The sequence below is a fragment of the Virgibacillus indicus genome, from assembly GCF_002266285.1.
Lineage (GTDB): Bacteria > Bacillota > Bacilli > Bacillales > Amphibacillaceae > Virgibacillus_K > Virgibacillus_K indicus.
Genome location: NZ_NPMS01000003.1, coordinates 115344 through 173014, shown reverse-complemented (window position 1 = coordinate 173014; position 57671 = coordinate 115344). Strand labels below are relative to the sequence as shown.

General features: G+C 37.8%; 64 protein-coding genes and 1 other annotated feature (2 of these 65 cut by a window edge). Of the genes, 20 read left to right on the top strand and 44 right to left on the bottom strand.

Translation table 11 applies throughout. From position 1 onward, the window contains the following. From CIL03_RS08455 to CIL03_RS08360, 19 genes are all read right to left on the bottom strand, one after another. Positions 1 to 515: the 5' portion of a M23 family metallopeptidase gene (locus tag CIL03_RS08455; RefSeq protein ID WP_094885396.1), read on the bottom strand. The gene continues 535 nt to the left of window position 1, outside the view; 515 of the gene's 1050 nt are visible here — the first part of the coding sequence; it begins with the start codon at positions 513 to 515; the stop codon falls past the left edge of the window. Positions 516 to 543: 28 nt separating this feature from the next. After that, positions 544 to 1260 carry a hypothetical protein gene (locus CIL03_RS08450; protein WP_094885395.1) on the bottom strand — a complete coding sequence of 239 codons (717 nt, stop codon included), beginning with the start codon at positions 1258 to 1260 and terminating at the stop codon, positions 544 to 546. Positions 1261 to 1263: 3 nt separating this feature from the next. Continuing rightward, positions 1264 to 3585 carry a CD3337/EF1877 family mobilome membrane protein gene (locus CIL03_RS08445; RefSeq protein ID WP_420855399.1) on the bottom strand — a complete coding sequence of 774 codons (2322 nt, stop codon included), beginning with the start codon at positions 3583 to 3585 and terminating at the stop codon, positions 1264 to 1266. Between the two features lie 81 nt (positions 3586 to 3666). After that, on the bottom strand, positions 3667 to 4260 hold the full coding sequence (locus CIL03_RS08440; RefSeq protein ID WP_094885393.1) for a hypothetical protein: 594 nt from the start codon (positions 4258 to 4260) through the stop codon (positions 3667 to 3669). A 20-nt stretch (positions 4261 to 4280) separates the two neighbouring features. Next, positions 4281 to 6875, bottom strand: a complete 2595-nt coding sequence (locus CIL03_RS08435) for an ATP-binding protein (RefSeq protein ID WP_094885392.1) — start codon at positions 6873 to 6875, stop codon at positions 4281 to 4283. Positions 6876 to 6899: 24 nt separating this feature from the next. Continuing rightward, complete coding sequence (locus CIL03_RS08430; protein WP_094885391.1) at positions 6900 to 7361, bottom strand: TcpE family conjugal transfer membrane protein; 462 nt, start codon at positions 7359 to 7361, stop codon at positions 6900 to 6902. A gap of 57 nt (positions 7362 to 7418) precedes the next feature. After that, positions 7419 to 7640, bottom strand: a complete 222-nt coding sequence (locus CIL03_RS08425) for a hypothetical protein (RefSeq protein ID WP_094885390.1) — start codon at positions 7638 to 7640, stop codon at positions 7419 to 7421. A 16-nt stretch (positions 7641 to 7656) separates the two neighbouring features. After that, the gene (locus CIL03_RS08420; protein ID WP_094885389.1) at positions 7657 to 8733 is read right to left on the bottom strand and encodes a conjugal transfer protein; all 1077 of its coding nucleotides are present in this window, start codon (positions 8731 to 8733) and stop codon (positions 7657 to 7659) included. 28 nt (positions 8734 to 8761) lie between these two features. After that, positions 8762 to 8983, bottom strand: coding sequence for a hypothetical protein (locus CIL03_RS08415; protein ID WP_094885388.1), 222 nt, complete (start codon positions 8981 to 8983; stop codon positions 8762 to 8764). A 97-nt stretch (positions 8984 to 9080) separates the two neighbouring features. Continuing rightward, positions 9081 to 9647 (bottom strand): hypothetical protein, encoded by a 567-nt coding sequence (locus CIL03_RS08410; protein WP_094885387.1) that lies wholly within the window; start codon positions 9645 to 9647, stop codon positions 9081 to 9083. Positions 9648 to 9668: 21 nt separating this feature from the next. Next, on the bottom strand, positions 9669 to 9815 hold the full coding sequence (gene sda, locus CIL03_RS08405) for a sporulation histidine kinase inhibitor Sda (RefSeq protein WP_094885386.1): 147 nt from the start codon (positions 9813 to 9815) through the stop codon (positions 9669 to 9671). Positions 9816 to 9849: 34 nt separating this feature from the next. Next, positions 9850 to 10200 carry a hypothetical protein gene (locus CIL03_RS08400; RefSeq protein ID WP_094885385.1) on the bottom strand — a complete coding sequence of 117 codons (351 nt, stop codon included), beginning with the start codon at positions 10198 to 10200 and terminating at the stop codon, positions 9850 to 9852. A gap of 6 nt (positions 10201 to 10206) precedes the next feature. After that, the gene (locus tag CIL03_RS08395; RefSeq protein WP_094885384.1) at positions 10207 to 11259 is read right to left on the bottom strand and encodes a ParM/StbA family protein; all 1053 of its coding nucleotides are present in this window, start codon (positions 11257 to 11259) and stop codon (positions 10207 to 10209) included. A gap of 277 nt (positions 11260 to 11536) precedes the next feature. Beyond that, positions 11537 to 11734: a hypothetical protein gene (locus CIL03_RS08390; protein ID WP_094885383.1), complete on the bottom strand. Its 198-nt coding sequence runs from the start codon at positions 11732 to 11734 to the stop codon at positions 11537 to 11539. Between the two features lie 487 nt (positions 11735 to 12221). Further along, on the bottom strand, positions 12222 to 12551 hold the full coding sequence (locus CIL03_RS08380) for a hypothetical protein (RefSeq protein ID WP_094885381.1): 330 nt from the start codon (positions 12549 to 12551) through the stop codon (positions 12222 to 12224). Beyond that, positions 12548 to 14755 carry an SF1B family DNA helicase RecD2 gene (gene recD2 / locus CIL03_RS08375; RefSeq protein ID WP_094885380.1) on the bottom strand — a complete coding sequence of 736 codons (2208 nt, stop codon included), beginning with the start codon at positions 14753 to 14755 and terminating at the stop codon, positions 12548 to 12550. Before recD2 ends, CIL03_RS08380 begins: the two co-directional genes overlap by 4 nt. Then, complete coding sequence (locus CIL03_RS08370) at positions 14752 to 15660, bottom strand: transcription termination/antitermination NusG family protein (protein ID WP_094885379.1); 909 nt, start codon at positions 15658 to 15660, stop codon at positions 14752 to 14754. The genes recD2 and CIL03_RS08370 overlap by 4 nt, the downstream gene beginning before the upstream one ends. A gap of 22 nt (positions 15661 to 15682) precedes the next feature. Next, positions 15683 to 16003, bottom strand: coding sequence for a hypothetical protein (locus tag CIL03_RS08365; RefSeq protein WP_094885378.1), 321 nt, complete (start codon positions 16001 to 16003; stop codon positions 15683 to 15685). Next, positions 16003 to 16284, bottom strand: a complete 282-nt coding sequence (locus CIL03_RS08360; RefSeq protein WP_094885377.1) for a helix-turn-helix transcriptional regulator — start codon at positions 16282 to 16284, stop codon at positions 16003 to 16005. Before CIL03_RS08360 ends, CIL03_RS08365 begins: the two co-directional genes overlap by 1 nt. A 308-nt stretch (positions 16285 to 16592) precedes the next feature. Between CIL03_RS08360 and CIL03_RS08355 the strand changes: the two genes are divergently transcribed. The 5 genes from CIL03_RS08355 to CIL03_RS08335 all read left to right on the top strand — a co-directional run bounded on the left by CIL03_RS08355 (position 16593) and on the right by CIL03_RS08335 (position 20695). After that, positions 16593 to 16943: a helix-turn-helix domain-containing protein gene (locus tag CIL03_RS08355; RefSeq protein ID WP_094885376.1), complete on the top strand. Its 351-nt coding sequence runs from the start codon at positions 16593 to 16595 to the stop codon at positions 16941 to 16943. Between the two features lie 246 nt (positions 16944 to 17189). Continuing rightward, a complete protein-coding gene (locus CIL03_RS08350; RefSeq protein WP_094885375.1) occupies positions 17190 to 17666 on the top strand; it encodes an ImmA/IrrE family metallo-endopeptidase in 477 nt (158 codons plus the stop codon). Then, positions 17659 to 18864 (top strand): site-specific integrase, encoded by a 1206-nt coding sequence (locus tag CIL03_RS08345; protein WP_094885374.1) that lies wholly within the window; start codon positions 17659 to 17661, stop codon positions 18862 to 18864. Before CIL03_RS08350 ends, CIL03_RS08345 begins: the two co-directional genes overlap by 8 nt. A gap of 162 nt (positions 18865 to 19026) precedes the next feature. Then, positions 19027 to 19998, top strand: coding sequence for an oxygen-dependent tRNA uridine(34) hydroxylase TrhO (trhO, locus tag CIL03_RS08340; RefSeq protein WP_094885373.1), 972 nt, complete (start codon positions 19027 to 19029; stop codon positions 19996 to 19998). 214 nt (positions 19999 to 20212) lie between these two features. After that, on the top strand, positions 20213 to 20695 hold the full coding sequence (locus tag CIL03_RS08335; protein ID WP_094885372.1) for a glutathione peroxidase: 483 nt from the start codon (positions 20213 to 20215) through the stop codon (positions 20693 to 20695). Between the two features lie 307 nt (positions 20696 to 21002). Here CIL03_RS08335 and proS read toward each other — a convergent pair whose 3' ends face one another. The 10 genes from proS to gndA form a co-directional block, all read right to left on the bottom strand. Further along, entirely contained in the window at positions 21003 to 22442 is a 1440-nt protein-coding gene (gene proS, locus CIL03_RS08330) for a proline--tRNA ligase (RefSeq protein WP_094885371.1), read from the bottom strand. Positions 22443 to 22500: 58 nt separating this feature from the next. After that, positions 22501 to 22784: a binding site (T-box leader), on the bottom strand. 46 nt (positions 22785 to 22830) lie between these two features. Beyond that, complete coding sequence (locus CIL03_RS08325) at positions 22831 to 23361, bottom strand: GNAT family N-acetyltransferase (RefSeq protein ID WP_094885370.1); 531 nt, start codon at positions 23359 to 23361, stop codon at positions 22831 to 22833. Between the two features lie 469 nt (positions 23362 to 23830). After that, entirely contained in the window at positions 23831 to 24382 is a 552-nt protein-coding gene (locus CIL03_RS08320; protein ID WP_094885369.1) for a cysteine hydrolase family protein, read from the bottom strand. A 10-nt stretch (positions 24383 to 24392) separates the two neighbouring features. Then, positions 24393 to 24683, bottom strand: coding sequence for a hypothetical protein (locus tag CIL03_RS08315; protein WP_094885368.1), 291 nt, complete (start codon positions 24681 to 24683; stop codon positions 24393 to 24395). 71 nt (positions 24684 to 24754) lie between these two features. Then, positions 24755 to 25588, bottom strand: coding sequence for a bifunctional hydroxymethylpyrimidine kinase/phosphomethylpyrimidine kinase (gene thiD, locus CIL03_RS08310; protein ID WP_094885367.1), 834 nt, complete (start codon positions 25586 to 25588; stop codon positions 24755 to 24757). Between the two features lie 30 nt (positions 25589 to 25618). Then, positions 25619 to 26104 carry a DUF456 domain-containing protein gene (locus CIL03_RS08305; RefSeq protein WP_094885366.1) on the bottom strand — a complete coding sequence of 162 codons (486 nt, stop codon included), beginning with the start codon at positions 26102 to 26104 and terminating at the stop codon, positions 25619 to 25621. Between the two features lie 23 nt (positions 26105 to 26127). After that, on the bottom strand, positions 26128 to 26742 hold the full coding sequence (locus tag CIL03_RS08300; protein ID WP_094885365.1) for a glycerol-3-phosphate acyltransferase: 615 nt from the start codon (positions 26740 to 26742) through the stop codon (positions 26128 to 26130). 61 nt (positions 26743 to 26803) lie between these two features. Then, on the bottom strand, positions 26804 to 28279 hold the full coding sequence (locus CIL03_RS08295) for a gluconokinase (RefSeq protein ID WP_094885364.1): 1476 nt from the start codon (positions 28277 to 28279) through the stop codon (positions 26804 to 26806). A gap of 78 nt (positions 28280 to 28357) precedes the next feature. Next, complete coding sequence (gene mgsA / locus CIL03_RS08290; protein ID WP_094885363.1) at positions 28358 to 28759, bottom strand: methylglyoxal synthase; 402 nt, start codon at positions 28757 to 28759, stop codon at positions 28358 to 28360. A gap of 56 nt (positions 28760 to 28815) precedes the next feature. After that, on the bottom strand, positions 28816 to 30225 hold the full coding sequence (gene gndA / locus CIL03_RS08285; protein WP_094885362.1) for an NADP-dependent phosphogluconate dehydrogenase: 1410 nt from the start codon (positions 30223 to 30225) through the stop codon (positions 28816 to 28818). Positions 30226 to 30631: 406 nt separating this feature from the next. Here gndA and CIL03_RS08280 point away from each other — a divergent pair, with 406 nt between their 5' ends. Then, positions 30632 to 31213, top strand: a complete 582-nt coding sequence (locus CIL03_RS08280) for a M15 family metallopeptidase (RefSeq protein ID WP_276282786.1) — start codon at positions 30632 to 30634, stop codon at positions 31211 to 31213. 17 nt (positions 31214 to 31230) lie between these two features. Here CIL03_RS08280 and ytzI read toward each other — a convergent pair whose 3' ends face one another. Continuing rightward, on the bottom strand, positions 31231 to 31395 hold the full coding sequence (gene ytzI, locus CIL03_RS08275; protein ID WP_338061882.1) for a YtzI protein: 165 nt from the start codon (positions 31393 to 31395) through the stop codon (positions 31231 to 31233). A gap of 450 nt (positions 31396 to 31845) precedes the next feature. Here ytzI and ehuB point away from each other — a divergent pair, with 450 nt between their 5' ends. The 4 genes from ehuB to ehuA all read left to right on the top strand — a co-directional run bounded on the left by ehuB (position 31846) and on the right by ehuA (position 35071). Then, positions 31846 to 32772: an ectoine/hydroxyectoine ABC transporter substrate-binding protein EhuB gene (ehuB, locus tag CIL03_RS08270; RefSeq protein WP_094885360.1), complete on the top strand. Its 927-nt coding sequence runs from the start codon at positions 31846 to 31848 to the stop codon at positions 32770 to 32772. A gap of 153 nt (positions 32773 to 32925) precedes the next feature. Further along, positions 32926 to 33588 carry an ectoine/hydroxyectoine ABC transporter permease subunit EhuC gene (ehuC, locus tag CIL03_RS08265; protein ID WP_094885604.1) on the top strand — a complete coding sequence of 221 codons (663 nt, stop codon included), beginning with the start codon at positions 32926 to 32928 and terminating at the stop codon, positions 33586 to 33588. Then, positions 33585 to 34301, top strand: a complete 717-nt coding sequence (gene ehuD / locus CIL03_RS08260; protein ID WP_094885359.1) for an ectoine/hydroxyectoine ABC transporter permease subunit EhuD — start codon at positions 33585 to 33587, stop codon at positions 34299 to 34301. Before ehuC ends, ehuD begins: the two co-directional genes overlap by 4 nt. Continuing rightward, positions 34301 to 35071, top strand: coding sequence for an ectoine/hydroxyectoine ABC transporter ATP-binding protein EhuA (gene ehuA, locus CIL03_RS08255; RefSeq protein ID WP_094885358.1), 771 nt, complete (start codon positions 34301 to 34303; stop codon positions 35069 to 35071). The genes ehuD and ehuA overlap by 1 nt, the downstream gene beginning before the upstream one ends. 567 nt (positions 35072 to 35638) lie before the next feature. Here the strand turns inward: ehuA and murB are convergent. The 4 genes from murB to CIL03_RS08235 all read right to left on the bottom strand — a co-directional run bounded on the left by murB (position 35639) and on the right by CIL03_RS08235 (position 38845). After that, entirely contained in the window at positions 35639 to 36559 is a 921-nt protein-coding gene (gene murB, locus CIL03_RS08250) for a UDP-N-acetylmuramate dehydrogenase (RefSeq protein WP_094885603.1), read from the bottom strand. 66 nt (positions 36560 to 36625) lie between these two features. Continuing rightward, the gene (locus CIL03_RS08245; protein ID WP_094885602.1) at positions 36626 to 37438 is read right to left on the bottom strand and encodes an alpha/beta hydrolase; all 813 of its coding nucleotides are present in this window, start codon (positions 37436 to 37438) and stop codon (positions 36626 to 36628) included. Between the two features lie 14 nt (positions 37439 to 37452). Then, positions 37453 to 37833: a YbaN family protein gene (locus tag CIL03_RS08240; RefSeq protein ID WP_240508027.1), complete on the bottom strand. Its 381-nt coding sequence runs from the start codon at positions 37831 to 37833 to the stop codon at positions 37453 to 37455. Between the two features lie 211 nt (positions 37834 to 38044). Further along, positions 38045 to 38845, bottom strand: coding sequence for a histidinol-phosphatase HisJ family protein (locus CIL03_RS08235; protein ID WP_094885357.1), 801 nt, complete (start codon positions 38843 to 38845; stop codon positions 38045 to 38047). Between the two features lie 123 nt (positions 38846 to 38968). Here CIL03_RS08235 and hisZ point away from each other — a divergent pair, with 123 nt between their 5' ends. From hisZ to hisC, 9 genes are all read left to right on the top strand, one after another. Next, positions 38969 to 40207: an ATP phosphoribosyltransferase regulatory subunit gene (hisZ, locus tag CIL03_RS08230; protein ID WP_094885356.1), complete on the top strand. Its 1239-nt coding sequence runs from the start codon at positions 38969 to 38971 to the stop codon at positions 40205 to 40207. Then, positions 40208 to 40831 carry an ATP phosphoribosyltransferase gene (gene hisG / locus CIL03_RS08225; RefSeq protein WP_094885355.1) on the top strand — a complete coding sequence of 208 codons (624 nt, stop codon included), beginning with the start codon at positions 40208 to 40210 and terminating at the stop codon, positions 40829 to 40831. 68 nt (positions 40832 to 40899) lie between these two features. Next, the gene (gene hisD, locus CIL03_RS08220; RefSeq protein ID WP_420855402.1) at positions 40900 to 42135 is read left to right on the top strand and encodes a histidinol dehydrogenase; all 1236 of its coding nucleotides are present in this window, start codon (positions 40900 to 40902) and stop codon (positions 42133 to 42135) included. Continuing rightward, positions 42116 to 42700 (top strand): imidazoleglycerol-phosphate dehydratase HisB, encoded by a 585-nt coding sequence (hisB, locus tag CIL03_RS08215; RefSeq protein ID WP_094885353.1) that lies wholly within the window; start codon positions 42116 to 42118, stop codon positions 42698 to 42700. Before hisD ends, hisB begins: the two co-directional genes overlap by 20 nt. 98 nt (positions 42701 to 42798) lie before the next feature. Then, positions 42799 to 43404 carry an imidazole glycerol phosphate synthase subunit HisH gene (gene hisH / locus CIL03_RS08210; protein ID WP_094885352.1) on the top strand — a complete coding sequence of 202 codons (606 nt, stop codon included), beginning with the start codon at positions 42799 to 42801 and terminating at the stop codon, positions 43402 to 43404. Beyond that, positions 43401 to 44123 (top strand): 1-(5-phosphoribosyl)-5-[(5-phosphoribosylamino)methylideneamino]imidazole-4-carboxamide isomerase, encoded by a 723-nt coding sequence (gene hisA, locus CIL03_RS08205; RefSeq protein WP_094885351.1) that lies wholly within the window; start codon positions 43401 to 43403, stop codon positions 44121 to 44123. The genes hisH and hisA overlap by 4 nt, the downstream gene beginning before the upstream one ends. After that, entirely contained in the window at positions 44113 to 44877 is a 765-nt protein-coding gene (gene hisF / locus CIL03_RS08200; protein ID WP_094885350.1) for an imidazole glycerol phosphate synthase subunit HisF, read from the top strand. The genes hisA and hisF overlap by 11 nt, the downstream gene beginning before the upstream one ends. Next, the gene (gene hisIE, locus CIL03_RS08195) at positions 44877 to 45518 is read left to right on the top strand and encodes a bifunctional phosphoribosyl-AMP cyclohydrolase/phosphoribosyl-ATP diphosphatase HisIE (protein WP_094885349.1); all 642 of its coding nucleotides are present in this window, start codon (positions 44877 to 44879) and stop codon (positions 45516 to 45518) included. The genes hisF and hisIE overlap by 1 nt, the downstream gene beginning before the upstream one ends. Beyond that, positions 45511 to 46584: a histidinol-phosphate transaminase gene (gene hisC / locus CIL03_RS08190; RefSeq protein WP_094885348.1), complete on the top strand. Its 1074-nt coding sequence runs from the start codon at positions 45511 to 45513 to the stop codon at positions 46582 to 46584. The genes hisIE and hisC overlap by 8 nt, the downstream gene beginning before the upstream one ends. 24 nt (positions 46585 to 46608) lie before the next feature. On the opposite strand, the gene CIL03_RS08185 is transcribed toward hisC, so the two are convergent. From CIL03_RS08185 to CIL03_RS08145, 9 genes are all read right to left on the bottom strand, one after another. Next, positions 46609 to 47340: a SurA N-terminal domain-containing protein gene (locus CIL03_RS08185; RefSeq protein WP_094885347.1), complete on the bottom strand. Its 732-nt coding sequence runs from the start codon at positions 47338 to 47340 to the stop codon at positions 46609 to 46611. A 233-nt stretch (positions 47341 to 47573) separates the two neighbouring features. Then, positions 47574 to 48527 (bottom strand): siderophore ABC transporter substrate-binding protein, encoded by a 954-nt coding sequence (locus CIL03_RS08180; RefSeq protein ID WP_094885346.1) that lies wholly within the window; start codon positions 48525 to 48527, stop codon positions 47574 to 47576. Between the two features lie 338 nt (positions 48528 to 48865). Next, a complete protein-coding gene (locus tag CIL03_RS08175) occupies positions 48866 to 49621 on the bottom strand; it encodes an iron ABC transporter ATP-binding protein (protein ID WP_094885345.1) in 756 nt (251 codons plus the stop codon). Further along, positions 49615 to 50565, bottom strand: coding sequence for an iron chelate uptake ABC transporter family permease subunit (locus CIL03_RS08170; protein WP_094885344.1), 951 nt, complete (start codon positions 50563 to 50565; stop codon positions 49615 to 49617). Before CIL03_RS08170 ends, CIL03_RS08175 begins: the two co-directional genes overlap by 7 nt. Then, positions 50555 to 51508: an ABC transporter permease gene (locus CIL03_RS08165; protein ID WP_094885343.1), complete on the bottom strand. Its 954-nt coding sequence runs from the start codon at positions 51506 to 51508 to the stop codon at positions 50555 to 50557. Before CIL03_RS08165 ends, CIL03_RS08170 begins: the two co-directional genes overlap by 11 nt. 991 nt (positions 51509 to 52499) lie before the next feature. Beyond that, on the bottom strand, positions 52500 to 53216 hold the full coding sequence (locus CIL03_RS08160) for a DsbA family oxidoreductase (protein WP_094885342.1): 717 nt from the start codon (positions 53214 to 53216) through the stop codon (positions 52500 to 52502). 331 nt (positions 53217 to 53547) lie between these two features. Continuing rightward, on the bottom strand, positions 53548 to 54006 hold the full coding sequence (locus CIL03_RS08155; RefSeq protein WP_094885341.1) for a DUF2188 domain-containing protein: 459 nt from the start codon (positions 54004 to 54006) through the stop codon (positions 53548 to 53550). Between the two features lie 102 nt (positions 54007 to 54108). Next, positions 54109 to 55164 (bottom strand): type 2 isopentenyl-diphosphate Delta-isomerase, encoded by a 1056-nt coding sequence (fni, locus tag CIL03_RS08150; RefSeq protein ID WP_094885340.1) that lies wholly within the window; start codon positions 55162 to 55164, stop codon positions 54109 to 54111. Positions 55165 to 55179: 15 nt separating this feature from the next. Beyond that, positions 55180 to 56130 carry a DMT family transporter gene (locus CIL03_RS08145; protein ID WP_094885339.1) on the bottom strand — a complete coding sequence of 317 codons (951 nt, stop codon included), beginning with the start codon at positions 56128 to 56130 and terminating at the stop codon, positions 55180 to 55182. A gap of 234 nt (positions 56131 to 56364) precedes the next feature. Here CIL03_RS08145 and CIL03_RS08140 point away from each other — a divergent pair, with 234 nt between their 5' ends. Then, entirely contained in the window at positions 56365 to 56907 is a 543-nt protein-coding gene (locus CIL03_RS08140) for an HD domain-containing protein (RefSeq protein ID WP_094885338.1), read from the top strand. 62 nt (positions 56908 to 56969) lie between these two features. Here the strand turns inward: CIL03_RS08140 and rsgA are convergent, their stop codons facing one another. Continuing rightward, a protein-coding gene (gene rsgA / locus CIL03_RS08135; RefSeq protein WP_094885337.1) for a ribosome small subunit-dependent GTPase A crosses the window boundary here: on the bottom strand, positions 56970 to 57671 show its 3' portion. The gene runs 360 nt beyond the window's last position; the window shows 702 of its 1062 coding nt (coding positions 361-1062); the start codon falls outside the window, past its right edge; its stop codon occupies positions 56970 to 56972.

Below are 57671 nucleotides of genomic sequence, written 5' to 3'. Positions count from 1 at the left end.
TCATTTTCAGCACCAAGGGGAGCGTAAACACTTCCTAAGTCTTCTATCGTAATCAATCCATCCACGATGATTCTGTTATGAAGGGTGTGCCCCATCGATTCAATTCCTTCATCCAAAGTGGAAAAAGTCATCAATCCACTCCCATCCGGGTTCATAAGTCCCCCTGGATTGTTTCTGAAGATTAGAGCGTCCGATGTACCTCTAGCTGTCTCATGGATAGAAATAGAGAGCATAAGTACTGGATCAATTCCAGCATTTTCAGCAACTTCTATAAATTTATCTCCGCTTTGCATCAGATATCCACCATCTATTTCAAGAGTTTCGGTCCAAGAATCAATATCTATTTCCCCTGTCACACTACACCTTCCTATCCCCCAATCAGGTTCTTCTTCGTCAAACTCATCTAAACCAAAGTCGAAGAATAAATAGCCGATAGCAAAAAATAAAATCATCATAACAATTGCTATGATGATTAATAAGATAACGGGTATCCCTAAAAGAAAATATTTCTTCAATTGGTTTCCCCCTTATTCAAATTTCAATTTAGTACGGGGCATTTATTAAAATATCCGCCACCATCCACTTTCCATTAATCCTCTCAAGTAAAAGTGAATAAACATCCGTTATCAATTCACTTTCTTCTTTTTCATAATCGAACACTTCTCCATTTATTTTGATGATCCACACAATCTCATTTGTATTTTCAGGAGTTCCAAATGGTTCATATATTTCAGCATCAATAAATTTCCGATACATTTCCGACATCGTCCCACTCTCTGGATTTTCCTTCCAGTGGGAATACAGTTTCTCTGTCATATAACTTTTGCTTTTTTCAACGTAATCCAGAGGGTATTTCCCATTAAAATTGTAAAATACCTTCACAAATTCCATTGCTCTTCTTTTCGACTCTTCGACATCCTCTTTCCCATATTTACTTTCATAATTGGGAGGAAACTCTGATTCATCCTTCTTTTGAGGTTCAATATTCTTAAATCCCTCATAACTCCCATCAAGAGGTTCCCCTTTTTCTGCTGCATCAATTGGTTCTAAGTTATTCTCCCTTCTTATTTCTTCTTTCTTTGATTTGTATTCATAATCATTTTCTGGTGAATTATTATCAACGAACAATTTGTTATCTGCTTTACCTACTTTATGACTTTTCTCTTTTTCATTTATACCTACAAAAACACTAAAAACAATGAGAGTTATAGCAACTCCCATTGCGGTATAGATAATTATGGTTTTCATTTTTGAACTCAAGTATTACTCACCTCTATCCCAATCTTTCAAGTTGGCATATTCATCTTGGTGACTGTGTTCATGCAAATTATTTACAAGCATGTGGTTTTCCAATGATGCTAAATTAGCATAGCTGTCATCATATTCCGACATAATATTGTTTTCGTCTGAATAATTATGCTTGATATCTGACTTACCACTCAGGTGTGAATGTTGAATCTCTTTCTCAGCATCGACTTTAACCATTTCTGGTGTATCTTCTATCCAATCATTCGCAGTAGGAATTGGAACTTTCTCTGGTTTAGACTCCATCTGTTCAATAGCCGGATTCGCATTGATATCTGAACTCTCTTCCATCCAATCACTTGTTTTCGGTACCTGTTGTCTTCGTACATATTCTTCTTTGCTTTCCACTTGATTACCAAGCAAACTTTTCTGTTGTATCTGTTTATTCGGCTTTTTACCTTCAACCATTAATGCAGAGTAATTCTCTTTTGTTCCAGCTTCTTCTTGTATTTTTTTAGAATCTATAGAATGGGGATTCGGTTGTTCATTCATTGAAACATCTTTGGTTCCTTCTTTATCAACACTGTCAAGTACATCGTCAGTTTTTTCCTGCGTATTGTTACTCTGTGTTGTATCATTTATAAATTTATTCATATTATCGGCTCTATCGTTTGAAAGGTTATTTACCCGGGGCGTTGCATCCTGTTTACCATTTAAACCTTTTAGCTCTGCTAGTTGATGTGCTCTTTTTGCTTGAAAAGCGCTATTTGCAACTTCACGGACATCTCCTTCTCCAGTAGCCATCTTTCCTACAGAACCGCCTATATTAGCTCCAGCCATTGCACCGATACCACCGGTGGTAACTGCCCCCACAGCTAGTCCAGTAGCGGTAGTTGTGCCATGCACTCCTTTTTTCAGTGGGTTTGTAACTGCACCCATTCCTTCTCTCAAGTCATTAATTCCTTTTGTTCCAGCTGAAAAAATATTGCTAATTCGCTTTCTCAGCAAAAATATAAGCATGAACAAAACAAAGTGGACGATTGCCACAGTTATATAACTGAAAAAAGCATTTCCTCCACTGTTATTCACTGCGAAATCCGCTTGATAAAGTAACTCGGAAAGCGCAAAAATAACCAATGCTGCAAATGAAACGAGCATCTTTAATATTAAAGGTAGACCTAGTTCAATAAAGTATCTTTTTAGAACATTAAATTGGCCTGGTATTGCACCTATTAATAAAGCGAATGGAGCAAATAGTGCAATAATCATAAACCAAAATTGAAACAGAATTAATGTCAAAGCGAGAAAGTAAATTGGTACTGAAGTTATCCCGTTTATTGATAAATACATTGGTGTAAATGATAATCTTTTGCTGATATTGCTATAGGTAACATATTTATTTCTCTTAACATCTTTTTCTTTTATAATTGCTTCATAACGAGCTTCAGACTTTGGTTTTTGCTTTAGAACTTCTTTAACACGATTTACAGACTGATTTCTATCCCCATTCTTATCCAGTTTTTCCAAACTAGTTTCTCCATACATCATGTATAAATATGGTCGGTCAACGAACATAGACCATAAATTATCTCGCATTTTGTTCTGTAGGTTCTTTTCATTCAAACCAGTAGGTGTGTCAGGTATTATTAGATTTGGATTATTTCTATCACCATTTTTAGGTTGACTATGAGTGCCCGATAAAATAAGAGCACTCGCTTCTGTAGTTACTTGATTTAACCCTAATAGAAATGATGAATAGTTGCTAAATAACAAAACTGCTATTGTTAAAGCAATTACAGTTTGAAGGATTGTAGTAATTGAACTGAACATAGACCGTTTCCATATTAGGACGTAAACTGCGTAAATAACCGTTATTACTGCTACGAATTTTGCGAAATTACCAAATAGACCTGAATTTGAAAAAGCACCTGTTCCTGTAATTCCAGTTATAGGTGCCATAATCTCATCTAATTTATTTATGATGCTATTAACAAACTCAAAATCATAGGCAATATCCAATGCTGTTATCATCATACGAGTCATAAACATATTTAACTCAAACGCAGTATTCGTCAAGAAGTTAAAGAGCTCATTCATTTTTTGGCCAAATTTATCTTGCATATCTAAAAACCAAAATTTATCCTTAGTTTCTTCCCATATCCCTTTGTCTTCACCAAAATCTTCTGGAACAGCATCTAAATAATAGTATGATATTTCATCATCTTTGAAATCGCCAAATTGCTCTTCAGTATCGGCAGCTAATACCACCCCAGGCCTCCAGCATATTATCACAATAAGAATTGTAGATAATAATTTTGTCAATTTAACATATGGTTTCATATTTTAGGCAATAAAAAATAATCCCTTCAATTTAAAAAGGATTATTTTTGAGCTTTACCTCCTCTCATATTTAATTATTACTTAATTATTACTTTCATAAGCATGAATAATAGTACCTGAATTTTTATCCTTTATTTGATCTGGAATTATTGTTTCTAAAAATTCTTTTACGACCCATTTGCCATCTTCATTTTGAATCAAACTAATATAGTTGTAGTCCCCTGAGTTCTCATATGTTTTATATTCATTCCAAGGCTCCACTCTATAAACTACTTCCTTAGTCTCTTTATTAAAAGCATCACCATAACGCCTGATTTCATATTCGTCATCAAGTTTATTAAAAGCTTTAAATTTATCTGGATGTTGTTGTTTGTAGTTTTCAAATTCCTCAACTTGAATTAATTCATCAGCAGATACATCAAGTTCGTTACCTTCCATTCCAATTACATACTCCCCAATCGATTCTTTACCTTTAGAAGATAGCATTTCATAAATCTTGGGAATGTTTAGTTCAAACCCTGCCTTATAAAATTCTATCGCAACCTTATCAGTCTCCTCGAAAATCTTATCTACTTCATCTTTTCCCTCAGCTGTCTCGTCTTTATTACTGCATCCGGCTATCAAAACAATTGATAAATAAGTCAGTACTAGAATCTTAATTTTATTCATCTTCATTAGAACTTACTCCTTCCCTATTATGAAATTCGCATCATCTCTCTTTTGCGCTCTTCTTCGGTTGATGTAGATGAGTCGAATGCATTTAATAATTCTCTAAAAACAGGGTTTACGTGTATTACAGCTGATCTGCCAAAAATATCTTGGAATAGTGCGTCTCCCCGTCCAAGATTCTTAAGAACTTCTATATTCTCCGGTGTTTGTGGAAGATTGAAATAATTAAGCATCTCTTTAGCCTCTTCCGTTTTCCTTAATCCAAAACTAAATTTCATTCCCATGTTAGCTACATCCTGGCCATGGTCTGAGGCATTTTGAGAACCTTTGATGAGAGTCGTATTATAATACCTTCCCATCCTTACTATGAAATCCATTAATTCTGAACCAATAGCACTTCTCTCAATTACACTCGCTTCATCCTGAAGGATAAATTTGTGGCGCATACGATCACTTTTAAACATGTATTGTTTTGTAAAAGCAGTTAGCGATATCATAATAGCCTCAGCAATTTTATGCTGCGGACGGATTTTTTTCGCCGTACCACTAGGTAAATTCAGGTTCTGAACCATAAGCACTTGAATTGGTCTATCCGTTTGTAGAACCTGAAAATCTTGTCCAACTTCCCCAAATAACAGGCGTGCTAACTGGTTACGACTCAACGTTTCTAAAGTACCCTTCAATTGTTCAATTGAAATATATTTTTGTTCAGTCATATTATCTGGCTTGTTCATATATAACTGTTCCAAGTACGCGATAACAGCACCAATACAAGGATCATCCTCTTTTGATACTTCTTCGATTGCCTCACTTAATATCGCATATGAATCATCATGGATATCAATATTTGTTAAATACGACAATATATCCATACAAATATCTTTGGCTTCTTCCAAACTTGCACTTGTTCGAAAGGGATCAAGCGAACCAGCATCCCCTTCCTCGGAACCGATTTCCCAAACAGAGATAAATTCTTCGGGTATAAAAGGTAATCCCTTTTCCCATCCCTTTCTGTCACCTTTAGGGTCAATAATCAGTCCTTGAGAACCAGATAAGGTTGATAGATAGACAAACAAATTCATCAGAAAGGATTTTCCCTTACCAGTCATCCCAGCAACCAAAACAGATATCGAATCGAATATATTATTCATATTTTCATATGCTTTAGCAGCAAGATCCGGTTTAATAAATACCGGCTTTTGGAATTGCTTGGTATATCCTATATAAAATCCTCTGTTGTCGCCAATATTCGTTGTTGCCCCAAACATCATTCCAGACAGAACGTTGGGTGAAACGTGCATTTGATAATCCGTATTATACTTTTTGGAACCTGGTAAGGTTTCAATCATTAAATTTAATTGTTCACCGTATGGCGATAGAATTGCTATGCCAAATCGTGAAAGTTCATTTATTAATTTATCTACCCGTGTTTTTAACGTTCTCTTATCTTTAGCACTTACCTTAAAGACAAATGAACAATTATAGGCTGGTTGGGCTGTTTGCTTAAAGTAGTTTTCCATTTGAATAGCCCCTCTTTCAGAGCCCTCAACACTTAAATCAATGTTCTCAGCACCTTTACGTGCTTCCTCACGCTGATCCTTAAACTCCAGCCTTGCATTTGAAAGCTTCTTTCTCACCAATTGGTTTGATTGGTGGTCTGCACGAATAGAGATATTCACCGGAAAAGGTATCTGTGAATGGATATGATATAGCCATTCGGAACCTGGGTGAACGCTTACATCATTCATGTTACTGCATATTAAATATTGTGTATATAGTTCTTCGACCTCATTATCAATGATCTTTTTTAATAACAATGTCTTTGGTCCATTTTCTTCAATGCTGGCATTTTGTAAATCTACAAATGCCTTTTTATTTGGCCTAATCGCTGGGTGTAGCGTGTTCTTGCTAGTATCCATTCCTTCAACTTCTTCACCTGATACGAAATCATTTCTGTATGGAACATCCTTATTTGAGGGTGTTACTGAATATGTTTTTTCAATTAAATAAATTAACTCCTTAGTTCGAGCTGGTTTAACCATGGAAGAAAATCCATCAATCAAATTGTTCACAAGGCCGTCTGCCTGCACTTGGAATGCTTTCATTATATCCAAGGGAATATCATAAGGTTCTAAACCAACTGCTCGATATACGGGAGAGTTCAGCCCTTCCAAAAAACTCTTAAACGCCAGGATCGCATTATTCCCTATGTTAGATGATTGATATTTGTTTTTGGCTGGGTCCAACTGTATTCCCAAATAATAAACGTATTCACCTGATTCATTCATTGAACGCTGCCTGGTTAATTGTGATTCAACCTGCTGCATAAAATCAATACCATTTTGTTTTAGTGGATAATCCAACTGTTTCATTTCCTCAATCGTTTTGGATATAACCCCTTCAACATTCATCGGAGTGGGATCAATCATAAAATGCAAATCATACCCATTATTTGATAGGAAAGCCAATTGACGTTGAAACGGCTTCAATTTATCATCAAAATCTAAAAAATCGTAACTAAATCCATCGATGCGATAATATGCCCATACAGTCTGGTCATGAGAAAATACCAAATTTTCCTCCACATGCTTTATTGGAAACTCAAGAACACTAGTTGACATGAAATACTCCTTTCTACTCGTTTTCTACCTATAAGTTACATAACCCTTGTAAACATGTTTCTTTCTTCTGAAATTATCTTCTTTGATTCCTAGCGTAAAATGACTGTAAAACTGAAACGTTGTCTCTTTCTCTATTTCCTTTCCCCTAACGTAGGTTACCCGATTAAACTTTCGTAGATGATACTGGAATAATGAACGAAAGAAAGCAACAGGTGATCGATTTTCAGTACCGATGTCAGTCAGAAGCCACGCGAGTGTAATCGGTAAGGCAATCAAAATGCCAACTGGAATCCAACTAATGAACCTTCCCAAAACGGGGGTGAAATACCAGATGACTTCTGCCAAACCGATTACCATTGCATAAAGAACACCTTTTAATGGCACTGGTCTTCCGAGTTTCATTCCAAATATCTGATATAACTTTCGATCGAATTTCAAAAAATTATTGATAAAATACAACGGGATTTTTCTATTCTGTTCCTCCATGTTTTCACCTCAAAATCAGGACAGCCCCATTAAAGAAAGAAGGGCTGCCGTAATCACTTATCCACCCAGATTAAGCTTATTCCCTAACCATTCAGCCAAAGACAAAATTGTATCCGGATTAATAATGAAAATACCGATAAATGCCAGACCAATTATGGAAACCACCAACATGATCCATGCTCTTTTTACAATACAAACTATCATTAATATCGCCATAGCAAAAAATAGCACATATCTGATTTCCGTCGAAAACCAGTCCCATAATGAACTAATACTCACGTTAGCTCCTCCTGTTCTAATTATTTATTTTTTCAGCATTGATATTTGAAACAACATAGCGATCCTTTTCCTTAGTAACAATCAAATGAAAAACAGAATTGAGTTGGGTATTTAATTCTGGGTCCTCGAAGGTGACTTTTGTAATAACAAGATTTTCATCTTTTGTTTTACCTTTATAGACCTCAGCTTCCTTTACCTCAACAAAATGCATTGTTCCATTCATTCCATTCGGGTTTTCCTTATCAGTAAGGATATATCCGAGTCTGTCCTTTTCGTCTTCTGCGTAGCTCGCAAAGAATGTATCCAAAAAGTTTTTTATATTAACTACCTTTTTGCTATCCTTCTCAGTTGAAAGATTGGCGTCAGATTGTTTCTCTACATCTGTTTTCTCTTCAATGGATGTAACATATGGCAATTCATTAACTCCATAAGTACTGCCGTTATATGTTAGAGGCACCACAAAGTATTTAACAATTGGTACGGTCTCTGTTTCGATTTGGGTTCCCTCCACTTCTTCTTTCTTTTCGTCTTTCCCCTCTTTTTTTTCTTCTACTTTCTTTTCGACTTCACGTGACATTTCTGCCGAGACTTGAAATGTCATATGAACTGAATTGCTGTCAATCTCCTCCATTCTTTTAATCACACTATTATTGTAAATTGCGTCCCACACAACGCTTTCTTTAATCAGTCCGGCCTGTTCCTCTAAACCTTCAGCTATAAAACCAGAAAGTCGATTCGCTCTTTCTTCCCAACCTTCACTGCTATTGCTCCAGGTGAAATAATTCTTGATGAAGTCCTTTGCAAATTGAATAGCTTCTGGTTTAGTTGAAGGATTAACCTCTACATTTATTTCAGTTTCTTTGGCTTCTGAAGAAGTTGAATCCGATGTAATAGACACTGCTACAACCAGAAACATGAATGCGAATATCAACCAGAATATCAATGCCCCAAACTTTCGAAAGGCATATGTCTTAGGTCTCTGTTGCTTAGCCTTTTGAGGTCTTTCACTCGAAGCAAATACTCTTTTTAACTTTTGAAGCACTGAGACCCTGTTTTTATTCTCCTCATTATGATTTTTCTTCTTTTTTTTCATTGGTTAGCCTCCTTCCTATAAGGATTGATTATATTTTTTTACTTGTTCCAAAAACCACGAAGAGAGCAATAATAATCAGGAAAGTGGTAATTGCGCCATATTTGACCAGTGACATATCATAAAGCCCCACAATATGACCTTTAAACTCTTCCCACAGTGGTTGAATACTTGGAAATTGCTCAAGCACAATACTTCCTACAATGAGGAATAAAAATATCCCTAATATAAATCCCAATAAAAATCTAATCACTTAAATTCTCCTTTCGTTAAAAGTTAGTGCAATTAAAAATAATCCAGCGAGCATCACCCCCTTTTAGAAATAAAAATACTCTGCTTTATAAGCAGAGTTAATTCATTGCTTTTCTTATACTGTTTTGATTTCCACCCTTTGATCTCATCAATTGAAACCATTGAACAACCTTCTCGTCACTTACTCCTCTCTTTTTAGATACTTCTAACATTCGTTGAATCGTTTCTACCTGAAATAATTCTTCAGGAACTATTGATAGTTCGTTTATCCTCCGATATATTTTAGAATACCTTTTCTTCATACGATTTGGCTGGAAGCGATACCTGTTATACAGAAAAACAAGACAATTATAGATTACAAGTACCCCAAGCACTGTTAATGCTTTGGGAAGTGAAAATATCAAAGAAGAATAGATGGTAACAGGAAAAAACAAAATAGCTGCCAATCCTTTAGTTATCATTGCAAGGTATATCCCAAATGCAAACAAAGTAACTAAAACAAGGATGACAGCTTTTTTCATTTGTTTCTTGGATACAATTTTTCTATAATAAATCTTTGGCTGGTTATTACTCTTCTCTTTTCGATGAAGTGATTTCCAATCTTCATTCATTTTTCTTAAAACCATAAGTAGCTTATATGTTTTTTGAATTGACCACTTTTTCATTTATTCACCACCTTTTCAAAATTAGTAATCATTATCCCCATCAATGATAATTATGGACCGGTTTCTCAATTCTATCTTCAACATTTGGATAAATTCTTTTTCAAGATTTAGTTCCAATGCCTTCATATATGCTTCCAAAAGATTTTCAGTGGATAATTCTTTGATCATACATTAATCAGATCCTTTGTTTTATGCATGGTTACTAATCTACTTCCACACCGAAAGATGCTAAAAATGCATCCGCAGTATCTGCAACTGCTCGTTCACTTATTTCATCTTCTCTATCTCCGTTCTCTCGTTTATCCAGCACAATACCTTTTTCTATCTTCTCCAATACATTGAGTTGCATTTCTTTGATGGTTGCCAGCTCATTCAATAAACTTTTGTGAAACTGTTGGATATCCCCATCATGGATTTGCTTATACGCTAGTTTCAGCAAGCTTCGAATAGTCTCACTTCGTTTATTATTGGGCAGCTGTTCCAGATAATTATAAAGTTCTAAATCATTCTCTGTCAGACGAAAACTATATCTTTTCTTCCAATTGGATTCCATCATTCATTATCCTGACTTTTTCTTTTGATGTTGTTGTGAAATTGCTTTTCCAAGTCGTAAATAACCAATTGAATTTGCAAATTGGCATTCTGTAATTAACTTTAATCTGTTTTCGAAGTGTGGCTGGATATATGGCTCAAATAACTCTCCACCCCCACCAGCCAAAAATAATCCATCAAATAAATCACTTTCTTCAGCCCATACTGCCTTAAGACGATCTGCAATATTGGTTGCTATAGATTGTTTACTGGCATGTATCAACTCACTAAAATCAATATGGTCACCTTTATACCTCAAAATTTCATTCACCAAGATTCGGTTTATATAAAACTCATTTAGGTCAGCACCACCGGTTTTAGCTTTAAATGCTTGCCTGATATCTCGATGAAGATTGACAGTACCTTCATCCACTGTTCCAGAAAGCTTAGCAATAGGAACAAAGGAGCCATTTTCCTGCATTTCAACTACAACGTAATCCGTCGTCCTGAATCCAATATCTATTAAAGCAATAAGACTATTCTCTCCCATTAAATAAGGATAGTTATATTTTCCTTCATGATTGATAAGAGCAGAAAAGATTGCTGATGCCCCTTGAGGGAAAATCATTGCCTGATTAATATTAATTCTCCTATTCTTACCTGCCCGTGGTCCCGTATGCCATTTCATCTCTGGCTGGATTCCTAATATCGTTTTACGAAACTCCTTAGCCTGTGATTGGTAGAAATCCAGGGGTAAACCAGTTGAAATTGCTACATTTTCCTTTTCAGTCACCAACTGGATGGCAGTATTTAATAATATTTGAGTGTATAGATGACTAAATCGTTCACGTTCGAATATTCGGGAAACCGACCGTGATTCTGTTGCCAATTCCCCCACGAAATAATCTTGATCAAGATAATCGATATAAATACTCTTCATATCATTTGGCGTCCCCCCAAGTACACTAGTAATACTTCTATCGTATCCTTTTCCAACAAGAGCCGGAAAAACAATCCTTTTTCCTGAAGAAGAAATTGTTTTTACGAATCCATATCCTAAATCAACCGCAACATGTTCCAATTCCCACATCTCCTTTCAAAAAATTATTTTACTTATTAGTGTGCAGATTCTTGAACCAAAACTTTCCTGGGCTGGTTCTAAATACTCTCTAGCTAACAAGGAAAATCATGAATTGTTATAAATTCTTGAAGATACTGACACTTTTATCCACATATCCACAGAAAAATATAAAACACTCTATACCAACTTTAGGTAAAGAGTGCCTTAGTATTCGAGGTCAAAGAACTTATGAACCATGAAGAGAGCTTTTATCTGATCTACCCGCACTATACAAGAATTAACCATTCTTGATAACTTCTGTGTGATCTAAAGCATTGGAAGTTTCATTCGTTTTTAGTTTTTCCATATTTTCTATGATAATCTCTTCCATTTCATTAACCCAGTCTAAACAATCATGACAAACAAACTGATTATTCTTCAGCCCACCATCATCGACCACATTCTTACAAATCGAACAATTACTATAATAAGTCATGTTTGAATCCTCCCTGTTTGTCTTTTATTCAGCCAATGAATCCCCAAAAATAATAGACTTTCACAACTTCTGTTCATTTGTATATTAATAGAGTGAGAATACGATCCTTTATAAAAAACGAGCTAATTATTGTTATATCAACGATTTACGCAATTCCTGGGTGTGGTAATTTTACCACACATGTGTGGCATTTTTGCCACACCCCCTAGACACATTTATCCCTTCTTTTTCAATTGTAGATAAGTTTTTCTTCGGTATAATTTCCCAAATTCACTTCCATTTTTCAGCCATAATTTCCATTCAAGATATACTTTTTGGCGCTCCAATTTGTCGAATTCCATAACCAATCTTGCTAAGGTAGCGTTTATTCGATTGCGATCACCTGCATATATAATTTCCGGATTCATGAACAATGGACGTTGTGTAACATTCCTCTTAAACTCCTTAATTTCCTGTATATCAGCAAATTCAAAGAGCATGCCTTTTTTCAATAATGCAGCAACGATTTTGCTTGTTGCCGTTCTTTCCCTTCCAAGATAACGAGCAATTTCAGAAAAAAGCGATTATCTTTGTGGTTGATAATCGCATTAGAATGTAATTGTACTAATGGCATCATGGATAATAAAAAACCTAATTCACTATTACTTAAATGCTTCGTGCGAATAATAACATCTAAATTCTCTTGGATTGCCTGACAAAATCGTGCTTTATTTTTCCCTTTGATTTTATACAAACCATACCCTACATTGTTCGCCTTGCTCTCTTCTAATGAGACGGTACTTAATTGAATATTTTTCAACTCATCTTTTTGCTTCATGGTGTTACCTCATTTAAACTTAACCTCCTTCTTTCCGCGTCATAGAACAGGATGCGTTTTGCTAGCCTACTATTCCGTTTTCTTGTATCATTTTTTCCGACAGCCATCTGAATTGCCTCGTTTGTTCCTACAAAGACCATCTTTTCCTTTGCTCTAGTAATCCCTGTATATATCAAGTTTCTTGCCAGCATCGTATAATGACTTGTTGTTACCGGTATAATGACCACTGCTGCCTCACCACCCTGAGATTTATGAACCGTTATGGAATAACCTAATTCCAATTCTTTTAAATCCTGCCTATGATATTTAATGCTTTTTCCTGCGAAATCAACTTTCATTATTTCGAAAGACTTCCTATCCTTTTCCTCATGCGTAGATATCTCAGAGATTATGCCGATGTCACCATTGAATACTTGCTTATCATAGTTGTTTTTAATTTGTATGACCTTATCACCTTCACGAAAAACTCTTTTGGATACCTGGAGCTCCTTTTTGCTATTATTAGCCGGATTCAAAGCCTCTCTAAGCTCATGATTTAAAGCGATTGTGCCAACCACCCCCTTCTTCATTGGGCTTAATATTTGTATCTCAGATAACGAATATCCTAATTCAGTAAAGCGAATTGCGCTCTTCACTATTGTTTGATTAATTCTTTCGGGGCTATTTTGTAATATAAAAAAGAAGTCATCACGGTCTTCATTAACGATGATTGAGTTCCCTTTATTCACTCGATGAGCATTGCTGATTATCTGACTTTCCTCTGCTTGTCTAAACACTTTGGTTAATCTTACTGTTGGTAATCCAGCGTCTATCATGTCTCCTAAAACATTTCCTGGGCTGACTGATGGCAGCTGATCAGTATCGCCAACGAACAGTATTTTTGTTTTGTTATCAATAGCCTCCAGAAGATGGTAAGCCAAGCTCAAATCTACCATCGACATTTCATCTATTACCAATAACTTGCATGTCAACTTATTTTCAGCGTTATATTCAGGTGGCTGCCCTTTCCTGTATCCTAACAGTCTATGAATGGTAGACGCCTCACACCCCGCTATTTCAGATAACTTTCGACTTGCCCTTCCAGTAGGTGCCACTAAGCTAATTTCGTTATTTGAATATACTTGTTTATAAATATCTATCATGGCTCTAATTACTGTTGTTTTTCCTGTTCCCGGTCCACCAGTCAAAATCAAGAGTTGCTTTTCAAACAATTTTCTAATTGATTCTCTCTGTTTTTCGGACAGTATCAAACCATGCTTCTTCTGATATTGTTCCAGACGCTTTTCTGAAAAAGGCATGGCTCCGCCATCTCGTGAACCTCTCAAATTCGTGAGTTTCCGAGCTAGTTTATCCTCTTGATAATATAAGAATTTTGGGTAAACACAACCGTCTTCAATGACGATATATTTTTCTTCCAAATTATTGATACTATTTTGCAATTCTTCCATTGTAATCTTTTCAGATTCACTGGAATTATGATTCAATGCTTTTTCTGTTTCCTTGTACAAATTAATATCTTGTATATAAGTGTGACCTGTTTTAAAGCACAGCTTTTTAAGCATATATTTTAAGCAAGCTTCTATTCGATATCCCGATGCAGGCATAAGACCCATTCGCTTCGCGATTTCATCAGCTTTCAAAAAGCCAACCAAATCCATATCCATTAACTTATACGGGTTGATTTTGAGTATTGACATAGAGTCTGAACCGTACTCTTTATAAACCCGAAGCGCCATGTTTGTAGTTATCCCGTATATTAAAAGTGAAGCTACTACTTTTTGAACTTCAAACGTGGATACGACGCTTTGCACTATCTTTCCTGCGCGCTTAGGTCCAATCCCATCTATGCCCAATAAACAAGATTCACCATCATTGATTATCACTTCCAGTGCATCTTTACCGAAAACATTCACAATTGCGTTAGCTTGCTTTTTGCCACAACCTTTAACCATTGGGGAACATAAAAATGCATGAATCTGTTCCTCGTCTTGCGGAATGACCCGTTCCCATTGTTCCAAAATTAATTGCCTGCCAAATTTGGGGTGTTTTTCCCATGTACCTTTAACTGCTAATTCTTCGCCCTTTTCAATTCCATAGATACTTCCTACAATTTTTATCTCCTCTTTGTCAGTTTTTAGAATAGCGATTACAAAATCGTCGTTTCTATACAGTATTTTTGAAATATAGCCTGTGAATTCAATCATTCCAGAGCAACCTCGTTTCTAGTCGATATCCATCTTTTAAATCGATAGATGAGATCTGTGGAAGAAAAGGCTGATAGTATTTCGGCAGTTGTTTTTTCCTTAAAAAGAATCTTGAAAAGCTTGCTGGGCATAGAAACTGTAATCCTCTTATTTTTGATATAAGACCTAACCTGATCCATAAAAGTGTTTGTTTTGTTATTCATATTTGCTAATTCGTGTCCCACATTAGTATTCATGTTGTCTAATTCATCAATCGAAGCTTCTTTGTTGGAAGCATCCTCTTTATTAATTTCATACAATAACTGGTCCTCTGCTTTTATCTTTTCTTCATAAGATAGAGTTTCCTCCATCTGAAGTTCAACTTCTGGAGACAAATCAACCTGTTGAAAAAAGAAGTCGATCTCAGCTTGAGGAATGTTCATTTTACTTGGAATTGCAATTACTTTAGGTACCCTCTTTGTAATTAAGTGCCACAAATGGCTCGGCAGGTAGTGGAAATTCGCATCCAATTCAACAAGAATATACCCTGGTAGAACACTGCTGATTTTTCTTGAATTATTTTTAACCGCTTTCAATTTATCTGTAACTAATTTTATGTTATTACGATATTCTTTAATTAAACTGAGTGAGTCACTATCCTTGTGGCGTTTAAGCTTTTCACATGCCAAGCGCAAGTTGCTTAAACTATTTTGCAATCGCTGTGCGTATAAATGAGAGGTGATTTCTTCTAGTGTAATATTTTTGCAGTCTATTGAATCTATATTATCTTTCACCACTTGAGTATAGGATTCCATTGCATAGATTGCCTTGATTGAAGTTTCTCTGCTTTGTTGCAATACTTTTTCCAGCATTTCTTTCACAACTATCTCAGAACCTGTGTGTACTTGTACTGCAAAAAAGGTCATTTCCTCCACTCCTTCCTATTTATTAGCCCATTAAACTTTGTGGACTCTGTATATTGATTTCTTCTGCTGAAATACTGTTATTATTTATCCACTTAAACACTTCATCTCTTGGATATCGTGCAGTCACAAATTGCGATTTTGGAAAACCCGGGATAGCAACAATTTTGTTTACTGTTGGCTCCTTTACTTGAAAAATCTTGATCAAATCCTTTTTGGTTAATAGATCCGGATAATAATATTTGTCCTGGCCATCTTTCACACCCTGCTTGTACGCTTCGATAAATAACTCTTTTAGGTTTTCTTCCAACAACTTCGCTTTGAGTTCATCAAGGGTAAGCTGCATTAGTTAAATCCTCCTTTGTAAATTTTTAATAATGAACTTCTATCAAGATTTTCTTGTCTGACGAATAAAGTATGATATTCTTGTACATACTGATTAAAAAAAAGAAAAGATATATCCTTTTCAAGAATTTCAGCAAGCCTAAATGCATCCTTTATCCGAGGTATTGAGTGCCCGTTTTCCCAATTTGAAACGGTTGACTTATTGTAATCAATCCTTTTTCCAAGCTGTTCCTGAGTTAATCCTTTCACTTTTCTAGCATAAATCAGATTTACATTTTTCATTTTTCACGCCCTTTGAATTATTTGTTTGATGTATGACTTTCTTGTACTATTGATTCCAGTATAAGTATGAAAATATTGTATGTCAACAGAAAAGTATAAAATACTTGTACTTTTATTTAATATATATCTAAATATATAGCTTTTTGTACCAATATAAGTATGAATTTTTTGTACTTGAGCAATCAAAATATTAAAAAATCAAAATATTAAAAAATCAAAATATAATATAATAATAAGTATAAGAAGCTTGTACTAGATGTATAAAGTAGGGTAAAATATATTTATAGAGTGAAGTGAGGTGTTGCGAAATGTTAGCTACGAGATTACGGGAAATGAGAAAGCAGAATAAACTTACGCAAACGCAGCTTGCGGAGAAGGTTGGCACTAAGAAAGGAACTATTAGTAATTATGAGAACGACTATAGTACACCTCCAAACGATATGTTAAAAAAGTTATCTAAGGTTCTTAATATTTCTTCCGATTATCTTTTGGGTATAACCGAAGAAAAGAGTGATTACGTGAAGGAAGATGAAGCATTTTACGATGCAATCACTGATCCAGACCTAAAAAGGTGGTACAAAGAATTACCCCGTTCAAAGGAAGAAGACCTTCGAAAACTACGACAAATGTGGGAGATTATTAAAGATCAAGGAAAATAAAACGTGTTTTAAATGATTATTCTATAATAGGAACTTTTACCCTATCTATTAAAAACAAAATAAGATAGGGTATTATTAGAACTATAAACAGAACATACATTCCAGTAGTTATGACTTAAATTTCTAAATATTGGAACTTTTATAGTTTTATTCACGTATTTGGAAATACAGGACCTGTAATTATTTGAAAATATAGTTGAAATGACACCTTAGATTTTTCCATAAAAAATTTAATGAGGTGACTACATGACTTATACTAAATTGAATAAAGAGATCATGCAATTATTTCTCGTGTTGAATATCCTGGAACCTATTCAATTTAAAGATCAAAATACTATAAAGGTAATCTCCGAGAGACTAAACATTCGAACCTATTTCTATGAGGGTTTAACGGAAGTAAATAATTTAGATGGCAAGCCCAATGTATTTTTGAACAAGAATCAATCTGAACAAAAAGTATGGCAAGATTATGGACATGCACTGGGTCACTTATCATCTTTTAATGATCTTCTAGCAAATTTACCTTCTATTTTCAAGGAGCTACAGAGCAACGAAATAAATGAATTTGCTTACCTATTTTGCATTCCTTCTTTTATGTTAGAACAACTGCATGATATTAATGAAGACGCTATCGTACATTCATTTAATGTTGAATACAACTTTGCCCAAAAAAGAATTGCGTTATATGAGGATAATTTAACAGGAGTGACGAAAAATGGCTAGTTATCAAAAGTATAACACTAAAAAAGGTGAACGGTGGTTATATAAAGTTCTAATAGGAAATGATCCATTTTCAGGAAGAAGGAAATACACTACAAAACGGGGTTTTAGAACCAAAAGAGAAGCCCAAGCATCTGCCCGTAAGTTAGAACTCAGTTTATCAGATGGCACCTTCAAACAAGATTCAAATATTCTATTTATTGACTTTATACCGATCTGGTTTAAGTATTATAAAAAGTTGGTTAAAAAAAGTACACTCGATGCAAGAAGAACCAGAGTGAAAATACTATGCAGGTATATTCAAAGTAGAATGATGCTAAAAAATATATCAAAAAAGAACTACTTACAAATATTACACAAGTTACAAGATGATGGAATGACATATAATACCATTAAAGCAATCCATTCAACTGCCAGCCTAATTTTTAAATATGCTATTTCTGAGGGCTATTTGAAAAATAATCCAACTAGTCATATTGATTTTCGATTTCTAAACGATAACAATGATACAACGACTTTAGATTTAGATGAAAAAGAAAAATACTTGGAAAAAGAGGAATTAGCAAAATTTTTACAAGCTGCCAAAAGCGACCAATACCCACAGGACTATATTATATTTTTAACTTTAGCTTTTACCGGGCTTAGACGTGGTGAATTAATTGTGTTAAAATGGGACGATATTGACTTTGATAACCAGACAATAACAGTCACGAAGACTTATTATAGTGAAAGCAAGAGAGCTAATGACATCGCTCCCCATCGACCTAAAACCGCAAAGTCGGTCCGCGAAATAGATGTAGATAAAAAAGTCTTTGAAGAATTAAAAAAACACCTTGACTGGCAAGAAAAGTTTAAAAAAGAATGCGGTAAATCTTACAATGATTTTGATTATGTTTTTAATAATTATAACAAATATCCTGGCTATCCAATTGACCCACAATTCATTTATGACCACATGAAGAAAATTCTAATCAAGATGGATTATCCAACTATGTTATCTCCTCATTCATTACGACATACACACGCATCACTTTGTATTGAAGCAGACATTCCACTCAGAGATATAGCAGAAAGACTTGGACAAGAGGACACAAAAACATTGATAAAAATTTATGCACATACAACCAAGGGACAAAAGAAAAAGGTTGCTGCAAAGTTTAATAAAATGATGGATGAAGTAAGAAAAACAATTGATTTTTAGTAAAGTTGGTCAAAAAGTTGGTCAAAAAAATATTTCGTCCAAAATATTCATTTTGAAATTTATAAAAAACCTTGTTATAATAACCTTTGTGCAAGATTATAAATTAATATCACACCCCAAACATTTGTATCTTGCAAATATAAATGACAGGTGGTAAATAACATGGAAAGCAATAAAAATTATCAGGTTTTATTGTACTATAACTATGTGCATATTGAGGATCCTGAGGGCTATGCCGCGGAGCATCTTCAATTTTGCAAGGATTTAGATTTAAAGGGAAGAATACTTGTAGCTCATGAAGGAATCAATGGTACTGTTTCCGGAACTGTTGAGCAGACCACTGAATATATGGAAGCAATGCACAATGATCCACGCTTTGCTGATATGGTATTCAAGATTGATGAGCATGAAGGACATGCATTTAAGAAAATGCATGTGCGCCCGCGTAAAGAATTGGTAACACTTCGTCTGGAAGATGATATTAATCCTTTGCAGACAACTGGCCAGCATTTATCTCCAAAGGAATTTTATGATGCAATGCAAGACGAAGATACAGTTGTCATTGATGCACGGAATGATTATGAATATGATTTAGGGCATTTCCGTGGAGCAATTCGCCCAGAAATCGAAACGTTCCGCGAGTTACCCGATTGGATCCGTAATAACAAAGATCAGATCAAAGGTAAAAAGGTACTGACATATTGTACCGGCGGAATCCGCTGTGAGAAATTCTCAGGTTGGCTGCTTGAAGAGGGCTTTGAGAATGTAGGTCAGCTGCATGGCGGGATAGTCTCATACGGAAAAGATCCGGAAGTTCAAGGTGAATTATGGGATGGACAGTGCTATGTATTTGATGAACGCATCTCTGTACCAATCAATCGAAAAGAACACGTTGTAGTCGGAGTGGACTATTTTGATGGTCAGCCATGTGAACGCTATGTAAACTGTGCCAATCCGGAATGTAACAAACAAATACTTTCCTCTGAGGAAAACGAGCATAAATATATGCGAGGCTGCACCCATGAATGCCGTGTTAGCCCACGCAACATGTATGTCAAAGAACATGGCTTAACTCAAGGCGAAGTTCAGGAACGACTGGAAGCCATTGGAGAAAGCTTGAAACAAGAAGCTTAAGCTTGTCGGATTCACATTTCATAAATAAACAGGCCAAATCATATATGGTTTGCCTGTTTTATTTTTATCAAAAACTATGTGTGTGAAAAGTGTGACAGTGACCGGTATTTTCGCAATATTTTAATTTATAGTGAATGGCCTCTGCTTTATCTGGTTAACATCATTGACATCTGAATACTGGATTGCTAACCTTTAGAAAAGGAGGCCTCTTCACATGAGTGTTTATGATTTTTCTGCCAAAACAATGCTAGGTGAGGAAAGATCACTAAAAGAGCATAAAGGAAAAGTATTGTTAATTGTAAATACAGCAAGTGAATGCGGGTTTACACCACAGTTTCAGGGACTGCAACAATTATTTGAAACCTATCAGGATCAGGGCTTTGAGGTTCTTGGGTTCCCTTGTAACCAATTCAATAGCCAGGATCCCGGAACAGATGCAGAGATTTCCCATTTTTGCCAAAGCAACTATGGTGTATCTTTTCAAATGTACAGCAAAATTGATGTTAAAGGCGAAAATGCACATCCATTGTTTAATTATCTAACCTCTGAAACTAAAGGAATGTTAAACAGCCAAATAAAATGGAATTTTACTAAGTTCTTAATTAATCGGGACGGTGAAGTAATAAATCGCTATGCACCGCAAACAAAACCCGAGAGTGTTGAAAAAGATATACAAACTGCTTTACAGGATAAATAATTTTATACCCTGCAAGTTCATTGCAGGATGAAGAAGGTAGAAACAAGTTTGAAAGTTGAGAGACACGTCAGCTTAGTTGAGAGATATCCACCAAAAGCTGAGAGATAACTGCAGATTCCCTTGCTGTCTCTCAGCTTTCAGAGGGGGTCTCTCAACTTTGCCGCTCAGTCTCTCAACTATTTCTGTTTTCTCTCAACTTCCCCCACCTGTCTCTCAACTATTTCTGTTTTCTCTCAATTTCTACAATCTTCACAACTTTAAAGCCTATTTAAAAACAAGCGCTAATAAAAGCGCTTGTTTCAAAACATTAATATGCCTTAGCCCAAATTACTAATTCTTTTGCTTCTTTTCCACAGCAGACACATGTATCTGATACTGATTCCTGTTCAAAAGGGATGCAGCGTGAAGTTGCTGTAGTTTCTTCCTTAATCTTCTCTTCACATTCATTATCGCCACACCACATTGCTTTGATGAATCCAGTTTTTTGATCAAGCGTTTGTTTGAATTCATCCATGTCCTTTGCAACAGTGGTTTTTTCATTGCGATGCTCCAGAGCCTTATTATATAAATTTGTCTGTATTTCATCCAGTAAAGCTGGCAGGCGTTCCTCAAGTTCGTTCAGTGCAACAAATTCTTTTTCTCCTGTATCACGGCGGACTAAGACAACTTGTTCCTTCTCAATATCTTTAGGTCCCATTTCGATCCGTACAGGGATGCCCTTCATTTCATATTCATTAAATTTCCAGCCAGGCATCTTATCACTTGCGTCGATATCCACACGAATAAGATCGTTTAACCGGTCACGCAAATCATAGGCTTTATCTAAAACGCCCTCTTTATGCTGGGCGATTGGTACAATCATTGCTTGGGTTGGAGCGATTCTTGGCGGTATCACCAATCCACGATTGTCACCATGCACCATGATTAAAGCACCCATAATCCGTGTTGATAGGCCCCATGAAGTTTGATGAACAAACTGGCTGTCACCATTTTCGTCCAGATAAGTAATATCAAAAGCTTCTGCAAAACCTGATCCGAAGTGATGAGATGTTCCAGATTGCAATGCTTTTCCATCATGCATCAAAGCCTCAATCGTTAATGTGTATTTGGCACCGGCAAACTTTTCCTTTTCAGTTTTACGTCCCCGAAGAACAGGGATAGCCAGGTAATTTTCTACTACATCAGCATAAACACCGAGCATTCTGTCTGTTTCTTCAGCTGCATCCTCATCGGTTGCATGGGCTGTATGGCCTTCCTGCCAGTGAAACTCTGAAGAACGCAGAAACGGACGGGTTGTTTTCTCCCAGCGCACAACATTGCCCCATTGGTTATACAGTTTTGGCAGGTCTCTGTAAGAATGGATATTTTTAGAATAGTAATCACAGAATAGCACTTCAGAAGTTGGGCGGAATGCAAGTCGTTCTGCAAGCTCTTCATCCCCGCCATGTGTTATCCAGGCCACTTCAGGAGCAAATCCTTCGACATGATCTTTTTCCTTTTGCAGCAGGCTTTCCGGAATAAATACAGGAAATGCTACATTGGAATGACCTGTTTCTTTAATTTGGCGGTCCAATTCGTTCTTCACGTTTTCCCAAATGGCAAATCCGTATGGTTTAATGATCATTGTTCCTCTAACCAAACCGTATTCAACCAATTCCGCCTGTTTTACTACATCTGTATACCATTGAGCGAAGTCATCTTCCATTGCAGTGATTTTTTCTACAAACTGCTTGTTTTTCTTTCCCAAGCTAAACACCTCTTTATTGTTAAATTTATTTTTGAACACAAAAAATCCCCGCATCCTAAAAAGGGACCGAGGTCTGGTGGTACCACCCTTGCTTGCAATTACAAAGCGCGCAATATTAATTGATACAAGATCAATGGCTCTAGTATTCAATATCCGGCTGTGGGCTTTGTATGCCACTTCGTTTGATAACGGTCATCAACCGCGCACACCTTACAGCGAAAATCGCTTTTCCGGCGGCGAACTCAGAAGGCAGGTTCTAATCGACTTCTTTGGAAATTCACAGCATCCATTTCCTCTCTTTAAAAGACAGTCAATTATACTAATCCTCGTCATCGTTTCCTGTATATTCCTTAATATATAATGATATGCGGACAAAGTCAAATCCGGCTTAAAAAGCTTTTTCATAGATGGAAAATTTGTCTTCCCCTACCCCAACATGCCCTGCAAAGCGATAACCTGCCTGCTGATAAAAATCATTGAGTACTGGATTATCCGCAATGCAATCGAGTCGCACAAATCCATGGTTCAGCTGAATATTTTCATCAATCCATTCAAGCGTTTTCCTGCCAATCTGTTTATTATGATGGTCTTTATGTACTGCCAGACGATGAATATAAAACGCATGATCCACTCTTTTCCCCCACATTGCAATGTCCCATTCATTTTGCATTTCAGAAAAATTAAATACAGCAACGATTTCTCCTGTGTTATTTAACACTTTATATGTTATACCAGCTTGGATGTCCTCGATAATCTCATTAACTTCCACTTCATTGTACAAATGCTCCCATTGTAAGATCCCTTTTTCCTTGAGCCAGGCGGCAGCTCCCTGCAGAATCTTGAAAACAACAGAGCTGTCAGCATCTGTCGCTTTTTCTACAGTGTACGCCTCAAAATTATTTTTCTTAAATAACTTCATCATATCCTCTCCCAATACCGTTGTTCGCATTTGCTGAATACTGATCTATAGTATCTTTTTATCATTTTTCTGTTATAAATGCTTTCCATGTTACTTTTATTGCCACTTTCTCTGCGTTTGGGCTTATAAACGTTCCCTATGTTACCTTTTATGACTGCTGTCCCTGAGTTTAGGCTTATAGGCCTTCCCTATGTTACCTTTTATGACTGCTGTCCCTGAGTTTGGGCTCATAGACCTTCCCTATGTTACCTTTTATGACTGCTGTCCCTGGGGTTGGGCTCATAGACGTTCCCTATGTTACCTTTTATAACTGCTTTCGCTGAGTTTTGGCTTATAGACGTTCTCTATGTTACCTTTTATGACTGCTTTCGCTGAGTTTTGGCTCATAGGCGCTCCCTTTACATGATTTCTAGCTAAACCATCTCATAAGAAAAGCCTGCAAATCTAAAATATCTGCAAGCTTCTCCAATTATATGACTTTTGCACCCAATGTATCTGTAAAATGTCCCAGCGCCCAGTCATGTCCTGCAGGATTAAAACTGGCAACCGCATCTTTATGTACTACAATAGAGAATCCCTTATTATACGCATCAACTGCTGTATGCAATACACAAATATCCGTACATACACCGATAATATGGATCTCATGAATCCCTCTTTCACGCAGCTTTAATTCCAGATCTGTTCCGGCAAAAGCACTGTAACGGGTTTTATCATAGTAATATACATTTTCTTTTTGCTTGTTCTGTTCATAAACAGCTGCAAGTTTCCCGTATAAACTCCGTCCCGAAGTACCAATGAGATTATGCGGCGGAAACAGGGATGACTCAGGATGGAGTTTGTCCCCGTCCAGGTGCGCATCAATAGCAAATACAACATAATCTCCCGCTTCGATAAAGTCATTTGTTATGGAAGTTACCTTTTCCTCAATTGCTTGTCCGGGCACTCCACATGTTAATTTGCCATCTTTAGCAACAAAATCATTTGTATAATCAACATTAATTAATGCTCGTGTCCCCATTTGCTTCACCTTATTCTTCTTTCTTTTTTTCTGCTAAAGGATCAAAGCCGTCACCTGTCATTTTAAATGAATCAGTACCTTCATTTAATTCCGCAACAAATACATCCCAGTTTGCGGCATTTACTGCTATAAGAAATAATCGGTCCAGCACATCCAAGTCCCCAATAGCCATGATTTTCTCATGTATCTCATCAGGCAGATGTCCGAATCGCATATGCACTAAACCTAATAAATCTTCTTTCTCTGCTGTAGTTACGGTATCGTGACGATGATCATGCTCGTGTTCGTGTTCATAATCCACTGCACATACCTCCCAGTATTTTTATTTGTCTTCCATATCATTTTAACAGTCTAAGCTGATTTATCCAAAAATTAAGTAAGCTTTTTCACCTTAATTTTATGAGCCTCTCCATACTTCCTTTCAGCCGCATGATACGTTGGTCCAACTTTCTCTGTATAGGAAAAACCATGTTCAATTGCTGTTGTAACAAAGCTCTTAGCAAGTCTGACTGCTTCCAATACTGTTTTACCCTTTGCTAAATATGCAGCTATTGCTGCAGAATATGTACAGCCTGCACCACTCGTATTCACTGTATCAATTCTTGGTGCTTCAAGCATTGTAACCGTCTTGCCATCATACAATACATCTACAGCAGGACCTTTAAGTCTTCCACCCTTCACCAAAACATAATTAGCTCCTAATTGATGCAGGTCGATTGCAGCCTTTTTCAATCCATCGATACTGTCTATCGTTCTACCATCAAGCAGAAAAGAAGCTTCCGGCATATTAGGTGTAATAATGGTTGCATTAGGTATTAAACTATCTTTTAATGCTTCTATCGCATCATCTTCCAATAGCTTCGAATCTAATTTACCAACCATTACAGGATCAACAACAATGTTTTCTATACGAGAATCCTGTATTAATTCCGCTGCTGTTTCAATTACGTCTTTGGAAAATAACATTCCTGTCTTAAGACTGTCAGTCCCTACTTGTTTCATGGCTGTATCGAATTGTGCTTCAATTGCTTCGATTGTTTGTGGATGTACATTTTTATATGTCTCAGGATGTCGTCCTACAATTGCTGTAACAACGCTCATTCCATATACATCCAATTCCTGAAACGTTTTTAAATCTGCCTGGATCCCGGCGCTTCCACCTGCTGCCGATCCTGCAATTGTAATGACTCGTGATGGATAATTCATGATAAATCCTTCTTTCTGGAAATTTATTGATTATAGTAATACTACGACAAAAAACCAGGCTATCATAACAATTTGAATCACCACTTTGGCAAATGCCCCTCCTAAAAATCCAATGAGTGATCCAATGGATGCCCGAAATGCATCTTTCACTGTTTTTTTCTGAAGCATTTCAATAATAAACACAACTGCAAAAGGAACAATCAGGATGCCAAATGGCGGAATAATAAATGAACCCACGATGACCGCAATTGCAGCACCCCGTTCTCCCCATTTGCTTCCACCAAATTTTTTCACAAAGTAACTGTTTGCGATGATATCAGCGATAATTAGAATCACTGTAAACACAATCATGATAATCCAAAAGAAAACATTCAGCTCATTCGAACTAATTATAAAATGGTAAAGAATAAAGCCGACCCACAGTACTAAAACGGACGGGATGATTGGGAAGATTATCCCCGCGAAGCTTAGAATAAATAGTGCAATAATAACAATCCATATAACAATATCCAGCATGTTTCCCTCCGATCAGTTCAGTTTTACTTTCGAAACATACTCGAAAGTTTCGTTTCTTCTTTCATTAATATACGTTTATAATTTTCCATATGTTTCATAACACTTAATACTGATAATAAAACCACGATCATGGTGGGTTCAATTCCAAAGTAGAAGTACGTCGTAATTAAAAATGATACATACATAAACAACACACCAACAACCAGATAATCTGTAGCAAACGTGAAAATCAGCAGGATACCAATCCCTATCACAGCTATTTTCCAGTCTATCGCAAGCAGAACTCCAACCAGCGATGCGGTACCTTTCCCTCCGCTAAACTTCATCGTTACCGGGTAATTATGACCGATAATTATAAACAGTGCAGTAACATATACAAGCAAGTTCTTTGTTTCCCCGGTAATCCCGCTTTCATTTAAAATATATAAAACTAAAATAATTGCTAATGTAGCTTTAAAAATATCGATAAGTGCAACTAAAATTCCATACTTCCACCCCAACACTATTGTCGTATTTGAGGCACCAGAGTTTTTTACACCGGAGTTTTTAATATCGGTCTTTTTATACTTGCTGACAATTTGCGAACCGTGAAGACAGCCGAAAAAATAGCCGATTAGGCTGACAATTAGAAAATACATGGACTCCCCCCTTGCTTTAATATATCGAAAAACAACTGCAAAGAATACTCAATTGGAATTTTTATTTAAAAAATGCTGAGATACTCCTGGCTAACTTCTCATACTTATCATATATTACTATATATTTATTATGATTTTTCAGATTTGGTTTTATTATTTTTTCTTCTGGCAGGTTTTTTTTAATTTCTTCTAATGATTTTTCTTTTTCAATTCCAACTAAGGCAATCCATGCTGCTCCCCAGGCTGCATTATGATGAGTATTGGAAACATGGATTTCTTTCCCAAATATGTCCGCCACGATCTGTACCCATAAATCGGATTTAGAAAGTCCGCCATTAACGTTAATTTTCAATGGCTTCCCCGCAATTATCTCCAATGACTTTCCAATCTGATATAAATTGAAGGTTATTCCTTCGAGTGCAGCCCGTACAAGATGCTCTTTTTTATGTCCAATATTAAGACCATAGAAGTTGCCTTTTGCCCTTCCATTCCATAAAGGTGCCCTTTCCCCATTTATATAAGGCAAAAATATCAGTCCATCGGCCCCAGGGTCAATTTTCTCTGCTGATTTAATTAATTCATTGTAGCTTCCCTGAAATTCCAGCAATTCCTTCAGCCATTGTAAGGCAATACCGCCATTATTGCTTGCACCACCAATGATGGACAGGTCTTTAGTAAATCCGTATGTGAATGTTTCCTGCTTTTGATTAACTCTTGAGCCCTTAATGAACTGCCTTATTGCTCCACTCGTACCTGCCGATATATTCACTTCCCCCTGGGCAATGGAACCACTTCCAAGGTTTGCCAGCTGGCCATCAGCGGCACCCACTGCAAACGGAATTTCAGTATCTATCCCAATTTCTTCAGCAACCTTCTTTTTCATGCCTGTTAATACTTTTGTAGGTGGGGTAATTTCAGATAGCTGTTGCTCACTGATTCCAGCGAGGGCCAGCGCCTGTTGGTCCCAAACCTGAGTCAATAAGTTAAATAATCCAGTTGAGGAAGCCATCGAATAATCAATCAATCTTTTATGAAACCATTTTTGCAGCAAGTATTCCTTCATTGTCATAAAATAAGCTGCCTGTTGATAAGGCTTATATTTAGTTTCCTTCATCCACACCAATTTAACGAATGGGGACATTGGATGGATCGGTGTCCCTGTTTTTAAATAAATGGAATGACCGGAATTCTTCATTAACTTGTCTGCCTGCTCGCTGGCTCTCCCATCAGACCATATAATCATTGGTGACAGTGGCTCAAATTCATCATTTATACAAATCACGGAGTGCATGGCACAAGATAAGCCAACCGTCAGTAGTTCTCCGTTTTGCACATCCCCTTTTTGGATAACCGTTGATAAGGCATGTACAGCTGATTTTTCAATTTTTTCCGGGTTTTGTTCTGCCCAATCTGGACGGGGGTAATGGGTAGTGATCAATTCTTCTGCATCAGCAATCAGTCTGCCTTTTACATTAAATAGAACAGCTTTAACACTTGTAGTTCCAATATCAAGTCCGATAACCAGCTCCCGCCTCATCAAATCCCACCTTTAAAATTCTTTTGAAAAAGGCTTTGGTGCACATTTGCCAAAGCCTTTTTTAAATTAATTATTCAATTAGTTTTCTTGTGTTATTTCACGCCACTCCAGGTCCCCATGCTCCAAACCGCGCACTAAAATCTCTGCTGTTCCAATGTTTGTAGCTAATGGGATTGAATATACATCACTGAGGCGCATGAGTGCTGAGATGTCAGGTTCATGCGGCTGAGCAGTTAGTGGATCGCGGAAAAATATAATCATGTCCATTTTATTTTCGGCAACCATCGCACCTATCTGCTGGTCTCCACCAAGCGGTCCAGACTGGAAGCGGTGAATAGAGAGCCCTGTCCCTTCTTCTATTCTAAGTCCTGTTGTGCCTGTTGCAAATAGCTGATGCTTCTCCAGTATAAATTTATACGCCTGAGAAAACTGAATGAGATCATCCTTCTTTTTATCATGGGCAATTAAAGCAATTTTCAAAGTTCATTCCCCTCCCATTTTCTTCTCTATGTCACTACTGATTTAAAAGAGGATTCTTAAATCCAGTTCGTATGGAACACACCTTCTTTATCTTTACGTTCATACGTATGTGCACCAAAGTAATCACGCTGTGCCTGCAAAAGGTTTGCAGGCAGGTCTGCTGTTCGATAACTGTCATAATATGCTATTGCACTTGAGAATGCCGGTACAGCAATACCATTTTTCACAGCAATTGCTACAACTTCACGCAATGCAGTCTGGTATTCTTCAACAATTCCTTTAAAATACGGGTCTAATAATAGATTAGCTAATTCTGGATCCGTGTCATAAGCTTCCTTAATTTTTTGCAGGAATTGGGCACGGATAATACAGCCTCCCCGCCATATCATTGCGATATCACCATATTTAAGATCCCAGCCATACTCCTCTGACTGTGCCCGCATTTGTGCAAACCCTTGTGCGTAGGAGCAGATTTTACTCATATATAGAGCTTTACGTACAGCCTCAATCAGCTCTTCTCTGTTGCCGTCAATTTTATTCAATGCTGGTCCGCTTAACATTTTGCTTGCTTTCACACGTTCATCTTTCATTGCAGAAATACAGCGTGCAAAAACGGATTCTGTAATCAGCGGCAGCGGAACGCCAAGCTCCAGTGCATTTTGGCTTGTCCATTTTCCTGTTCCTTTTTGGCCTGCTTTATCCAGCACTAATTCGACTAGCGGCTCTCCCGTTTCTTCATCTATTTTCGTAAAGATATCTGCAGTAATTTCAATTAAATAGCTGTCTAATTCCCCTTTATTCCATTCGGCAAAAACATCATGCAGCTCTTTTGCATCTAAACCAAGCACATGCTTCAGTATAAAATAAGCTTCCGAAATTAACTGCATATCCCCATATTCGATACCGTTATGAACCATTTTCACATAATGCCCTGCACCATCTGGACCAATATACGTTGTACAAGGCGCTCCATCCACTTTTGCAGCAATAGCTTCAAAGATCGGCGCTACCAGGTCGTATGCCTCTTTCTGTCCGCCCGGCATCATGGAAGGTCCCTTCATAGCACCTTCCTCTCCACCTGAAACACCTGTACCAATAAAATGAATTCCCGTTTCATCCAGCTTTTTGTTGCGTCGGATAGTATCCTCGAACAATGTGTTCCCGCCATCGATCAGGATATCTCCTTTTTCGAGATATGGCTTTAATGATTCAATGGTTGCATCTGTTGCCGGACCTGCTTTAACCATCAGCATAATTTTACGGGGCTTCTCAAGGGATTGAACAAATTCCTCGATTGTTTTCGTGCCAACAAAATTCTTGCCTTTTGCTTCATTATTTAAAAAGTCTTCTGTTTTCTCTGTTGTCCGGTTATAAACGGAAACAGTATACCCTCTGCTTTCGATATTTAATGCCAGATTTCTTCCCATTACGGCTAAACCAATAACTCCAATTTGCTGTTTTGTCATGTTAAATTTCCTTTCTTTGTTTATATTATTAGAATGATAACATGAAATAATTGATATTCCATTATGCACATTTTTCAAGCAACTTAATACTCACCCGAATTCCAGATTCACATCACTTATTGTACCATTAAACTGCAATAGAGTTCCAAGCTTAGCAAATCTGGGAACAAAAGTGCAAGCAACTGCAGTAGCGTTGTATGAAGGTGAAGAAAGTCCTCGCTTCAGCTTTAGGCTGGTCGATTAAAAAGCTGCGCCCCTGGGCTGCATACGTTTCGCTCCACCTTAATGATTTCTGCCAAAGCGGACGTGACTGTTTTGTCCAAGAATTAATTGCTGCCAAATATTTAAACCTTCTTTTCTGTTAAACTAAACTACAAACACCTGCTGCAAGAGGAGATTTTACATTTTGAAAGAATTTAAAAAGATTTCAATGACCTGGTTCATTATTATATTATTTTTAATTTTACTATTTGCTTTGTATAACCGAATGGAAGGACAGTATACCGATCTAGGTGGTGATGCACCGATACCTGAAAGACTTGATCCGATAGTTGAAGAAAGTACAAATAAGCTGTTGACAGAGGCTAAGGCTCAAAATATTGAGGTCGTAATAACAGAAGGTATTAGATCTAACTCCAGGCAAGATGAATTGTATGAACAAGGAAGATCGGCTGCAGGCAATATCGTTACACATGCAAAGGCCGGTGAATCTTATCACAATTATGGACTTGCCGTGGATTATGCCTTGAAGAATTCCAGTGGAGAAATCATCTGGGATATTCATTATGATGGAAATGAAAATGGTGAGTCTGACTGGTTTGAGGTGGCTGCAATTGCAAAAGACCTCGGCTTTGAATGGGGTGGCGACTGGAGGAATTTCAAAGACTATCCTCACTTACAAATGACCTTTGGCTTGAGTATTAACCAGTTGCAGAGGGGGTTACGACCAAAGCATGAGGATGCTTCAGAAATAGAAAGATCGCACTGAAAATTGTGCGATCTAATTCAGTCTTTTTTATGATTCATATCTTCTTCAGATGTCTCCTCATCCGGCAAAGAATCAATGGAATGCTTGTATCCATAACCTTTTGAGATGGTAACCATTGATAATATCACGACCATGGCTACTACCAATAGAGAAACCGCCCCTACTACTATATATGCGCCCACGATATACCCTCACTTTTTTTATAATTATTAGGTGAAATCCAAAATTTATCTGGATTTTCGAAACTGACTTATCTTGCTTCTATGTCATTATTCCCATGGTACCTTTTTCCCCTTAATATTACTATCTTTTTTTGTTTACAGAAATTATGAATTCCAGACATTTTTGCAAATTTCCAGTATTTTGGAGGAAACAGCATCATATAACAGCATGTTTTTGTAAAACTCCAATTAATTCATATAAATAACAAAATACGCAGTTAAATTCCAAATTATCTAAATTTACTGCGTTTGAGTGTAATTTAATAAATCGATAACATTATACTATGACTGTTTGGAAGATATCCCCGTACATCTTTTTAACTTTTTTTTCGTTTATTGCCGGTGATTTTTACCCGGTAGTAAAGTCATAGAAACATAATCTATTAAACTATTTAGGGAGGTCATTTAGAAATGAAAAAGATACTACTTGCAGCATTATTTATTGCCCTGCTTGCACTTGCAGCATGTGGCAGTTCGGATGATGACTCCGCAGAGGGAGATAGCGGAAACAGTGGTGACAGCGGTGAAAGCACTGAAGGCAGTGACGGTAAATTAGCAGAACTGCAGGATGCAGGTACTGTAACAGTTGGTTTTGCCAACGAGAAACCTTATGCGTACCAAGAAGACGGGGAACTTAAAGGTGCGGCGGTTGATATTGCGAAAGCAGTTTTTGCTGAGCTGGGAGTCGATGACATGGAATCTCAACTAGCTGATTTCGGACAGCTTATACCTGGACTGAAAGCAGGTAAGTTTGATGTTATTACAGCAGGAATGGCAATTAACCCAGACCGCTGTGAAAACGCGGACTTTGGAGAGCCTGAAATGCAATACGGGGAAGGTCTCATCGTTCAAAAGGGAAATCCGCTTGGACTGGAGAGTTATACAGACATTGCGGATAATCCGGATGTGACAGTTTCCGTTATGGCTGGTGCAACAGAAAATGAATTCCTGAAATCAGAAGGTGTAGATCCAGGACAGATTCAAAGTGCTCCGGATATTCCGGCAACATTCTCTGCAGTTGAGTCGGGCAGAGCAGATGCAACAACTGGTACAGAAATGACAATCAAAATGGCACTGGAATCTGCCGGTTCTGACAACCTCGAATTCGTAGAGTCATTCGAACAGCCGGATATTGACGGTGTTCCAAGCTATGGTGCAGCTGCATTCCATCAGGATAATGATGAACTTCGCGAAGCTTACAACGAAAAGCTTGCTGAATTAAAAGAAGATGGAACCGTTGATGAACTGCTTGAAAAGAACGGATTCAGCGCAGAAGGCAACTCAGTAAATGATCCAGAAATTACAACAGAGAAAATCTGCAGCGGGGAAATTAAGTAAAAAAGAGAAATAAATTTGCTTAAAAATAGGATTGCTTTACCCAAAGGGTCCGGCTCCCTCACCCAGGGGGTCTGGCCCTTTGGTTTTTACTATGATTATTCATACATTGTTCAATAGTTTAATAGACTATACTTAAGCAAAGGAGTGATTACAATTAGTGCAATCAGTGAAATTTTTCCGGTACTGATGCAGGGTATAAAAATTACGATTACCGTACTATTAGCCTCTATTGTTTGTGGTTATTTATTTGCATTTATCGCAGGGTTCTGCCGTCTTTCAAATAATGTTATCCTCCGCAAGTTCACCGGCTTATATGTAGAGGTATTCCGTGGAACTTCATTAATCGTACAGTTATTCTGGCTGTATTATGCACTCCCAATTCTTTTTGGCTTTGATCTGGGCAGTGACTTCTGGGCTGGGGTGCTGGCAATTTCTCTAAACTATGGTGCCTACATGTCTGAGATTGTTCGCGGATCCATTCTATCTGTAGCAAAGGGACAGACAGAAGCTGCCACAGCACTTAATATGTCAAGCTTTCAGAGGATGAGACTTGTTATATTCCCCCAGGCAGTAAAAATGATGTTACCTGAGTTCGGAAATTACCTCATTCAAATGCTTAAAGCTACTTCACTAGTATCATTAATCGGCATGACAGATATTTTATACTATGGAGATATCCTAAGAAGTTCAAATCTTTCACAGGCACCAACCGTATACTTATTAGTTCTGGTATTCTACTTCATTCTTGCACTTCCATTAATCTTCTTGACACGTAAAATGGAGAGTATATCAAAGAAAGGGGTGGCTAGCGAATGAACGGAAATTGGAGTTGGGACACGTTCTCTGAAGCCTTCCCTATTGTCCTTGAAGGTATTTGGATTACGATCGGTCTTACAATTGCGTGTTACTTGTTTGCACTGATATTTGGGTTTGTCTGGACATTTTTAAGACGTGTACCATTTAAACCGTTTAATTGGGTCGTTACATGGGTGATGGAATTTATTCGCTCAACACCACCGCTTGTTCAGCTGTTTTTTATTTTTTATGCATGGCCGATGGTTCCAGTGGTCGGTATGGCATTAGATCCGTTTACGAGTGCTGTACTCGGTCTCGGCATACATTTCAGTACCTATATAGGAGAAGTATATCGTTCAGGTATTGACGGAGTTGACAAAGGTCAGTGGGAGGCATCAACTGCGCTGAACTTTTCCACCCGGCAAAAATGGATGAAAATCATACTCCCTCAGGCTATTCCACCAACCATTCCGATGCTTGGAAACTATCTAATTATAATGTTTAAAGAAGTCCCTTTGGCATCAACAATTGGTGTTGTCGGAATTCTGCACATGGCTAACAGTTATGGTGCGCAGCATTGGGCATATCTGGAGCCATTAACAATCGTAGCAATACTATTCTTAATATTAAGCTACCCATCTGCTATACTTATTAAAAAACTGGAAATAAAAATGAACACTCGTTTTGATAAAAAGGCAGTGCTAAATGGCAGTAGTAAAGGAGCGGTATCGTAATGTCAGAACCAATTGTAAAATTTCAGGATGTTCACAAATCATTTGGGGATGTAAAAGTACTTAAGGGTATAGACTTGGAGATAAAACCTGCTGAAAAAGTTGCGGTTATCGGCCCCAGTGGTTCAGGAAAGACAACGATTATTCGTATGTTGATGACATTAGAGGAGCCAACAGCAGGAGATATCATTGTTGGTGACCAGAATCTCTGGAAAATGGAAAAGAACGGGAACATGATCGAAGCGAATGATAAACATCTCCGGGAAATTCGCGGAGATATTGGTATGGTATTCCAGCATTTTAATCTGTTTCCACATATGACAATTCTAGAAAACTGCATGACTGCACCGATTCATGTAAAAAAAGAAAGTAAGGAATCGGCCCGTAAGCATTCTATTGAAATGCTGGAAAAAGTCGGACTTGGTGATAAACTGGACAATTATCCAAGCCAGCTATCCGGTGGACAAAAACAGCGTGTGGCAATGGCTCGTGCGCTAGTAATGCGTCCAAAGGTTATGTTATTTGATGAGGTAACCTCTGCACTTGACCCGGAATTAGTTGGAGAAGTACTGGAAGTAATCCGGGACATTGCCAAAGATGGCGAAATGGCAATGATTCTCGTTACGCATGAAATGGACTTTGCACTTGATGTTGCAGATAAAGTCCTCTTCCTTGATGAAGGCGTAATTGCAGAGCAGGGTACTGCAAGTGATGTAATTGAGCATTCTAAAAACGAGCGGCTGCAAAGCTTCCTAAAACGTTTTAGAAGTTAATTGTTAAGGGAGCCCAAGAAAAATGGGTTCTCTTTTTTGTTGATTTGAATTTAGTTGTTGGATGAGCTGGATACCGGCGTTAATCAAAGGAACTGGCATTTCGTTGGTGATTAGACTGTTTATCAGCGGCGACATGCATTGTATCAGCAGCAAGCTATCGGTTATCAGCGCTGAGACTGCTTTTTTCAGCGGGGCTTAATCTTTTATCAGCTAAGCTCTAATGCTGCGGTCATTTAGCTAGTGGTTACTCTGCTTATCAGCAGCGCCACGCGTTGTATCAGCGTCTACTCGTTCATAATTCTCGCTGGAAAGGAACAAAGGCGCAAGCGCCCGTTTAGCGACGTACGAACTGGACTGAACCGCAGGAGATAAAGGAAACACGGCGACCGTAGGGAGCCGATGTTGACTTATCGTACGGAGGTGAAGGAAGTTCGCTAGTCGCTGGGCGCTGGAGCCGGACGTGGCTGATTTGGTTATTTATTTATCCACAGGTCAAAAATTTTATAATTTCCTATACAACCAAAAAACTGCAACCATCCATATCGAATGGTTACAGCTTATTAAACTCTACCTATCCAAGTCCTCACCAATAATTCTCACTTCACGTTCAAGAGCGACACCAAATTTTTCTTTAACGGAATCCTGGACAAAATGGATCAGGTTAATATATTCCTCTGCAGATGCTTCATCTTTATTTACGATGAACCCTGCATGTTTGAGGGATACCTGTGCCCCGCCTATCTGTTTTCCCTGCAGATTGCTGTCCTGGATCAGCTTTCCTGCGAAATAACCCGGCGGCCGCTTAAATACACTTCCACATGAGGGGTATTCAAGCGGCTGCTTGGATTCCCGCTTATAGGTCAAGTCATCCATGATTTCCTTAATTTCATCATACTTTCCATTTTCCAATGTAAAGGTTGCCTCAAGCACAATATAGCCTTTATCAGGAATATTGCTGGTACGGTAATCTAAATCCAGTTCTTCAGCAGTTAATGTGAGAAGCTTACCTTCCCTGTTAACAACTTTAGTGCTTGTTAATACATCTTTTACTTCTCCACCGTATGCCCCGGCATTCATATAAAGAGCCCCGCCTACTGAACCTGGAATCCCACAGGCGAATTCGAGACCGGATAGCTTTTTGTTTAAAGCTTCTCTGGAAGCATCAATAATTCTGGCTCCGCTTTGGGCAACTAGGACCGATCCATTTGCAGTGATTTCCTTCAGGTTTTGTAAATTCATGACAATTCCACGGATACCGCCGTCTTTTACAATAAGGTTTGAACCGTTCCCAAGCAAAGTAAATGCAATTTCTTCCTGATTTGCAAGCTTCACAATTTCCTGCACCTGTTCATATGTTTCCGGGGTTACCAAAAAGTCAGCTATCCCTCCTAAATGAGTGTACGTATGTTTTTTTATCGGTTCATCCACCATCACATTTTTCTCAGGTGTAATCTTTGTTAATTTTTCATACATATGATGATACTTCATCACCTAAATCATTCCTTTAAATTTTTAATAAGCTAAACGTATTTCAGTCATCTGTTACATTGTAGGTTAATACTCCACATCTTGCCACAGAAAAGAATGAATTATTTTATCGACCCTGACATTTTCATGCAAAGCACTGTGCCCCAGCGTTGTATCTTCAATCATAATTTCCTGCAATTGTCCCTTCGGTATAATGGTTCGTAATGATTGCACACTTTCTGGCACAGCTACAGTATCTCCAGTGCTTCCAACACTTAACACATCAGTATTTGCAGGAAATTCAGATTTTCGAAGCAATTGCAGTGCCGCTGATTCCGGCTTCAAATCTTCAGCTCCAGCATCATGATGGATTGTGAAATATTTCTCACTGTAAATCCCATCGAAGGGACTCCCTATTGCAATAAGTTTATTTACTGCGGGAAACTCTTCCGTATTATATTCCATCAAATATTTCAAGGATACAATTCCACCCATCGAATGTCCAACAAGGTTAACAGAATCGATGAAATAATTCTCTTTCATATGATTCAGCACAGAAGACAGCCATCTGGCACTATCCTCGAAACTGGCACGGTTATTTTCAAAAACCACCTGAACAAATGCAGGCTCTGTCTTTCCTTTGTTCAAATTATACTCACGGATTTTCCCCTGTGAGGACACATGGTATACCAAGGCCTTCTTACCCCAATTATATTCATTCTCAAACCTGTCCAGCATAAAACCAAAGGAATTCGCCGTTCCTTTATAACCATGGACAAAAACAGTTGGCTGTCCGGAATAGTATTCTGATTTTGCTTTATTTGGCATATAGAAAACTGCAAACAATCCGATTAACATTACACAGAGTGATGTGATGCCGATAATAGTTTTTCGCTTCATGATGTAGCCCTCGTTTATGTACTTTTCTTCAATGTTTTTTGTTTTAAAATAAACCATGTAAAATAAGCTGCGATCAAGATCAGAAGAATCTTCACAGCCATTAATGGAATGACAAAAACAACCGTATACAGCATGGATATCCATAATACTGAAACACCTATTATTTTGGCCTTCAGCGGAATTCCTTTGCCCATCCGGTAATTTTCAATATAGGAACCAAAATATTTATTTGTTATTAACCATTCATATAGCTTATCCGAGCTTCTGACATAGCAGGCTGCTGCCAGCAGCAGCAGAGGCGTTGTCGGCAATAATGGCAAAAATATTCCTAATACCCCTAATCCAAGAGATAGTGACCCTGCAATGATTAAAAACATCTTTTTTATATAACTCACGTTTAACACCAGCTGTAATATATTTTCTTTGTCTAGCTCCGGCTCTTGGAAGCTGCCGTCATAAGCAATAGGCACTTCAACCACTCAAAACCATGGGCTTTCCGGTCACTTGCTTATGCATCCGCTTCTGTGCAGTCGCCTGCGCTTTTCTTTACTATTATAGCATTTTCCAGCTGTCTTTTTGTTGAAATCTAGGATTTTGTTTGACTTTTTAATGACGTAATTTTTTGATTGAATGAAATTCAGGTTTCCGGTCTTTAAATGTTGCTATATATCTGAAGCCGAGTGACTGCAGTAATTCTAGTGACTCCTTAAAACGGTAAGCCAGCGTTGATTCGACATGTGAATCTGAGCCCAGCGTCAAAACTTCCCCGCCGCAGTCTTTATATAATTTCAATATATCCATGCTCGGCATGCCACTTGGAAGTCCATATCGAACTCCGGAAGTATTCAGTTCAATCCCCTTTCCATCAGGTATAATCACATTGAAAATCTGCTCGATGATCTCATGAAAGTTTTGGTTGCTCATGTTTTTTTTATACCGTTTAACCAAATCAATGTGTCCAAGAATATTATAATTTGAAAACCTTTTCACACAATCCAGTAACTCCTGGTAATATACTGAATAAGCTTCATCCACTGTTTTATTTTTGAAAAAATCTCCAGAATGAAGATCCTTTTTTTCTGTTGTATGCATCGAACATATAACAAAGTCACAGGACTCTTTTTTCAGAAGTTCATCATTTTTATTCAGGAGATGCGGCTGGATACCGATTTCCAGGCCTTTTTTAATTCCAATCCTGTCAGCATACACTGACTGCATGTTTTTTATTTTCTTATCATAGGCATCCAGATCGAACTCAAATACAATTGACTTATCGGGATATTCATAATCAATATGCTCTGTAAAGCATATTTCTTCCAAATTCAATTTTATTGCCTGTTCGATTGTTTTTTCCATTGGTGTCTCGCAATCTGCTGAAAAATCACTGTGTATATGGTAATCAAACACTATAAATCTCTCCTTTTAACTATTGACATTTATGGTTATTATTATTAGAATACTATATAACTTTACTTAATTAAAGCGATAAAGTGATAAAGTTTTAGTTTTTATTATGAAGGGAGCTATTCCATGCCACCATATATCGTAGATACGAATAATGGCACAAGCGTAGAAGATTTCCAAATCAGGGAAAAACTTCTGGCAAAATTAAAGAAACGTTTCACTACATACGGTTATAAACAAATCCGTACGTCCACCTTCGAATATTATGATATGTATTCAACAGTTAAAGGAACTGTAAATAAGGATGACATGATAAAAGTAATTGATTCTTCAGGGAAAGTATTGGTATTAAGACCGGACGTAACCATTCCGATCACCCGAATGGCAGCAGTATCCAAACAGGACAGCCTCAGGCTTTTTTATGTACTGGATATATTCCGGCAATCCATTGAACAAGCTGATACAAAAGAGAATACACAGGCAGGCATCGAGTATTTTGGCGAAAACACCTCCGAAAATAATGCCGAGGTGCTCATGCTGGCGATTCATACGTTGAAGGATTTAAAACTTCCTAATTTTAAAATAGAAATTGGCCATGCAGGCTTCTTTAAAGCATTAATTGCCGAAGCCTCCCTTTCACAAACGGAAATGGACCAGCTGCTTGCTTTAATTCAGTCAAAGAACATTGCTGAAATTGAACTATTTTTATCAGAGTTATCCATCAATAATGATGTAAAGAGGGCAATTCAGTCAATACCAATGCTGTACGGAAACCCAACAGATGTTATCAGACAGGCTGAAGAAATTATTTTGAATGAAGAAATGCAATTACTGCTGGAGAATCTGCGTGAGGTTTACGAAGTTCTGAAAAATTACGGCGCAGAGGATTCTATTGTGTTCAATCTTGGATTAATTAATCACATGAACTACTACTCCGGCATTATTTTTCAGGGGTTTGCAGACAGTGTCGGCAAACCGGTACTAATGGGTGGAAGATATGACAATTTAGGCAAGCAGTATGGTGCCGCAGTCCCGGCAATCGGTTTCGCCTTTGATGTTGATCTTTTATTGCATGCACTTACGAGGCAGGAGGCATTCCCTGATCAAGCTCCATCTGCTGATATGATTATTTATTACGAAAAAGAAAAGCAGAAGAATGCCTTAACAACTGCATTCCGGCTCCGTTCGGAAGGCTATCAGGTTTTGACCTTTTTAACGGGGACAACGAATACAATAGATTCAAAGTCTGCTATCCATTATGAAAACAATCAAAATGTGCTGATACACAATAATGAAAAGAGGACATTCACTAATTTCACTGAACTTTACGAGAACATTTTACAGTTTGGGAAAGGAGATATGTAATTGAGTTATATAACACTTGCATTAGCAAAAGGACGTACAGCCAAAAGCTCCATTTCCCTTTTAAAAAATATTGACATTCATTTTCCCGGCTTTCATGAAGAAAGCAGGAAACTTGTTTTCTATGATAAAGAAGAAAAAATTAAATTGGTTTTTGTTAAAGCAGTAGATGTGCCGACATATGTGGAAAAGGGTGCAGCCGATATTGGCATTGTTGGAAAAGACAATATTCTGGAGTCCCAGGCTGATGTATATGAGATGCTTGATTTGAAGCTGGGGAAATGCAAATTTGTCGTTGCCGGAAAGTCGCAGCAGCTGGAAGAGAAGCAAAAACTGACAATCGCCTCAAAATATCCGGTTATTGCAATAAAACATTTTCAGAAAAAAGGACAATCCATTGAAACAGTAAAGTTAAATGGATCAGTAGAGTTGGCGCCGCTTATCGGCCTCGCTGATTACATTGTTGATATCGTAGAAACAGGCAACACCATAAACGAAAATGGGTTAACAATTATCGAAGAAATAGAAGATATCAGTACAAGATTAATCGTTAACAAAGCAAGCTTTGCTACAAAATCCGAAAATATCCGCCAGTTCATTAATAGTTTAAAATCTGGCTTGGAGTGATGACATTGAAAATAATTACAGCAAAACAATACCTGAGCGAAAAAGAAGATTATTCTACCAGCCAGACAATGTTGGAAGATATCGACGAGTCTGTACTCGAAATTATTAAACAAGTAAAGCAGTATGGTGACAAGGCATTATTTCAATACACAAAGCAGTTTGATGGTGCAGATTTAACAAACCTTCGCGTAACGGATGAGGAATTTAAAGAAGCTGAAAAGCAGGTAAGTGACGATTTTTTATCAGCCTTAAAACAGGCGAAAGCAAATATTACTGAATTTCACCAGGTCCAGAAAGAGCACTCATGGTTCGTCAATAAAGAAAATGGAATTATGCTGGGGCAAAAAGTAACCCCACTGCAAAAAGCAGGTATTTATATTCCCGGTGGAAAAGCAGCATACCCCTCTTCCGTTTTAATGAATGCCATACCTGCCAAATTAGCTGGTGTAGAAAACATAATAATAACGACTCCACCACTATCTGACGGGACAATAAACCCGCATGTGCTTGCTGCTGCAAGAGTAGCTGGAGCAGACGCAGTTTATAAAGTAGGTGGTGCTCAGGCTATCGCAGCCCTGGCATATGGAACAGAAACCATAGAGAAGGTTTCCAAAATCGTTGGCCCAGGAAATGCTTATGTAGCCCGGGCAAAAAAATGGGTATTTGGCGATGTAGCCATTGACATGATAGCTGGCCCAAGTGAAATATGCATCGTTGCTGATGAGACTGCTCCTCCCGCTTACGTTGCTGCAGACCTGCTCTCACAGGCAGAGCATGATGAATCGGCAAAACCAATTTGCATAACGATGAAAAGTAAGTTGGCAGAAAAAATCCTGCTGGAAGTCGAAAAGCAGACTGCTGAGCTTGAGCGGAAAGAAATTATCCAGCAATCTCTAAAGCAAAATGGAAGAATAATATTAGCTGAAAATGAATCAGAAGCATTTGAATTGGTAAACGAAATAGCACCAGAGCATCTGCAATTAATGATTCAAAATCCATCGGAAAAGCTGCATTATGTGAAAAATGCTGGGGCGGTATTTCTTGGGAATTATTCTCCTGAACCTTTGGGGGACTATTTTGCAGGACCAAACCACACACTGCCAACCAGCGGTACAGCTAAGTTCTCCTCCCCTCTTGGCGTCTATGACTTTGTTAAGAAATCAAGCATTATCAGTTATTCGAGTGAAGCTTTAAAAGAAGCTTCAGATACCATTATCAATCTGGCAAACACAGAAGGTTTGACAGCACACGCAAATTCTGTCCAGATCAGAAAGGAAGGATCTTATGAGAAATTACAAGATTAGCAGAAAAACAGCAGAAACGGAAATAGATTTAGATTTTACAATTGACGGATCTGGTTCTTCCTCGATTGATACAGGGGTCGGCTTTTTTGATCATATGCTGACACTGATGACGAAGCATGGATTGTTTGATCTGGAGATAACCTGCAATGGGGATTTGAATGTGGATCAGCATCACTCCGTAGAGGATATCGGAATCGCCCTTGGTGAGGCCTTTCATCAAGCTATCGGGAATAAGGAAGGAATTACCCGCTATGCTACGGTGACAAGCCCGATGGATGAAGCTTTGGCAAATGTTTCATTGGACATCAGCGGCAGGTCCTATTTTGTTTACAATGTTGAAGGATTGAAAGATAAAGTTGGAAACTTTGATACGGAATTGGTAGAGGAATTCTTCCAGGCCTTTACAAGCAATGCCAAAGTGACACTGCATATTAACCTGGCTTATGGTAAAAACAGCCATCATATCATTGAAGCAATATTCAAAGGCTTTGGCCGTGCACTGGACCAGGCAAGCATCAAGAACCCACGCATAAAGGGTGTACCTTCTACAAAAGGAATCCTTTAAAAATACGAAGCACGAAGTGTATTTTCATTTCGGCGGCTGATGAGAACACAAACAAAAAAACTATTTCAGCCAGTCAACCAGAGAGGAAGAATCCGATTATGATTGCTATCGTAGATTATGGTGCAGGAAATATTAAAAGCCTGCAATTTGCCCTAAATAAACTCAATTTAGCTAGTTGTTTAACAACAGATGTCCAGACAATAGAACAAAGCAATGCAATTATATTGCCAGGTGTAGGTGCATTTAAAGATGCTATGGAAACACTGGATCACCTTGGATTAACGAAAACCTTACTAGAGGAAGCAGCAAACGGAAAACCATTACTTGGAATTTGCTTAGGCATGCAATTATTTTATGAGAAAAGCTTTGAGGATGGTGAATGGGAAGGTCTTGGTCTGCTTCAAGGTAATGTTTCTCGTATCAGCAATTCTGTGAAGGTTCCACATATAGGCTGGAATACATTGGCACGTCTTATTAATAGTCCTCTGGTAAAAGATTTGTCCAATCAGGATTATGTGTATTTCGTTCATTCCTATGCAGTTCAGGACTATGAGCAAAACTCACTGATCGCCAGCACCAGCTATGGTGGAATAATTCCAGCAATTGTACAGCAGAACAACATTATCGGCATGCAGTTTCATCCAGAGAAAAGCGGCAAAACCGGCTTACAGCTTTTACAAAATTTCGGGGAGTTGATTTCATGATTCTTTTTCCAGCAATCGATATTAAAAATGGTAAATGTGTACGTCTTACACAGGGAGACTACAATAAAGAAAAAATTTATAACGATTCCCCTGTTGAAGTGGCAGCAGATTGGGAGAAACAGCAGGCAGCATACTTGCATATTGTTGATCTTGACGGAGCAAAAACTGGTGTGTCCATCAATAAGGCAAGTATTGAAGCAATTTCAAAACAGGCTAGTATTCCCATTCAATTAGGCGGCGGCATCCGTTCCATGTCCGTCATTCAGGAATATATAACTGCTGGAGTCGACCGTGTCATTATTGGAACGGCTGCTATTAATGATAAAGCGTTTTTAAGAGAGGCTGTTGACGCATATGGCAGCAAAGTTGCTGTATCCATTGATGCCCGTAATGGCTATGTTGCGACAAATGGCTGGACCAGCACCAGTACAGTAAAAGCAATTGATCTTGTGAAAGAATTGGAATCACTTGGAGTGGAAACAATCGTCTATACGGATATTTTAAAAGATGGCATGCTCCAAGGGCCAAACTTCAAAGAATTACAAGAAATCAATGAGGCTACAACCATGAATGTAATTGCATCCGGCGGGATATCATCACCTGCAGATGTAGAGAAGTTAAAATCACTTGACCTTTATTGTGCTATTATAGGAAAAGCATTGTATGACGGAACAATGAATTTTAAGGACTTATTGGATGGTGAAGAAAATGCTGGCTAAACGAATCATTCCATGCCTGGATGTAGATAAAGGACGGGTAGTAAAAGGAAAAAAGTTTCAGGATATTAAAGACGTAGCAAATCCGGTGGAATTAGCCAAGCGATATAATGAGGCCGGCGCAGACGAACTTGTTTTTTATGATATAACTGCATCCAATGAGGAAAGGGAAATTTTCCTTGATATCGTAGAAGAGGTAGCGCGGGAAATTGCGATACCATTTACGGTTGGTGGGGGAATTCGAACGGTACAGGATATTCATAGAGTATTGCGATCCGGTGCAGATAAAGTATCCATCAATAGTGCAGCAGTAAAAAATCCTTCGCTTATCAAAGAGGCTGCACTGAAGTTCGGCAGTCAGTGTGTCGTTTTATCCATTGATGCTAAACAGACGGAAGAAAATCTTTGGCAAGTATTTATAAATGGCGGAAGAAAAAACACCGGAATGGATGCAATCGAATGGGCAAAATGTGGAGAAGAGCTTGGAGCAGGTGAAATTGTTGTTAACGCCATTGACACAGATGGTGAAAAGGGCGGGTATAACCTGGAGTTAACAAAATTGATTGCTGCAGCAGTATCACTTCCAATAGTAGCAAGTGGCGGCGCTGGAAAACTGGAGCATTTTTCGGAAGTTCTGCAGCCAGGCTGTGCAGATGCTGCTTTAGCTGCATCTGTATTTCATTACGGAGAAATAGCTATACCTGATTTGAAAAAATATCTGAATGAAAACAATATAACTGTAAGGGGGGATTTCTAATGGAAGTAAACATCAAACAGCTTTCATATAATGAAAACGGATTGATTCCAGCAATCGTTCAACATGCTGAGACTGGAAAAGTATTAACACTTGCATATATGAATGAAGAATCTTTGTTGAAAACAATCCAGACAAATGAAACCTGGTTTTTCTCAAGGAAACGTCAGAAACTCTGGAATAAAGGAGAAACCTCCGGCAATAAACAGCTTATTAAAAAGATAACATTTGACTGTGATGCTGACGCACTTCTGGTTCAGGTAACACCAATTGGTCCAGCCTGCCATACGGGAGAAGATACATGTTTTCACAACGGACTTTATGAAAATGGTGTTGTGAGCAGTGATGTAATCTCAACGTTGACGGCTAAAATAAAAGAACGGAAGAACAACCCTGTTGAAGGAGCATATACCTCTTATCTATTCCGGGAAGGTATTGATAAAATACTGAAAAAGGTTGGTGAAGAAACCAGTGAAGTAATCATCGGAGCCAAAAATGATGATAAAGAGGAAGTCAAGTGGGAAATCGCTGATCTCACATACCATACATTGGTGCTGATGGAACTATTGGATGTATCTGTTGAGGATATCAAAATGGTATTGCAAGAAAGGCATATTCAAAAGGAAGGGAATCAGAATGAGTAAATTCTGGAGTGAGATGGTTAAGCGATGTGAGCCCTATGTACCCGGAGAACAGCTTGATCAGCAGAATATATTGAAGCTGAATACGAATGAAAACCCTTATCCGCCTTCGCCTATAGCAATTGAAGCAATAAAGGAGGAACTGGATCGGAAATTAAACCTGTACCCTTCCCCTACTGTCGATCAATTACGGAATGAAGCAGCAAAATATTACGGACTGTCCAAAGAGAATATCTTTGCAGGAAATGGATCTGATGAGGTTCTCGCATTTTCATTTATGGCATTTTTTGAACCAGGCAGGAAAATCCGTTTTCCAATGATTTCATACAGCTTTTATCCGGTTTATGCAAAGCTATTCAACATTCCATATGAAGAGATTGAGTTAAATCGTGATTTCAGCCTGCCTGCTGAGGCCTTTTTCCAATCCGAGGGTGGAGTTATTTTTCCAAATCCAAATGCCCCGACAAGTGTCTATTTGGAATTGGATGCAATTAAGGATATTGCTGAAAACAATCCTGGGCAAATTGTTATCATTGATGAAGCATATATTGATTTCGCTTCAATTTCAGCGATATCACTCACCAAGACATATGATAATGTATTGGTTGTGCAAACCATGTCCAAATCACGGTCGCTCGCCGGATTGCGGGTAGGATTTGCCATTGGAAATCCCGACCTTATTGAAGCGCTATACCGAATTAAGGATTCATTTAATTCCTATACCATTGACAGGCTTGCAATTGCAGGTGCAACAGCAGCAATGAAGGATATCGAGTATTTTAACCATACAACCCAAAAAATTGTACAGACAAGGGAATGGGCTGCAGCCGAAATGAAAAAACGCGGTTTCCATGTCCTTCCATCTGCGACTAATTTTATTTTTGCCTGCCATTACAGCAAAAATGCCGCAGATTTGTATACCGGACTTAAACGTGAAAATGTTTTAGTCAGATATTTTAACAAATCTGAAATTGATAATTTTTTGCGGATTACTATTGGTACAGATGAAGACATGAAGCTGTTTTTCGAGAAATTGGATTCTCTAATTAGAAAAGCATCGACCCGATAACGAGTACGATGCTTTTTTATGCTCTTATATCAATGTTTCTACTTCTGCATTTTCTTTTAATTCATCCACTTTAACTTGCAGCTGTTCTTGAACTTTCTGGTTTGTGAGCTGCTGTTTAAGCTGCTCTTTAATCTGATCCAATTCCTGCATTTCCTCATTATTCTCTTTCAGCTTGTCGTAGGACTCCTGAATTTCTTCTTCTGATACTTCTATGTCAAGTTCTGCATCAATATACTTTTGAGTTATCAGGTCATCAGCCAACTGTGATTTAAAGTTCTCTTCAGTCAATTGAAATTGATCCAATACCGCTGTCAGCTGCTCCCCATTATTTTCCTTCAGTGTATCAAATTCTGATTGTACCTCTTCTTCTGAAACCTCTAATCCTTTATCTGCTGCAGCCTGCTTAATTAATTGCTGCTCTATCAAAATATTAATCGTTTGTTCCTTTATCTGGTCCAGATTACTGACATCTTGTCCATATTGCTGCATGGACATTTTAACCTGCTTATAAATAGGGTTGTACTTATCCCCTTTTACTTCATCACCATTTACATTAACAACGGAAGTTCCATCTTCTATAGTTTCTTCTTCTGTTACTTCTACAGGCTGTTGTTCCTGTTCAGGAGTATTTTCCTCAGAAGCACTTTCCTCGGAAGAGTTTTGGTTATTATCATTTTCTTCAGCTGAATCATCATTACATGCAGCTAAAACTATTGCTAAAGTTAGCGCCATGGCTAGCATTATTATTTTTTTCATTTTCACAAAACCTCATTTCTTTTCAATGTCCCTTTATTCAAACATAGAGTGGTACCTGTTTTCAAGTATTAAAAATAAGCATATATGACATAAACCGCAGTATAATAGCCTTTATGCCCATTATTAACGTTTCATAACAATTAAGCTTAGACTTTACTTATTTTTGCCACAATAATCAAAAGCGGAAGCACCTGTGATCTGTAGGTCACTAAACGGGCGCTTCCGCTCTTCTCTTATTTTATACTAGCGTCAATTTCCTTCACCATTTCAGTTACAGAAACTAATCCTCCACCGGAAAGATACCAATAATCCGGGTTTAGGTATACAATATTATCATTTTCATATGCCTTGGTGTTTTTAACCAATTCATTCTCAACTATTTGTTTTGCTGAGGATTCTCCTCCAACCACTGCAGTTCGATCAACTACATATAATAAGTCAGGATCCTGTTCCATCACGTATTCAAATGTAACATTCATTCCATGTGTTGAAGCTTCAATGCTGTCATCCACCGTTGGAACTCCAAATACATCATGAATTAAACCAAATCTTGAATTCGAGCCATATGCACTGATTTTATCATCATTGGATAAAATAATAAGTGCATTCTGATCTGCTTCAGAAGCTCTTTCGTTCAAGGAAGCAATTGAATCTTCAATCGCGGCTAATTCCTCTTCTATTTCAGATTGTTTATTAAAAATTTCACCAACCGTATTCATATTTTCCTTAAATGAATCCAAATATCTTGTAGTATCCACCCCAAGATGTACTGTTGGCGCAAGCTCTTCCAGCTGGTCATAAACAGTTGCCTGTCTTCCGGAAATAATAATAACATCTGGATCAATCTCAGCTATTTTTTCAAAGTCAGGTTCTTTTAGGCTTCCAATATTCTCATACTCATCACTTTCATATTTCTCCAGGTATGCAGGAATATTCCCTTTTGCTACCCCAGCCACTTCAATTCCTAATTTATCCAATGTATCTAAAATACCATAATCAAATACAACCACTTTTTCCGGATTCTTCGGTACTTCTGTTTCACCAAGTTCGTGTTCTACTGTTATCGTCTCGGCAGAATCGCCACCATCTGCATTGGTGGAACCTTCACTATCTTCCTCTGTTGAACCACAGGCTGCAGCAGTAACAGCCAGAATGCTTAAAACAAGCAATAATAGAAACTTCTTCATAAAAAAATACTCCTCTTTATTTATAAGATTTTTATATAATAACAGCTAATACTGCATGGGCAGGTGAAAACATCTTATTCATAAAAAAGCATAAGCAAATTTTTTCGGCAAATGAGCCGTTCTATTTATTTATATACCTGAGCGCTCAGATATAAGAGTTATTTTTTCAAGCAATTTCATTTACCTTATCAGAAAGATAAGGTAAGATTATAAGTGTTGGGTGTCCTTTATAGTGGATTTGGCTTTTAACGCCTCTTCTATTATGAAGGACTCTTTTTATGCTTACTGTTTTCTTATGAGCAGTTGCCTTCCATCCACGGTCCATACAGCATCAGCTGTTAGAAATAAACACAAATACGCTTATCATCAATTTCCTTAATATCGATATCCATATCATAGATATCTTTTAACACACATTTATCAATAACATCGCAGGTGCGTCCCTGTTTTACGATTTTTCCATCTTTCAGTGCCACGATATTATCGGAATAGCAGGAAGCAAAATTAATATCATGGATTACGATAATTATTGTTTTTCCCAGCTCATTAACTAACTTTCTCAATGTCTTCATGATCTGAACAGAATGGCGCATATCCAAGTTATTCAATGGCTCATCAAGTAGAATATATTCTGTATCCTGTGCGATAACCATTGCAATATGTGCCCGCTGTCGCTGACCGCCACTAAGCTCATCTAAGTATTTATCCTGCATGTCGCGAAGCTCCATATAATCAATTGCTTCATCAATCTTTTGATAATCATCTTTTTTCAGTTTTCCCTGTGAATAAGGAAATCTTCCAAAGGAAACAAGCTCACGAACAGTTAATTTTAAATTAATTGCATTCGATTGTTTAAGGATGGAAATCTTTTTGGCAAGTTCATTATTTTTCGTCTTTAGAATATCTTGACCATCAATGGTTATTTCCCCATCATCTTTTGCAATGAGACGGCTGACCATTGAAATTAACGTACTCTTTCCAGCACCGTTTGGCCCAATAAAGGAAGTGATGTTTCCTTTTTCTATCTTGACGGAAACATCTTCAATAACCTTTTTCTGGTTATACATCTTGAACACATTTTTTATATCTACCATGATTTATTCTCCTTTAACAAAAGATATATAAAGTACACGCCACCAATAAAGTTAATAATGACACTGATTGTCGTTTGGAATGTGAATATTTTTTCGACAACAAATTGTCCGCCTAAGAGTGCAATGATACTAATCAGCATGGAACCTAAAATAATATACAAATGACGATATGTTTTCATCAGCTCATATGCTACGTTAACAACGAGCAGCCCTAGGAAAGTAATTGGCCCTATCAATGCTGTTGCAATCGAAATGAGAATCGCTACCACAATCAATAAACGTTTGACAACATAATCGTATGGTACACCTAAATTAATTGCATCATCTTTACCGAGTGCCAATACATCCAGATATTTATAGAAGCGCATAAAATAAATTAACACAAGTATAACAAGTACGATAGACAGATAGACAAGGTCCGTATTGACATTATTTACACTGGCAAACATTCTGTCCTGTGCAACCATAAATTCATTTGGATCAATTAATACTTGCATAAATGATGTAAAGCTGCCAAAAAATGTACCTAGAATCATCCCAATTAATAATAGAAAGTAAATATTATTCTTCTCACCTTTAAATAGAAAACGGTAAAGAAGCAGGGAAAACAAGATCATCGCACCAATAGATACCAGATAATTAAGCTGGCTGCTCATCATAATAAGCGAATGGGACCCAAAAACAAAGATGATTACAGTCTGTATTAAAAGATAAAGTGAATCCAGTCCCAGTACACTTGGTGTCAAAATCCGGTTATTCGTAATTGTCATAAAAATAGTTGTTGAAAAGGCGATTGCGCCACCTGTCAGGATAATGGCAACAACTTTTATAATCCTCCGCGGCAAAATATAACCAATATTGCCGCTTAATTCATAAAAAATATATAACAATGCTAGTAATAGTGCGATAATGGCCAGAATAACTGTCTTCTTCTTATAACCCATATTTTTTTCTCCTTAACAGCAAATAGATGAAGATTCCACTGCCGATTACCCCAACGGTTAAGCTTATCGGGATTTCATATGGGTAAATAATAATTCTGCCGATGATATCGCATAATAATACAAATACTGCACCTAGCAATGCTGTATGTATCAGACTTTTTTTCAGGTGATCTCCCTGATAAATCGTGACGATATTTGGAATGATCAACCCTAAAAAAGGAATTACCCCTACCGAAAGAACAACAGAAGCTGTTACAAGGGCAGTAATAATCAACCCCAGGTTTACTACCTGACGATAATTCAACCCAAGGTTTTTCGAAAAGTCTTCACCCATTCCAGCTATCGTGAATTTATTGGCGTAAAAATATGCCAGCAACAGAATAGGAATACTAATAAACATCAGCTCATAATTCCCACTCATTATCATCGAAAAATCGCCCTGCATCCAGGATGACATATTTTGAATCAGATCATTTCGATATGCAAAAAAAGTAGAGATGGAACTGATAATATTACCAAACATCAAGCCAATTAATGGAATGAAAATTGCATCTTTAAACTTGACCTTCTCCAAAATCTTCATAAACAGGAAAGTACCGATTAATGCAAAAATAAAAGAAACAAGCATTTTCTGGATCGGACTTGCTGCTGTAAACAGCATCATAGAAACAAGAATTCCGAGTCTAGCAGAATCCAATGTTCCAGCAGTTGTTGGAGAAACAAATTTATTTCTGCTTAACTGCTGCATGATTAATCCACAAATACTCATGCTCATACCAGCTATCAAAATACTAAAAAGCCGTGGTATCCTGCTTACCAACAATATCTGCTTCTGATCCTCTGTTAAATTAAATAGATCCAATGGTGAGACGTTCGAAACACCAATAAAAACAGATGCCACAGAAAGAATAATAAGTGCTAAAAGTAAGTACCTGATTTTCATAAAATGACCTTCTCTTGAGAAAAAATAAAGCTCACTCTTTTTCTCATATCCCAAGTTGATTTTCTGTAATGTAAACGCATTTAAGAATGATTATTAAATGCAATTAAATCTAATTAAGAATGAGATTCATTATCAATTAGACTCTCAGTTACAAGTATAACAGAATTACCTGCTGAGTCAATATAAAACAAGCTTCATTTCGCTTTTGATAATGTGCGTGATTATCAGCCTAATTACCTTTCCTTTTTGACAATGGTTGTTTTCTAAAGAATTGGGAACGGGCATCAAAAAGAACTGCGACTGCACTTCATTCGTCCCATCGAAATAATTTGTTATTTATGACATAAAATCTATAGACTGCGAACTACTTAGCATCTGCTAAATTCGCCGTTCGGGATCGCTGCGGGCGGATGCTTTGCGGATTGAACGGATTATCAGGATTTGGTGCACTTCTCTGTGTCCATACAGCTAGAAAACAATAGCTACCGGTCACATAGGGCGCTTCTCTATGCCCAAACAACCAGAATTAAGTAGCCAACGGGCACATAGAGCACTTCTCTGTGACCAAACAACCTGAAATAAGTTGCCACCGGGCACATAGAGCGCCTTTCTGTGACCAAACAACCTGAAATAAGTTGCCATCGGGCACATAGAGCACTTCTCTGTGACCAAACAACCTGAAATAAGTTGCCATCGGGCACATAGAGCACCTCTTTGTGACTAAACAACCTGAAATAGGTTGCCACCGGGCACATAGAGCATATTTTCGGCGGATGGCTGATATGATGATGGAAGTGTGGTTATATTTCCTGTGCGACGATGGAATTATCATCGTTGATTTTAGTTCACGATTTACATCAACTATGTAATATAAAAGCAACAGTATTTTGGTGAGGCGAACGAAGTGCAGTTCCAAAGTTTACGAAAAGAACCTGAACAAAAAAGCAAACATGGACGATTGTTTAAATCGTGCATGTTTGCTTTTTAAATTTTATTTAGTTTCACAGCCCTCATCCGTACAATACGATGTTTTGGATTTTTTCGGGTCCAATGATTGCAAAACAGGTTTCTCATTCTCTTCTTCCCAGACTTTTTCAAGTACTTCAGAGAAAACCTCAGGTGGCTGTGCCCCGGAAACTGCATATTTTTCATTAAATACAAAAAACGGGACTCCTTGAACACCTATCTGCTGTGCAATGTCAATATCTGCCTGTACAGCTTTGGTATAGTTATTTTCTGTTAATACATGTTCCACATCTTCCTTGCTTAAACCAACTTCTTCAGCAAGCTCAACTAATGTTGCATGATCACTGATAAGTTTTGATTCTGTAAAGTAAGCATATAACAGCCGCTCTGTCATTTCTTTTCCTTTACCTTGCTCAGCAGCTAATTTTGCCACACGATGTGCATCAAATGTGTTTGCATGCTTCATATCATCAAAATTATAATCCAGGCCAACCTCCTCAGCCTGTTGTTTTAGCTGTTGATTCATAGCCTTCACCTGATCTATCGGCATTCCTTTTTTATTTGAAAAAGTTTCATAAAAGCTCTCACCCGGCACATATTCAGCAGTTGGATCCAACTGATAGCTTTTATATTCAACAGTGATTGCATCACGATTAGAAAAATCATTCATTGCATTTTCCAATCTTCGTTTTCCAATATAGCAAAACGGACAAACAAAATCGGACCATACTTCAATTTTCATACCTGCACCTCATTTCTTGAAAATATTGTAGCACAGGTTTTAATATAGTATAAATAAATTTGCTTACAGAAAGGTTAAGCATGTTAGATAATGACAAGAAGTTGAGAGATAAAGGATGAGAGTTGAGAAATAATACAGCAAAGTTGGGAGAAAACAATGGGAAATGTCATTATCTCTTAACTGCATGGGTTTGTTTCTCAACCTTATACCATTACCTCTTAACTTACTGTATTTATCTCTCAACTTTGCTGGCTTTAACACACTTTTAAAAATTTATTGTATTTCCATAATAAAGTCGCTCGGCTTCATACTGGCTAGATGGTTTAATTATTTATTCCTGATTATAGGACTGTTTTTCTTCCACTGATCCACCCTCATTATAAACTGTCAGTGATGTCCCTTTGTTCTTCGCAATTTCCCTGGCCCGTTTAATTGCATCATTTTTATTATCGAATATATTACTTGGCTGTTTTGCGTTACTCGATTGTACTGCCCAGCCGTCCTCATGTTTAACAACTAGTTCCCCTTCTTCCAGACGCTCCGGATTGTTTTCATATTGCTTGCCTTCTTTGGATCTTTCCGTTGGTTTTCCGGATTTTTCATACTTATCCATTTCACTTTTGCTGGCATTTTGCCGCCATTCCTTTGCCTGCTCTATTGCTATCGGGATTGCTCTGCCCTCATCATATCCTTCATCAACCATCGAATTTGCTATATCAATCGCTTTTTTCTTAGTTGTATGGTTCAGGTTTTTCATCGAAGACGGATAATCATTTAGTGTCCAAGGCATGAATAATACCTCCTGTAAGGGTTGTTAATCTTCTTATACCCGCTCACTTTTCAGCAAAACATTTCTCCAAACAAAGAAAAACAGCTGAGGCCTGATGTGGCTTCAGCTGTTTTCCTCCAATAAAGATCTACCCATAATGCTTACGCGTTTTGTATTTTTCAATTCATCCAATGTTTTAACACCAATACCGAACATAGTCATTTTTAACTCAAGCTCAATCTGGCTCATCGTTTCAATAACAGCTTCATCCGATTCTGTGGCAGCCTGCAGCAGCTGACGGGCAAAGCCAATAACATCTGCACCAATGGTAATTGCCTTGGCTGCATCCACTCCTGTTTTCATTCCTCCGCTGGCAACAAGCGGAACATCTGGAAGTTTGCTTCTCACTGAAACAATACAATCCTTCGTTGGGAGTCCCCAATTATTAAATGCTTCTGCTGCGGCTCTTTTCAATGGATCTTTCGAGCGAAGTTTTTCCACTTGACTCCATGATGTTCCGCCCGCTCCGGCAACATCAATATAAGAAATCCCTGCTGCATATAGCTGTTCAGCGACATGGCCGTCAATTCCAAATCCTACTTCTTTTGCTCCGACTGGAACATCCAAGGCCTTCGTTATCTTTTCTATTTTTGGCAATAGATTTTCAAAATCCAAATCTCCACCATCCTGCACTGCCTCCTGCAAGCTGTTTAAATGAAGCACAAGCGAATCTGCACCAGTTTTTTCAACCAAACGCTGACATTCTTCACTGCCGTAACCATAGTTTAGCTGTACTGCACCCAGGTTTGCGAATAATGGAGCATTTGGCGCCTGCTTACGAATTAAAAAAGATTCTTTATGTGCATCACTTTCCAGGAATGCTCGTGTTGAACCAAGCCCAATAGCCCAGCCCTTTTCCTCTGCAGCAATTGCCAGATTTTGATTAATCTGGGTTGCCAGCTCCGAACCGCCAGTCATAGAGCTTACCAGAAAGGGAGCATTTATTTTTTTATTTAAAAAGCTCGATTCAATTTGTATGTTATTAAAGTTAATTTCCGGTAGTGCATTATGTATGAATGATATCCCTTCAAGACCAGTTGATTTATTAACACCCTCGACGTTCTCTGTTAAACATAGCCGTATATGTTCAGTTTTCCTCTGGTTTATTCCTTCTTCCATTTTAAGGCAACCTCCTTATATATTCTTTCGTTTTTTTATATTTAATTTATTTTGTTGCACTCGCTTTTGTTTCAGATGCTGATGAAGCGTTACACAGTAAACTCCAACTATTACCATTATCATACCAGCAATTTGCGTAAAAGTAATGGAAGAACCATATAATACGACAGCAATTAACGCGGTAAAAATTGGAACCAAATTCATGTATATACTTGATTTGCTTGCACCAATCTGCTTTATTCCATGATTCCATAATAAAAATGCAATAACAGAAGAGCAGATAATCATGAACAGCATTTCCGCCCAGGCCTGTACTGACATCCTCAACACCGCATCCCACCGGTTTTCGAATAATGAAATGATTCCAAGCAGAAGTGCTCCGATTAATGTAGTCAGCGTTGTGGTTAGAGCCGGAGATACATCCCGCATTGCGATTTTCCCTAACAGACCATGGGAAACCCAGCAAATCAATCCACCGATAAATAAAAGGTCTCCAGTATTGAACTCAAGCTGAAGAAGTGTGTGAAGACTCCCCTTAGAAATAACTACGATAACCCCGACTAATGATAATACAAGTCCAAGGCCTAATCCTTTATTCCATTTTTCATCTAAAAATATCACAGCCCCCAGCGTTATAAACACTGGGGTTGTTGCAACAATCAGCGAACCGTTTATTGCTGATGTTATATCCAGAGCGATAAAGAAAAAGATGTTATAGCCAAAAATCCCGGTTATCGCCATTAGAACTATTGAAATCCACTGTTTTCTTAATGCCCGAAAATCCAGTTTCCTCTTCCATAGTATGAAAATCAATAAGAGAATGCCGGCTAATCCAAAACGAAGTGCGGCTGCTGTAATCGGTGGTATCTCTGTAATAACATGTTCTGCAGCAACGAATGCCCCACCCCAAAACATCGGGACTAACAATAACCAAAAATACATTGCAGTTGATTGCTTTCTATCCATATCAATTCCTCAACTCATTTCACCTTTCATAATGCAGCATTTTCTTACTAGTTTACCAGCTATGAATAGTTAAGGAAAGAAAACAGAAGTTTGTTTACTCTAATCTTTTTGAGAAAATAGCCGCTTCCTATGCATGATATTAGTAAATGCTGATACCACAGCTGAGTGTATAAGTAAAGTAGTGTTATAATTAATTGATGGATCGGCCATTCGCCGCAAAGAGGAGGGAACGACTTGAAACAACAAGCATTGGAATTTGCAGAGAAAGCTCACGCGGGACAAAAACGAAAAAATTCAGATGCAGCATACATAACACACCCTATACGAGTAGCTGAGCGACTGGAAGCAAATGGATTCAGCGAAGAACTCGTTTGTGCAGGTTATTTGCATGATACTGTTGAAGACACATTGATTGAAATAGAGGACATCGAAGGGGCATTTGGCCCAAGAGTTGCCGAACTTGTTGCTGCACATACCGAGGATAAGTCAAAATCATGGCAGGAGCGCAAACAGCATACAATTGATACGATCAGAAATGCTGAAAAAGAGCTGAAATATTTGATAGTTGCTGATAAGCTGGATAACTTATTGGGATTGGAAGAGGATTTGAAGCAGCAAGGCAGCGTTGTATGGAATAAGTTTAATGCCGGAGCAGATAAACAAAAATGGTATAACCAATCCATTGCTGGGAATATGTATGTTGGACTGGATAATGAGGATATTCCAGGTTATTTCCGGGAGTTTGAAGACGCTGTGAAGCGGGTTTTTGGTTCATAACCAAGATAGGCCAGACTTGCCGGTTGCTGTTGGCAGGTCTGACCCAAATAGGACAGTGTAATTCATCTTACATTACGTTTTTTATATTTACTCTTTAAACTCTTAGAAACCTTTTTCCATTTATTTTTTTCTTCAAGCTTTGCTTTTTGATCCTGCCTTCTTTTTTCATAAGCAAGTTCACGTTGCAGCTTTAAATAGCTTTTAAAACGTTCTTCTGATAATTCACCATCTACCAAAGCCTGATTTACACGACAGCCTGGTTCTGAATCATGTCCGCAATCCGTGAAGCGGCATTGCTCTGCTAAGGACTCAACATCCTGGAAGGCAGTATCCATTGCTGATTCACCTTCCCAAAGCTGCAGTTCTCTCATCCCTGGTGTATCAATTAATAATGCACCATTTGGCAGAATAAACATTTCACGGTGTGTTGTTGTATGCCGGCCCCTGCTGTCGTCCTCGCGAATATCTTTTGTTTCTTGAACCTTCTTATCAAAAAGCGTATTAACCATTGTAGATTTACCCACTCCGGATGACCCAAGCAGTGCCACTGTTTTTTCAGGTAACAGATGACCATTTAATTCATCAAATCCATCCCCTGTTATATTACTTACAGCAATTATCGGGACACCAATTGCCACTTCCTCTACCTGAGAAATGGCTTTCTCAACTTCATCTGATGTACACTCATCCTTTTTAGTTAATACAACAACAGGTACTGCTCCACTTTCATATGTCGATAAAATGTACCGCTCAATTCTGCGTAC

Coding starts and splice junctions, on each gene's coding strand:
- ehuD (WP_094885359.1), top strand. CDS start 33,585: ATGAACGGAAATTGGAGTTGGGACACGTTCTCTGAAGCCTTCCCTATT.
- hisB (WP_094885353.1), top strand. CDS start 42,116: ATGAGAAATTACAAGATTAGCAGAAAAACAGCAGAAACGGAAATAGAT.
- hisH (WP_094885352.1), top strand. CDS start 42,799: ATGATTGCTATCGTAGATTATGGTGCAGGAAATATTAAAAGCCTGCAA.
- hisF (WP_094885350.1), top strand. CDS start 44,113: ATGCTGGCTAAACGAATCATTCCATGCCTGGATGTAGATAAAGGACGG.
- CIL03_RS08350 (WP_094885375.1), top strand. CDS start 17,190: ATGACTTATACTAAATTGAATAAAGAGATCATGCAATTATTTCTCGTG.
- CIL03_RS08300 (WP_094885365.1), bottom strand. CDS start 26,742: ATGTATTTTCTAATTGTCAGCCTAATCGGCTATTTTTTCGGCTGTCTT.
- CIL03_RS08435 (WP_094885392.1), bottom strand. CDS start 6,875: ATGTCAACTAGTGTTCTTGAGTTTCCAATAAAGCATGTGGAGGAAAAT.
- trhO (WP_094885373.1), top strand. CDS start 19,027: ATGGAAAGCAATAAAAATTATCAGGTTTTATTGTACTATAACTATGTG.
- CIL03_RS08345 (WP_094885374.1), top strand. CDS start 17,659: ATGGCTAGTTATCAAAAGTATAACACTAAAAAAGGTGAACGGTGGTTA.
- CIL03_RS08430 (WP_094885391.1), bottom strand. CDS start 7,361: ATGGAGGAACAGAATAGAAAAATCCCGTTGTATTTTATCAATAATTTT.
- thiD (WP_094885367.1), bottom strand. CDS start 25,588: ATGAATTATCCATCACGAGTCATTACAATTGCAGGATCGGCAGCAGGT.
- CIL03_RS08400 (WP_094885385.1), bottom strand. CDS start 10,200: ATGGAATCCAATTGGAAGAAAAGATATAGTTTTCGTCTGACAGAGAAT.
- CIL03_RS08155 (WP_094885341.1), bottom strand. CDS start 54,006: ATGCCTTGGACACTAAATGATTATCCGTCTTCGATGAAAAACCTGAAC.
- CIL03_RS08145 (WP_094885339.1), bottom strand. CDS start 56,130: ATGGATAGAAAGCAATCAACTGCAATGTATTTTTGGTTATTGTTAGTC.
- CIL03_RS08305 (WP_094885366.1), bottom strand. CDS start 26,104: ATGCTGGATATTGTTATATGGATTGTTATTATTGCACTATTTATTCTA.
- ehuB (WP_094885360.1), top strand. CDS start 31,846: ATGAAAAAGATACTACTTGCAGCATTATTTATTGCCCTGCTTGCACTT.
- CIL03_RS08335 (WP_094885372.1), top strand. CDS start 20,213: ATGAGTGTTTATGATTTTTCTGCCAAAACAATGCTAGGTGAGGAAAGA.
- murB (WP_094885603.1), bottom strand. CDS start 36,559: ATGAAGTATCATCATATGTATGAAAAATTAACAAAGATTACACCTGAG.
- CIL03_RS08295 (WP_094885364.1), bottom strand. CDS start 28,279: ATGAGGCGGGAGCTGGTTATCGGACTTGATATTGGAACTACAAGTGTT.
- CIL03_RS08360 (WP_094885377.1), bottom strand. CDS start 16,284: ATGAAAAATGTAAATCTGATTTATGCTAGAAAAGTGAAAGGATTAACT.
- CIL03_RS08445 (WP_420855399.1), bottom strand. CDS start 3,585: ATGAAACCATATGTTAAATTGACAAAATTATTATCTACAATTCTTATT.
- CIL03_RS08390 (WP_094885383.1), bottom strand. CDS start 11,734: ATGACTTATTATAGTAATTGTTCGATTTGTAAGAATGTGGTCGATGAT.
- CIL03_RS08325 (WP_094885370.1), bottom strand. CDS start 23,361: ATGAAGTTATTTAAGAAAAATAATTTTGAGGCGTACACTGTAGAAAAA.
- CIL03_RS08160 (WP_094885342.1), bottom strand. CDS start 53,216: ATGAAAATTGAAGTATGGTCCGATTTTGTTTGTCCGTTTTGCTATATT.
- hisIE (WP_094885349.1), top strand. CDS start 44,877: ATGGAAGTAAACATCAAACAGCTTTCATATAATGAAAACGGATTGATT.
- ehuA (WP_094885358.1), top strand. CDS start 34,301: ATGTCAGAACCAATTGTAAAATTTCAGGATGTTCACAAATCATTTGGG.
- sda (WP_094885386.1), bottom strand. CDS start 9,815: ATGATCAAAGAATTATCCACTGAAAATCTTTTGGAAGCATATATGAAG.
- hisZ (WP_094885356.1), top strand. CDS start 38,969: ATGCCACCATATATCGTAGATACGAATAATGGCACAAGCGTAGAAGAT.
- gndA (WP_094885362.1), bottom strand. CDS start 30,225: ATGACAAAACAGCAAATTGGAGTTATTGGTTTAGCCGTAATGGGAAGA.
- CIL03_RS08370 (WP_094885379.1), bottom strand. CDS start 15,660: ATGACCTTTTTTGCAGTACAAGTACACACAGGTTCTGAGATAGTTGTG.
- CIL03_RS08180 (WP_094885346.1), bottom strand. CDS start 48,527: ATGAAGAAGTTTCTATTATTGCTTGTTTTAAGCATTCTGGCTGTTACT.
- hisD (WP_420855402.1), top strand. CDS start 40,900: ATGTTGGAAGATATCGACGAGTCTGTACTCGAAATTATTAAACAAGTA.
- recD2 (WP_094885380.1), bottom strand. CDS start 14,755: ATGATTGAATTCACAGGCTATATTTCAAAAATACTGTATAGAAACGAC.
- CIL03_RS08175 (WP_094885345.1), bottom strand. CDS start 49,621: ATGGTAGATATAAAAAATGTGTTCAAGATGTATAACCAGAAAAAGGTT.
- CIL03_RS08355 (WP_094885376.1), top strand. CDS start 16,593: ATGTTAGCTACGAGATTACGGGAAATGAGAAAGCAGAATAAACTTACG.
- CIL03_RS08380 (WP_094885381.1), bottom strand. CDS start 12,551: ATGAAGCAAAAAGATGAGTTGAAAAATATTCAATTAAGTACCGTCTCA.
- hisC (WP_094885348.1), top strand. CDS start 45,511: ATGAGTAAATTCTGGAGTGAGATGGTTAAGCGATGTGAGCCCTATGTA.
- CIL03_RS08410 (WP_094885387.1), bottom strand. CDS start 9,647: ATGAAAAAGTGGTCAATTCAAAAAACATATAAGCTACTTATGGTTTTA.
- CIL03_RS08420 (WP_094885389.1), bottom strand. CDS start 8,733: ATGAAAAAAAAGAAGAAAAATCATAATGAGGAGAATAAAAACAGGGTC.
- CIL03_RS08165 (WP_094885343.1), bottom strand. CDS start 51,508: ATGAAAATCAGGTACTTACTTTTAGCACTTATTATTCTTTCTGTGGCA.
- CIL03_RS08170 (WP_094885344.1), bottom strand. CDS start 50,565: ATGGGTTATAAGAAGAAGACAGTTATTCTGGCCATTATCGCACTATTA.
- CIL03_RS08440 (WP_094885393.1), bottom strand. CDS start 4,260: ATGAAGATGAATAAAATTAAGATTCTAGTACTGACTTATTTATCAATT.
- CIL03_RS08185 (WP_094885347.1), bottom strand. CDS start 47,340: ATGAAAAAAATAATAATGCTAGCCATGGCGCTAACTTTAGCAATAGTT.
- CIL03_RS08365 (WP_094885378.1), bottom strand. CDS start 16,003: ATGCAGCTTACCCTTGATGAACTCAAAGCGAAGTTGTTGGAAGAAAAC.
- CIL03_RS08320 (WP_094885369.1), bottom strand. CDS start 24,382: ATGGGGACACGAGCATTAATTAATGTTGATTATACAAATGATTTTGTT.
- hisA (WP_094885351.1), top strand. CDS start 43,401: ATGATTCTTTTTCCAGCAATCGATATTAAAAATGGTAAATGTGTACGT.
- CIL03_RS08245 (WP_094885602.1), bottom strand. CDS start 37,438: ATGAAGCGAAAAACTATTATCGGCATCACATCACTCTGTGTAATGTTA.
- fni (WP_094885340.1), bottom strand. CDS start 55,164: ATGGAAGAAGGAATAAACCAGAGGAAAACTGAACATATACGGCTATGT.